At 66.0% G+C, this 50,041-nt stretch carries 42 protein-coding genes (1 of these 42 only partly in view); 20 read left to right on the forward strand and 22 right to left on the reverse strand.

What is annotated here, in order from left to right; all coding sequences use genetic code 11:
* The 4 genes in view from mmsB to AC1DK4_RS20310 are tightly spaced (at most 38 nt apart) and all read left to right on the forward strand, a layout consistent with a single transcriptional unit that may run on beyond the window.
* A protein-coding gene (gene mmsB, locus AC1DK4_RS20295; RefSeq protein ID WP_441615662.1) for a 3-hydroxyisobutyrate dehydrogenase crosses the window boundary here: on the forward strand, window positions 1-152 show its 3' end. It extends 724 nt beyond the left edge of the window; 152 of the gene's 876 nt are visible here — the last part of the coding sequence; the start codon falls outside the window, past its left edge; its stop codon occupies window positions 150-152.
* Window positions 153-190: 38 nt separating this feature from the next.
* A complete protein-coding gene (locus AC1DK4_RS20300) occupies window positions 191-1,162 on the forward strand; it encodes a Bug family tripartite tricarboxylate transporter substrate binding protein (protein ID WP_477131733.1) in 972 nt (323 codons plus the stop codon).
* 4 nt (window positions 1,163-1,166) lie between these two features.
* Window positions 1,167-1,910, forward strand: a complete 744-nt coding sequence (locus tag AC1DK4_RS20305; RefSeq protein ID WP_441615666.1) for a hypothetical protein — start codon at window positions 1,167-1,169, stop codon at window positions 1,908-1,910.
* 31 nt (window positions 1,911-1,941) lie between these two features.
* Window positions 1,942-2,628, forward strand: coding sequence for a GntR family transcriptional regulator (locus tag AC1DK4_RS20310; RefSeq protein WP_441615668.1), 687 nt, complete (start codon window positions 1,942-1,944; stop codon window positions 2,626-2,628).
* Between the two features lie 69 nt (window positions 2,629-2,697).
* On the opposite strand, the gene AC1DK4_RS20315 is transcribed toward AC1DK4_RS20310, so the two are convergent.
* The 3 genes from AC1DK4_RS20315 to AC1DK4_RS20325 form a co-directional block, all read right to left on the reverse strand.
* Window positions 2,698-3,495 (reverse strand): class II aldolase/adducin family protein, encoded by a 798-nt coding sequence (locus tag AC1DK4_RS20315; RefSeq protein ID WP_441615669.1) that lies wholly within the window; start codon window positions 3,493-3,495, stop codon window positions 2,698-2,700.
* A 65-nt stretch (window positions 3,496-3,560) separates the two neighbouring features.
* Complete coding sequence (locus tag AC1DK4_RS20320; RefSeq protein WP_441615670.1) at window positions 3,561-4,562, reverse strand: tripartite tricarboxylate transporter substrate-binding protein; 1,002 nt, start codon at window positions 4,560-4,562, stop codon at window positions 3,561-3,563.
* A complete protein-coding gene (locus AC1DK4_RS20325; RefSeq protein WP_477131734.1) occupies window positions 4,559-5,992 on the reverse strand; it encodes an amidase in 1,434 nt (477 codons plus the stop codon). Before AC1DK4_RS20325 ends, AC1DK4_RS20320 begins: the two co-directional genes overlap by 4 nt.
* Window positions 5,993-6,109: 117 nt before the next feature.
* On the opposite strand from AC1DK4_RS20325, the gene AC1DK4_RS20330 reads away from it, so the two are divergent.
* Entirely contained in the window at window positions 6,110-6,991 is an 882-nt protein-coding gene (locus AC1DK4_RS20330; RefSeq protein WP_441615674.1) for a LysR family transcriptional regulator, read from the forward strand.
* 209 nt (window positions 6,992-7,200) lie between these two features.
* On the opposite strand, the gene AC1DK4_RS20335 is transcribed toward AC1DK4_RS20330, so the two are convergent.
* Window positions 7,201-7,974 carry an IclR family transcriptional regulator gene (locus AC1DK4_RS20335; RefSeq protein WP_441615676.1) on the reverse strand — a complete coding sequence of 258 codons (774 nt, stop codon included), beginning with the start codon at window positions 7,972-7,974 and terminating at the stop codon, window positions 7,201-7,203.
* Between the two features lie 96 nt (window positions 7,975-8,070).
* Here AC1DK4_RS20335 and AC1DK4_RS20340 point away from each other — a divergent pair, with 96 nt between their 5' ends.
* From AC1DK4_RS20340 to AC1DK4_RS20370, 7 genes are all read left to right on the forward strand, one after another.
* Window positions 8,071-9,087 (forward strand): tripartite tricarboxylate transporter substrate binding protein, encoded by a 1,017-nt coding sequence (locus AC1DK4_RS20340; protein WP_441615678.1) that lies wholly within the window; start codon window positions 8,071-8,073, stop codon window positions 9,085-9,087.
* Between the two features lie 83 nt (window positions 9,088-9,170).
* Window positions 9,171-9,854, forward strand: coding sequence for an RraA family protein (locus AC1DK4_RS20345; protein WP_441615680.1), 684 nt, complete (start codon window positions 9,171-9,173; stop codon window positions 9,852-9,854).
* Complete coding sequence (locus AC1DK4_RS20350) at window positions 9,851-10,798, forward strand: NAD(P)-dependent oxidoreductase (RefSeq protein ID WP_441615681.1); 948 nt, start codon at window positions 9,851-9,853, stop codon at window positions 10,796-10,798. Before AC1DK4_RS20345 ends, AC1DK4_RS20350 begins: the two co-directional genes overlap by 4 nt.
* 97 nt (window positions 10,799-10,895) lie before the next feature.
* Window positions 10,896-11,897: a Bug family tripartite tricarboxylate transporter substrate binding protein gene (locus AC1DK4_RS20355; protein ID WP_441615683.1), complete on the forward strand. Its 1,002-nt coding sequence runs from the start codon at window positions 10,896-10,898 to the stop codon at window positions 11,895-11,897.
* A 91-nt stretch (window positions 11,898-11,988) separates the two neighbouring features.
* Complete coding sequence (locus tag AC1DK4_RS20360) at window positions 11,989-12,921, forward strand: SMP-30/gluconolactonase/LRE family protein (RefSeq protein ID WP_441615685.1); 933 nt, start codon at window positions 11,989-11,991, stop codon at window positions 12,919-12,921.
* Entirely contained in the window at window positions 12,918-13,763 is an 846-nt protein-coding gene (locus tag AC1DK4_RS20365) for an amidohydrolase family protein (RefSeq protein ID WP_441615687.1), read from the forward strand. Before AC1DK4_RS20360 ends, AC1DK4_RS20365 begins: the two co-directional genes overlap by 4 nt.
* 23 nt (window positions 13,764-13,786) lie before the next feature.
* Window positions 13,787-14,764, forward strand: a complete 978-nt coding sequence (locus tag AC1DK4_RS20370) for a Bug family tripartite tricarboxylate transporter substrate binding protein (RefSeq protein ID WP_441615688.1) — start codon at window positions 13,787-13,789, stop codon at window positions 14,762-14,764.
* 57 nt (window positions 14,765-14,821) lie between these two features.
* On the opposite strand, the gene AC1DK4_RS20375 is transcribed toward AC1DK4_RS20370, so the two are convergent.
* The 3 genes from AC1DK4_RS20375 to AC1DK4_RS20385 all read right to left on the reverse strand — a co-directional run bounded on the left by AC1DK4_RS20375 (window position 14,822) and on the right by AC1DK4_RS20385 (window position 18,219).
* A complete protein-coding gene (locus AC1DK4_RS20375) occupies window positions 14,822-15,016 on the reverse strand; it encodes a DUF2783 domain-containing protein (protein WP_441615690.1) in 195 nt (64 codons plus the stop codon).
* A 22-nt stretch (window positions 15,017-15,038) separates the two neighbouring features.
* Window positions 15,039-16,730 (reverse strand): FAD-dependent monooxygenase, encoded by a 1,692-nt coding sequence (locus AC1DK4_RS20380; protein WP_441615691.1) that lies wholly within the window; start codon window positions 16,728-16,730, stop codon window positions 15,039-15,041.
* Between the two features lie 124 nt (window positions 16,731-16,854).
* Window positions 16,855-18,219, reverse strand: coding sequence for an MFS transporter (locus AC1DK4_RS20385; protein WP_441615693.1), 1,365 nt, complete (start codon window positions 18,217-18,219; stop codon window positions 16,855-16,857).
* A 290-nt stretch (window positions 18,220-18,509) separates the two neighbouring features.
* Between AC1DK4_RS20385 and AC1DK4_RS20390 the strand changes: the two genes are divergently transcribed.
* Entirely contained in the window at window positions 18,510-18,956 is a 447-nt protein-coding gene (locus AC1DK4_RS20390) for a MarR family winged helix-turn-helix transcriptional regulator (RefSeq protein WP_441615695.1), read from the forward strand.
* A gap of 60 nt (window positions 18,957-19,016) precedes the next feature.
* Here AC1DK4_RS20390 and pdxR read toward each other — a convergent pair whose 3' ends face one another.
* Window positions 19,017-20,519 carry a MocR-like pyridoxine biosynthesis transcription factor PdxR gene (gene pdxR, locus AC1DK4_RS20395; protein ID WP_441615697.1) on the reverse strand — a complete coding sequence of 501 codons (1,503 nt, stop codon included), beginning with the start codon at window positions 20,517-20,519 and terminating at the stop codon, window positions 19,017-19,019.
* Between the two features lie 254 nt (window positions 20,520-20,773).
* On the opposite strand from pdxR, the gene AC1DK4_RS20400 reads away from it, so the two are divergent.
* The 7 genes from AC1DK4_RS20400 (at window position 20,774) to AC1DK4_RS20430 (ending at window position 30,615) form a co-directional block, all read left to right on the forward strand.
* Window positions 20,774-21,670 (forward strand): carbon-nitrogen hydrolase family protein, encoded by an 897-nt coding sequence (locus AC1DK4_RS20400; protein ID WP_477131735.1) that lies wholly within the window; start codon window positions 20,774-20,776, stop codon window positions 21,668-21,670.
* Between the two features lie 342 nt (window positions 21,671-22,012).
* On the forward strand, window positions 22,013-24,820 hold the full coding sequence (locus tag AC1DK4_RS20405) for an aminotransferase class I/II-fold pyridoxal phosphate-dependent enzyme (RefSeq protein WP_441615701.1): 2,808 nt from the start codon (window positions 22,013-22,015) through the stop codon (window positions 24,818-24,820).
* 47 nt (window positions 24,821-24,867) lie between these two features.
* Entirely contained in the window at window positions 24,868-26,415 is a 1,548-nt protein-coding gene (locus AC1DK4_RS20410; RefSeq protein WP_441615703.1) for a biotin carboxylase, read from the forward strand.
* A gap of 33 nt (window positions 26,416-26,448) precedes the next feature.
* Entirely contained in the window at window positions 26,449-27,513 is a 1,065-nt protein-coding gene (locus AC1DK4_RS20415; protein WP_441615704.1) for a C45 family autoproteolytic acyltransferase/hydolase, read from the forward strand.
* Window positions 27,514-27,898: 385 nt separating this feature from the next.
* On the forward strand, window positions 27,899-29,212 hold the full coding sequence (locus AC1DK4_RS20420) for a dicarboxylate/amino acid:cation symporter (RefSeq protein ID WP_441615706.1): 1,314 nt from the start codon (window positions 27,899-27,901) through the stop codon (window positions 29,210-29,212).
* 87 nt (window positions 29,213-29,299) lie between these two features.
* Window positions 29,300-30,247, forward strand: a complete 948-nt coding sequence (locus tag AC1DK4_RS20425; RefSeq protein WP_441615708.1) for an amino acid ABC transporter substrate-binding protein — start codon at window positions 29,300-29,302, stop codon at window positions 30,245-30,247.
* A gap of 74 nt (window positions 30,248-30,321) precedes the next feature.
* Complete coding sequence (locus tag AC1DK4_RS20430; RefSeq protein ID WP_441615710.1) at window positions 30,322-30,615, forward strand: hypothetical protein; 294 nt, start codon at window positions 30,322-30,324, stop codon at window positions 30,613-30,615.
* Here the strand turns inward: AC1DK4_RS20430 and AC1DK4_RS20435 are convergent.
* The 14 genes from AC1DK4_RS20435 to AC1DK4_RS20500 form a co-directional block, all read right to left on the reverse strand.
* Entirely contained in the window at window positions 30,576-31,817 is a 1,242-nt protein-coding gene (locus AC1DK4_RS20435; protein WP_441615712.1) for a polyhydroxyalkanoate depolymerase, read from the reverse strand. The two genes, AC1DK4_RS20430 and AC1DK4_RS20435, sit on opposite strands and share 40 nt — an antisense overlap.
* A 72-nt stretch (window positions 31,818-31,889) precedes the next feature.
* Window positions 31,890-33,248: a sigma-54-dependent transcriptional regulator gene (locus tag AC1DK4_RS20440; RefSeq protein WP_441615713.1), complete on the reverse strand. Its 1,359-nt coding sequence runs from the start codon at window positions 33,246-33,248 to the stop codon at window positions 31,890-31,892.
* The gene (locus tag AC1DK4_RS20445; RefSeq protein WP_441615715.1) at window positions 33,241-35,016 is read right to left on the reverse strand and encodes a sensor histidine kinase; all 1,776 of its coding nucleotides are present in this window, start codon (window positions 35,014-35,016) and stop codon (window positions 33,241-33,243) included. The genes AC1DK4_RS20440 and AC1DK4_RS20445 overlap by 8 nt, the downstream gene beginning before the upstream one ends.
* A gap of 196 nt (window positions 35,017-35,212) precedes the next feature.
* Window positions 35,213-36,208, reverse strand: a complete 996-nt coding sequence (locus AC1DK4_RS20450) for a cytochrome d ubiquinol oxidase subunit II (RefSeq protein ID WP_441615748.1) — start codon at window positions 36,206-36,208, stop codon at window positions 35,213-35,215.
* Between the two features lie 5 nt (window positions 36,209-36,213).
* On the reverse strand, window positions 36,214-37,617 hold the full coding sequence (locus tag AC1DK4_RS20455; RefSeq protein ID WP_477131736.1) for a cytochrome ubiquinol oxidase subunit I: 1,404 nt from the start codon (window positions 37,615-37,617) through the stop codon (window positions 36,214-36,216).
* Between the two features lie 129 nt (window positions 37,618-37,746).
* Window positions 37,747-38,406 (reverse strand): DUF6781 family protein, encoded by a 660-nt coding sequence (locus tag AC1DK4_RS20460; protein ID WP_441615718.1) that lies wholly within the window; start codon window positions 38,404-38,406, stop codon window positions 37,747-37,749.
* A 98-nt stretch (window positions 38,407-38,504) separates the two neighbouring features.
* The gene (gene phbB, locus AC1DK4_RS20465) at window positions 38,505-39,251 is read right to left on the reverse strand and encodes an acetoacetyl-CoA reductase (protein ID WP_441615720.1); all 747 of its coding nucleotides are present in this window, start codon (window positions 39,249-39,251) and stop codon (window positions 38,505-38,507) included.
* Window positions 39,252-39,280: 29 nt separating this feature from the next.
* Window positions 39,281-40,456, reverse strand: a complete 1,176-nt coding sequence (locus AC1DK4_RS20470) for an acetyl-CoA C-acetyltransferase (protein ID WP_441615722.1) — start codon at window positions 40,454-40,456, stop codon at window positions 39,281-39,283.
* 64 nt (window positions 40,457-40,520) lie between these two features.
* Window positions 40,521-42,212, reverse strand: coding sequence for a class I poly(R)-hydroxyalkanoic acid synthase (phaC, locus tag AC1DK4_RS20475; RefSeq protein ID WP_441615724.1), 1,692 nt, complete (start codon window positions 42,210-42,212; stop codon window positions 40,521-40,523).
* Window positions 42,213-42,289: 77 nt separating this feature from the next.
* Window positions 42,290-43,648: an NAD(P)/FAD-dependent oxidoreductase gene (locus AC1DK4_RS20480; RefSeq protein ID WP_441615725.1), complete on the reverse strand. Its 1,359-nt coding sequence runs from the start codon at window positions 43,646-43,648 to the stop codon at window positions 42,290-42,292.
* A gap of 13 nt (window positions 43,649-43,661) precedes the next feature.
* The gene (locus AC1DK4_RS20485; protein WP_441615727.1) at window positions 43,662-45,014 is read right to left on the reverse strand and encodes a dicarboxylate/amino acid:cation symporter; all 1,353 of its coding nucleotides are present in this window, start codon (window positions 45,012-45,014) and stop codon (window positions 43,662-43,664) included.
* 51 nt (window positions 45,015-45,065) lie between these two features.
* Window positions 45,066-47,360, reverse strand: a complete 2,295-nt coding sequence (locus tag AC1DK4_RS20490; RefSeq protein WP_441615728.1) for an NADP-dependent malic enzyme — start codon at window positions 47,358-47,360, stop codon at window positions 45,066-45,068.
* Between the two features lie 167 nt (window positions 47,361-47,527).
* Entirely contained in the window at window positions 47,528-49,291 is a 1,764-nt protein-coding gene (gene lpdA, locus AC1DK4_RS20495; protein ID WP_441615730.1) for a dihydrolipoyl dehydrogenase, read from the reverse strand.
* Between the two features lie 13 nt (window positions 49,292-49,304).
* A partial coding sequence (locus tag AC1DK4_RS20500; RefSeq protein ID WP_477131737.1) for a 2-oxo acid dehydrogenase subunit E2 occupies window positions 49,305-50,041 on the reverse strand: 737 nt, incomplete at its 5' end.

Raw genomic sequence — 50,041 nt, forward strand, 5'->3', positions numbered from 1 at the left:
TGAAGGACTTGCGGCTGGCGGAGCAGGCTGCGGTTGCCAGCCAGTCGCCGGCATTGCTGGGTGCGGCGGCCGCCTCGGTCTACGCCATGCACTGTGCCGCCGGGCGTGGCCGGCTCGACTTTTCCTCCATCATCAAGATGCTCGGCGCGTAAGCTGCCCGTAGCCAAATCAAGAAGCAAGGAGACCAACCATGGCAATCGTCCGAAGCATCGTCCGGCTGGCTGTCGTTGCCGTTCTGTTCGTCAGCGGCGCAGCCTTCGCGCAGAAGGAAACGGGGAAATTGATTGTGGGCTATCCCTCGGGCCAATCTGTCGACGTGGTCGCCCGGATCCTGGCCAACCGCCTCGGTCCGGCGATCGGGCGATTGCTGATCGTGGAGAATATGCCGGGGCAGTCCGGCAGCCTGGCGCTGGCGGCGGTTGCGCGCATGCCCGCCGACGGCAGCGTGATGACGCTGTCGGCCTCGGCGGCTCTGGCTGGCAATCCTTTCCTGTATCGGAACCTGCGTTACGACACGGCCAGGGATTTCGAGCCGATCGGCCTGGTCTACGATGCGCCGCTCCTGCTGATGGTCAATAGCGCGCTTCCCATCCACTCTGTGAAGGAGCTGGTTGCCTACGCGAAGGCGAACGCGGGAAAGGTCAACTATTCCTCCCCAGGTAACGGTTCGGTGTCCCATCTGGCGATGTCGGAGCTCATGCGGCGAACCGGCATGGAAATGACGCACGTCCCCTATGCCGGTTCTRCCAAGTCGCTGACCGACCTTGCCGCGGGTGAGGTGCAGGTTGCCTTCGATGCCTTTGCGGGCGCGCAGCCCTTCCTCGCCAATGGCAAGGTGCGTGCGATTGCGGTGAGTTCCCGGGAGCGCCTGACCGCACTGCCGTCCGTACCGACAGTCGCCGAGAGCGGCATGGGCATGGAAGACTTCGACGTGGTCCCGTGGGTGGGTCTGCTCGCGCCCGCGGGCACCCCGAAACCTGTCGTGGACAAGGTGAGCGCAGAACTCGCCAGGATTGTCCAGTCTCCCGAACTGTCCCAGCGGATCGCCGCCCTGGGTGGCCGCCCCCGCAGCAGTACCGCGGCGGAATTCAGGACCTTCATGCATGGCGAGATGGGGCGGTGGGCGGCCGTCGTCAAGGCGTCCGGCGCCCGCCTGGAGTGATGCAATGATTGCTATCGGCTCTGCCACGCTCGCTCGTGACACGCGGCACCACCGGGTCTTGGAGAACGGCTTCAGCTTCCATCGCAGTGAGTGGATGCAGGCCGGATCCGACCCGTGCCTGTCTCCCACCATATTCCTGGTGGAGCAGCCTGCGCATTCGGTGCTGCCTGCGCACTTTCATACACAGAATCAATTCCAGGTCTTCCAGCAAGGATCGGGATCCCTGGGGTCTCGTGCGGTCGGGCCCGGCTCCGTCCACTACGCCGGCGCATTCACAGGGTATGGGCCCTTGGTGGCGGGGCCGCAGGGGCTGAGTTACTTCACGATCCGCGCGGCGTTCGAAACCGGCGCGAACTTTCTTCCGCTTGCGCGCGACAAGCTGCGCCGCGGACCGAAGCGGAACGCGCACGGGCCAGTACATGAACCCCGAACGATCGGGCAGCTCCGGGCACTGAAGGCCCCGCTGCGTGCCGAACTGATTGGCGCCGATGGAAGCGAACCCGAGGCCTATGCATTGCAGCTTCCGCCGTTTTCGGAAGTGAGCGTCCCGGCCGCCCGTGGCTCGGGGCAGTTCCAGCTCGTCCTTGCGGGTGAGCTGAGCGCACCGGAAAGCCGGTTGCAGGAGTGGGAGAGCCGGTTCATCTCGGCGGGTGAGCACGGCGGTGCCTGCCGTGCCGGCCCGGACGGCCTTCACCTCCTCATATTGCAGATGCCGGCCATGGCTGCGGAGTACCTGGCTCTGCGTTGAAGCACCTCACAGACTCCTGTATAAAGTCCTCATGAGTGAACCAAAATCAAACGCATTGCGTAAACGCGATCCCCAGCCGCTGTCCGTGGAGCAGGTCTGCGAGCGGATTCGCTCCGGCATCCTGCGCGGAGACCTGCGGCCAGGCGCAAAGCTGACAGAGCAGGATCTTGCCGCGGAATTCGAAGTGAGCCGCACGCCCGTCCGGGAGGCCATCCGCCAACTGGAGACCGAGCGACTCGTCAGCCGGACGCCGTTCGTAGGTGTCACGGTGAGGCAGCTGACTCCGGAAGATGTGCTTGAGTTGCTGGACATCCGCGAGGTGCTCGAGGGTCTGGTGGCACGTCTGGCGACGCGGCATATGGATGCCGCGCACCTGCAGACGCTGAAGAAGTCGCTCCAGCAACTGACTGCCTGCGCGAAGAAGGGAGATGTCGCCGGCTATCTTGACCACGCGCTGGCGTTTCGCCGTGTGCTCGTCGAATGCTGCCGCAGCGACACGCTGGCTGAGTACGTCCTCGCCATCGAGAATCAGTTGCGCCTGATGGGCAATCGAACCGCCGTGCTGCCGGGCCGCATGGAAGCCGCGATCGAGGAACACGAGAAGCTGCTGGATGCCATCAGGCGCGGCGATGGCGCTGCGGCGGAGCAGCTAAACCGGGAGCGCATCCAGCACATCCGCGATGCGGTTGCGAAGTCGATCAGTTTCTCTATCCTCTAGATCCTTAGATCCTTAGATCCGTAGATCCTTAGGATCCAGGCCGCGGCCTGCGGCCGCCAAGGCCGGCTCTCAAGTGCGGTACGAGGTACCTCGCTCCCGTTCGAGCTTGCGCAAGAGGCCAGGCCATTCCACCTTGCCAACCTCCAGGAAGCCGCCGGGACCGAGCATCTTGCGCCCCTGAGCGCGGGTGTGCCGGATGGTGGCCTCGGACAGTTCGTGAAGGGCCACGCCACCGGCCTGGCCATCGATCTGGTACTGGCATGCCGTCTCCAGGCGCAGCATCCAGCAGAACGCCTCTCCCACACTGCGGCCAACCGTGAGCGCACCGTGGTTGCGCAGGATCAGAACGCGACCTTCCGGGCCGAGGTCGCGCACCAGCCGCTGCCGTTCGTCCTCATCCAGCGCTGCGCCCTCGTAGTCGTGGTAGCCGAGCAAGTCCAGCATGACGCAGGCCTTCTGGCTGAGCGGCCGCAGCCCCATGGCCTGCATCGCGACAGCGTTGTTGGCGCGCGTGTGGCTGTGCATGACGCATTGCAGATCAGACTGCGACATGTGAATGGCGCTGTGGATGATGAAGCCGGCGGGATTGAGCAATGACGGATCGCCCTTCACGACGCGGCCGGCCAGGTCCACCTTGAGCAGGGCCGAAGCCGTCATCTCGTCGAACAGCGTGCCCAGCGGGTTGACCAGGAAATGGTGTTCGGGCCCGGGCAGCATGACCGAGATGTGCGTCGACGCGAGGTCAGACATTCCGTACAGGTCGGTGAGCTGATAGCACGCGGCGAGGTCGCAGCGCAGCTGCCACTCGGCCGGATCCATGCCGTCGGGCATTGCCGGGGAAGAAAGCTGCTCGGTATCGCTTCTCATGTCTTTGTCTCCTTGCTATTGCTGTTGCTGTTGCTGTTGCTATTGGTGGTCTGCGCGCCGCCAGCTCAGTCCTCGTTGCGAAATCCCGATGCCTGGACGAGCGGGCGCCAGAACTCGCGCTCGGCGTGCAGCGTGCGGGTCACGGCCGCGCCAGGCAGGCCAGTCGCTTCCAGACCGACACGCGGCAACAGGGCTTTCATCTCCGGTTTCTGCATGGCGGCAACGAATGCCTGCTCCAACCGTTGCACCACCTCCGGGGGCGTCCCCGCAGGCACAAAGGCGCTGTACGACGCATTCGCGTGATCGAATGCGTCGATGCCATCTTCACGCACGGTTGGCACATCGGGGAGGGCCGCGTTTCGATGGGTGCCGGACACGGCCAGAATGCGAATCTTGCCAGCGCGATAAAGCTCCAGCTGGCTGGCCAGGGCGTCGGTGGCTAACGGAACGTGCCCGCCCACGAGGTCCGTCACAAGCGGCGCGCCTCCCTTGTAGGCCACCGGCCTGAGCGGTACGCCTACGGTTCGGCCCATGCCGAGGATGGCGAAATGCAGTGTCCCGCCCAGCGAGGTGAGGCCGACGCTGCCCTGTGATGGGTTCGCACGGACCCAGCTCACGTATTCCCGCAGCGTCTTGTAGGGGCGATCCGCGCCCGCCGATATCACCGTAGGGACTTCCGCAAGCTGCGCCACAGCAATGAAATCGCGATCGACGTCATAGTCAAGCCGCCGGTAGGTCATCGGGAAGATGACCATCGGCGCATTCGATGAAAGCAGCACAGTCCTGCCGTTCGGCTGTGATCGCTTCACGTAGTCGATGGAGATGCGCGTCGACGCGCCCGGCCTGTTTTCCACGATCACCGGGCCCATGCCGGCCAACCGCAGTTGCTCGGCCAGCGAGCGCCCGAGGATGTCCAGCGCGCCCCCGGGCGGGAAGCCGACAACAAGCCGCAAGGGAGTTGTGCTTCCCGTCGCTGCAGGAGGCTGCGCGCCGGCTGGATTCGCTTGCACGGCGGCCAGCCCGGCCACCGAGGCAGCCGCAAGCAAACGGCGTATCGATTTCTTCATGGCACCTCCACGTCTGGCCAGCGGGACAAGAGATTCTGAGAGGCCTCGAACAGCGCAGCCGCGCCGAGCAGGTCGGACTCCCCGCGCAGACGCCCCACCAACTGCAAGCCGACGGGCAGTCCGTCACGGCCAAAACCGCAGGGCAGGGTGATGGCGGGGTGGCCGGTCAGGTTGAACGGCATGGTCCAGGGGAACCAGTTGGATCGCACCTCGTCGTACAGCCGGCCGTCGATCTCTATCTGCCCGAACAGATCCTGGTCAATCGGCAGGGCGGTGCGCGCGATGGTGGGAACGGCGATGAAGTCGTGGTCACGAAGCAGCGCCTGCACGTGCCGGAACAAGCGGGTGCGTTCGAAGTTGGCCCTCTGGTAGTCGACCGCGCTGAATTCATTGGCAAGGGCCAGCTGTTGCAACAGCGAAGGGCTGAGCCGGTCAGGCTGCTGCAGGGCCATCTGACCGAAGCGCGCTCGCCATACCGTGTGGTTGATGGTTCGCCAGAGCGGCTCGATGTCGAAGGCCGAGCCAGGCATCTCTGCGAGATCCGCGCCCAGGTCCTGCAACCGGTCCAGGGCAGACGCGAAGCACGCGGCCACATCTGCGGCGACCGGTCGCCCGGGTGGCGAGATCGCGAACAGGATGCGCCTGCCCCGCAGGTCGGTGGCAGTGCGCGTCGCATCTACATAGTCGGCCGCGCGCGCGCCAGCGGACCAAGGGTCTGAAGCGTCTTCACCGGCCATCGCCTGGAGCATCAATGCAGTATCGGCCACCGTGCGTGAGATAGGCGTGACATAGGTGAGGTTGCCAAAGGCATCCTCCACCTGAGAGTGCGGTACCAAGCCGATGCTTTGTTTCAGGCCGACGGCACCATTGCAGGCCGCCGGAATCCGGGTGGAACCGCCGCCGTCCGTGGCAATGCCGATCGGGGCGAGCCCGGCCGCTACTGCCACCGCCGCGCCACCGCTGGAACCACCGCTGGTGTGGCCGGGATGCCAGGCATTGCGGGTACGACCGAACAGAGGCGCATCGGTGAGGCACTTCGCTCCGAACTCCGATGTGGTCGTCTTCCCGATAAGGATGGCTCCTTGTCGGCGTAGTCGGGCAACGGCTACCGCGTCCTCGGTCGGGACGTTGTCCGCGAACAGCAGGGAGCCGAATGTCGTACGCACCCCGCGGGTGTTAACCAGGTCCTTGCAGGAATAAGGAATCCCGTGCAGCAATCCTGTGGGTTCCCCGCGCATGATCGATTGCTCCGCGGCCTGTGCCTCCTGCATGGCCTCGTCGGGGCAAAGCGTTATGAAACAGTTGAGTTCCGACTGGAGCCTGRCCGCACGATCCAGCACGGCACGCGTTACCTCGACCGGGGAAACCTCGCGGGCAGCTATCGCTTCGCGAAGCCGCACGGCAGGCAAGAAGCAAAGTTCCTCATTCATCCAAGACATCCTGGGAGAGCCCGGCTCAAGTGACCGGCAACGAATCAAAGTTGACATACACCCCCCGCCCGGTCCAATACTCGTTCACAATCAAGGCATATCGGAATCGTATGACCCATGGACCTCAAGAGCCTGCGTTATTTCGTTGCTGTAGCGGAGGCCCGCAGCGTGGGCAAGGCCGCCGAGCGTCTTCACATGGCGCAACCGCCGCTGTCCGTCCAGATTCGCAACCTCGAGGCACAACTCGGTACGGCGCTCTTTGTGCGCGAATCCACCGGCATGCGACTGACAGACGCGGGTAGCGCGCTCTTCGCGCGCGCGCGCGAAGCCCTGGCGCTGGCACACGAGGGGTTCGAGGCCGCACGCGCCGTAGCGTCCGGGCGGCGCGGGCGGCTGTCTGTCGGCTACATGTTTTCGCTTGGCTACGCCGTACTGCCGAAGCTCGTGCCGCAGTTGCACCGCGTACTCCCGGATGTCGAACTGCAGTTCGTCGAGATGAGCACCTCGACATATGAAGCGCAGATCATCGACCACAAGGTGACAGTTGGTTTGTGCATGCCACCGCTTCAGCGGCCTGACCTGTCCACGACGATCGTCGGCATGCAACCGCTACGGCTGGCCTTGCCGGCACGTGCACCGCTCGCGCGGCTTTCGTCGGTGCCGGTGGCACGGCTGCACGGGCAGAGATTGATTGCGCTGCCCACACTGACAGGGGGCGGGGACACTTCGATGGTTGCCGCTCTGCTGCGGCGCCACCAGGTAACCATGCAGATAGTCGAGCGGGTGGAGACGGTTCATGCGGCACTGGCTCTGGTGCTCGCAGGCGAGGGGGTTGCGATCGTGCCGGCGTGCGCGGCAATCGGCAGGCCTCCGGGTGTCGCGTTCCGAAAGCTTAAGGAAGTCACGGAGGGGTTCGAGGTGGCCGTCTGCCGGCGCCGCGATCTGGATAGCCCCTTCATCGAGCCGTTCATCACGGCGGCGCGGCACGCGCTCCGATGACGGCGCAATACCACGCGCATGGCGCTGCTGGCCGCCGGCCTGACGGCCGGCAGCGAGGAAGCCGGCGAGATCCGCTGCGTGCCCGCGGAAGGCGTCGACCTCTGCACGGTGGGCGGCCAGGACCGGCTCGGCGCCCGCCTAACCGGAAACGCCGCCAGCCGGACTGAGCCGGGGCCCGCCCGACCCTGCTGCGCAAGATCCCCTGCGGCTCAAGGGTGCCAGGTCGACGGCCGTTCGATCTGCATCGCCGGCCGCTGGCTGCCCGCCATGGCGTAGGACAGCCTGTTGGCGGCATCCATCACCGTCTGCGCCAGCTCCAGCAGCCGCGCCTCGCCCAGGCGCGATGTCGGTCCCGAGATGCACATGGACCCGAGCAGCCGCCAGTGCAGCCCGAAGACGGGGGCCGACACGCTCGACACCTCCGGCTCGCGCTCGCCGAGTGACAGGTGGAATCCGCGGCGGCGGATCAGTTCATGGAGCTCGCCGGGCTCGCCGGAGAAGGCCAGGATGACCCGGCCGGGCGAGCCGCTGTCCAGCGGCAGGCCCGCGCCGATCCGCACGTGGTGCCGGATCGCCTGGGGTCCTTCCACCCGCACCAGGCACGTGCGCTGCTGCCCCTCGCGCACGTAGAACGATGCGCTTTCGCCGGTCTTGATGGTCAGCTCCCGCAAGACCGGTTCCACCACCTCCTGCACGTTGAAGGTCGCCTGGTAGCACGCGCCCAGCCAGCCGGCCGCGCGGCCCAGGCGCCAGCTGCCGTCCTCCTTCTGCACCAGGTAGTTGTCGGCGGCGAGCGTGCGCGCCAGGCGCAGCACCGTCGTCTTGTGGATGCCGGTGCGGCGGCTGAGGTCGGCCAGCGTCAGCTGCGCGTCATTGACGCCGAAGGCTTCCAGGACGCGCAGGGCACGCGTGACGGCGGTGACCCCGCCGCTGGCGCCCTCTTCCAGGCCAGGGGTGGTCGAGGCATCTCTTTTTCGGTTCATATGACGGTACGCGTTGCACGGTACGAAACGGTATTGTATGCCGTGAAACGCTAGACAACAATCCAGCTCACAACATAACGAGATCTGGAGACAGTCATGAACGCAGTCCTGAGCGTTGTCCTCGGCGCGGTTCGCCGCTGCACGTTCGCCGTCACGGCCGGCGCCGGCGCGGTAGCCGTTGCCGCGGCTTCGGCCACCGCCATCGCCGCGGTGCCTTATCCCGCCAAGCCCATTCGCGTCATCGTGCCGTTCCCGGCCGGCGGCGGCACCGACATCATCGCCAGGGAGGTGACCAACAAGGTGGCGCTTGCCACCGGCTGGATCTTTGTCGTGGACAACAAGCCGGGCTCGGGCGGCAACCTCGGCGTCGATGCCGCCGCCAAGGCACCGGCCGACGGCTACACCATCGTGCTGGGCCAGACCAGCAACCTTGCCATCAATCCCACGCTGTACAGCCGCCTGCCGTACGACCCCGTGAAGGACCTGGCCCCGATCAGCCTGGTGGCCAGCGCGCCGCTGGTGCTGGTCACGCCCGTCAATTCGCCCTACAAGACGCTGGCGGACGTGATCAAGGCCGGCAAGGCCAGGCCGGGCGCCATCAACTTCGCGTCGCCCGGCAACGGCACGGTCGCGCATCTGTCCGGCGAACTGCTCCAGAAGACCGCGGGCCTCAAGCTCACCCATATCCCGTACAAGGGCGCCGCCCAGGCCGTCAACGACCTGATCGGCGGCCAGGTCGACCTGTACATGGCTTCCGTGCCGTCGCTGCTCGGCCATATCCGCAACGGCAAGCTGCGTGCGCTGGCGGTGACCTCGCTCAAGCGCGTTGCCGACCTGCCGCAGATCCCGACCGTCGCCGAGTCCGGCTATCCGGCCTTCGAAGCTGCCACGTGGTTCGGCTTCGCAGCCCCCGGCGCGACACCGCCAGCCGTGGTCGCCCGCCTGAACGCCGAGTTCAACAAGGCGCTGCAGGCGCCGGAGCTCGCGAGGAAGCTCAACGAGCAGGGCGCGACGGTGCTCGGCGGCACGCCCGACCAGTTCGGCGCGCTGGTCAAGCGGGACATTTCCCGCTGGTCGGCGGTCGTCAAGGCATCCGGCACCACGCTGGACTGAGCGCTGCCGTCCTGCCTCGTTTGCGCGTTCCCCATTCCACGTCCCACTTCACGTCCCACTTCACGTCCTTCCGGAGCCAAGCCATGAGCCTGCCCAACATCATCAAGTCGTTCGATCGCGTGTCCGCCGCCGTTGTGGCGAAGGCCGCCAAGTTCCAGCCGGCCATCCTCGCCGACGTCGCCGGGCGCCGCGGCGCGCTTCACGGACGCATCCGGGCATTGCGCCCGAGCATGAAGGTGGCCGGCCCGGCCTTCACCGTCGAGGTGCGCCCCGGCGACAACCTGATGATCCACGCGGCGCTGGCGCTGGCGCAGCCCGGCGACGTGCTGGTCATCGATGGCAAGGGCGACCAGACCTCCGCGCTGATGGGCACGATCATGATGCACGCGGCACGCCAGCGCGGCCTCGCCGGCGTGGTGATCGACGGCGCGGTGCGCGACAGCCTCGACCTCGAGGAGATGCAGTTCCCGGTCTTCTCCGTGGGCACCAACCCGAACGGGCCGACCAAGGAAGTCGCCGGGCGCATCGGCCATCCGGTGTCGGTGGGCGGGGTGACCGTGAACCCGGGCGATTTCATCAGCGGCGATGCCGACGGGCTGGTGGTGGTGGAGCGCGAGAAGATCGAAGCGCTGCTCGAGGTCGCGGCCAGGAAGGAAGAGGCGGAAGCCAGGCGGATCGCGCAGATCAAGGAAGGCAATACCAATGCGCCGTGGCTGCTGGCCTCGCTGGTGACCGCCGGCGTGCTCAAGCAGGGAGAAGCGCTGTGACGACGCGTCCCGCCATTCTCGTGACCGCGGCGGATCTCGCGCCGCAGGCCCTCGCGCTGCTGGACGGCTATGACATCGTATTCGCCGGCAAGACCCCGCAGCACGACGATCTCCTCGCGTTGGCCCGCCGGCACAACCCGGTCGGCATCATCGTGCGCTATGGCGCGGTGACCGCCGCGATCATGGACGCCGCGCCCGCATTGCGCGTGATCTCCAAGCACGGCAGCGGCACCGACACCATCGACAAGGCCGCCGCCGCCGCGCGTGGCGTGGCGGTGACGGCCGCGGCCGGGGCCAATGCCGCCGCCGTGGCGGAGCACGCGCTGGCGCTGATGCTGGCATGCGCGAAGTCCGTGGTGGCGCTCGACAAGCGCATGCATGCCGGGCAGTGGGACAAGGCCACGCACAAGAGCGTGGAACTCGACGGCCGCACGGTCGGCCTCGTCGGCCTGGGCGCCATCGGCCTGCGCTTCGCCAGGATGTGCGATGCCATCGGCATGCGCGTGATCGGGTTCGACCCGTTCGCGACGAACCTGCCGGCCTACGTGCAGCCGGCCGCGCTCGATGCCATCTGGCAGGAGTCGGACGTCATCTCGCTGCATTGCCCGCTCACGGCGGACAACCGGCAGATGGTCAACGCGCAGACGCTGGCGCGCTGCAAGCCCGGCGTGCTGGTCGTCAATACCGCGCGCGGCGGGCTGATCGACGAGCCCGCGCTGCTGTCGGCGGTGCGCTCCGGGCAGGTGGCCGCGGCCGGGCTGGACAGCTTCGCCGCCGAGCCGATGACCGTGCCGCATGTCTTCCATGGCGAGCCGGGCTTTATCCTGAGCCCGCATATCGGGGGCGTGACGAGCGCGGCCTACGTGAACATGGGGATGGCCGCCGCCAGGAACACGCTCGCGGCGCTGGCCGCGGCGAGCGAGCCGGCGCTCGCCCGCGCATAGGCGGCACGCAGGACGGACAGGCGAGGCCACGAGGCGCGGCTCCCACGAGAGGAGTGCGCAGGGCCTCGCAGCAAATGGTGGTGCAAGGAGACAGAACATGAAAGCGATTCAACGCGGCGCGGCAGCGCCGTGGCGGCTGGCCCTGGGCCTGCTTGCCATCCTGCCGGCGATGATGCAGGCGCAGGCACAAACGCCCGCGCAAGCCTGGCCGGCCAAGCCGGTCAAGATCGTCGTGCCTTACCCGCCGGGCGGCGCGGTCGACGCGGTCACGCGCAAGATGGCCCAGCGCCTGACCGCGCAGACCGGGCAGAGCTTCTATGTGGAGAACAAGGCCGGCGCCACCGGAACGATCGGTGCGCTGCAGGTCGTGCACGCGGCGCCCGACGGCTACACGCTGCTGGCCAACGACACTACGTATTCGCTGCTGCCGCATATCTTCAAGAAGCTACCGTTCGACTACGCCGAAGACCTGCAGCCGGTCTCCGCGTATGTGTTCGCGCCGATGGGCGTGGTCGTCAAGGCCGACGGCAAGTACAAGACACTGTCCAGCCTGGTGGCCGCCGCCAAGGCGGAAGACAACAAGGTGTCGTACGGTTCGGGCGGCGCGGGATCGACGCCGCACTTCGCCAGCGAGGCGCTCGGCGTGGCGGCGGGCGCGCATTTCCTGCATGTGCCGTTCAAGGGCGCCGGCGAGGCTACCGTGGCGCTGCTCGGCGGCACCGTCGATTTCCAGATCGCCTCCATCCCCGGCGTGATCGGGCAGGTTGCCGGCGGCAAGCTCAGCGTGCTGGCGGTCAGCGGGGACAAGCGCCTGCCGGCATTGCCGAACGTGCCGACGTTCGCCGAAGCCGGGCTGCGCGGGTACGGCGTCACCAATTTCACCGGCCTGTGGGCACCCAAGGGCACGCCCCGGGAGGTGCTGAACCGCATCCAGAAGGAAGTCGCCATCGCGATGGCCACGCCGGACATGCGCACGTACGCGCAAAGCATCGGTGCGGACGCAGGCTACTGGGACACCCGGACGTTCTCGAAGGAGATGGTCGAGCGCACGGCATTCTGGGGCAAGGTGGCCAGTGGCACGGGCTTCCAGAAGCAGTAGCCAGGGCCGGCCGCATCGATTCCAATAGAGATAAGCTGGCAGGGATCGCGCGGCCAATCCTCCTGCGCAGGCTAAACCACAAGGCATCATCATGTTCCTCATGCATCCTCCGGCCGTCCGCGAGGCTCAGACGTTCGCGCGGCTGCCGGCGCGCTACCGGCAGCGCCGCCATACCGCGTGGTCCGCCGCCAACCAGGGCGGCCGGGAGATCGATTCGTTCCTCGAAGGCCCGGTCACCGACGACAGCGGCAATCTCTATGTCACGGACATCCCGAACGGCCGCATCCTGCGCGTCGACGCAGAAGGCGAGTGGGAGCTGATCGCGGAGTGGGACGGCGAGCCGAACGGCATGAAGCGCATCGGCGCGCACGAACTGCTGGTCACCGACTACCGCAACGGCCTCATGGCCGTCGACCTGCGCACGGGCAACGTCCGGCCGTTCCTGTCACGCCGCCATACCGAGAGCTTCAAGGGCGTGAACGACCTGACGCTCGACGCGCACGGCAACCTCTACTTCACCGACCAGGGCCAGACCGGCCTGCACGACCCGACCGGGCGCGTCTACCGGCTGACGCGGGAAGGGCGCCTGGAACTGCTGCTGGCCAACGTGCCCAGCCCGAACGGCATCGTGCTGTCGCCGGACGAGCGCTTCCTGTTTGTCGCGGTCACGCGCGGCAACTGCGTATGGCGCATGCCGTTGCAGGCGGACGGCAGCGTGTCGAAGACGGGGCAGTTCTTCACCTCGTACGGGCCCAGCGGGCCGGACGGGCTGGCCATGGACGAGGCAGGCCGCCTGCTGGTGGCCAACCCGGGTCTGGCGTATGTCTGGGTACTCAGCCAGCGCGCCGAGCCGGTGGTGGTGATACGCGGCACGCCCGGCCATTCGCTGACCAACATGGCGTTCGGCGGGGCGGACCGCAAGCGGCTGTTCATCACCGACTCCACCGCCGGCGAGATCCTGTCCATCGACATGGATGTGCCCGGCATGCCATTACACGACAACCTGGAGGCGCAACGCGGATGACGAACGCCCTGCTGCAGGATGCGTGCGATTGCCACGTGCACTTCTATGACGGGCGCTTTCCGTGCGCGCCGGGCGCCACGCTGCGCCCGGCGGACGCGCGCGTCGCCGACTACCGCGCGGCGCAACGGGACATGGGCACCACGCGGGCCGTGGTGGTGACGCCGTCGACGTATGGCACCGACAACCGTGCCACGCTCGCCGCGCTGGCGGAGCTTGGCGCCGACGCGCGCGGCGTGGCGGTGGTCGACACCTCCGTCACGGACGCAGACCTGGAGCACCTGCACGCGCGGGGCATGCGCGGCATCCGCTTCAACCTCACCATGCCCGGACCGGTGGATGCGGGCATGCTGCCTGCGCTTGCGTCGCGGATCGCGCCCCTGGGCTGGCACGTGCAGCTCAATGCGCCCGCGGCGTGGTTGCCGGAGATGGAATCCATGCTCGCGGCGTGCCCGGTGCCCGTGGTCTTCGACCACTACGGCCACCTGCCGTTCGGCGACGCGGCGTTCGAGCCGGCGTTCGCCGTGATCGCGCGGCTGCTGGCCGAGGGCAAGGGCTGGGTCAAGCTCTCCGGCCCCTACATCGAATCGCGCGAAGGCGCGCCCCGCTACGGCGACGTGGCAGCCCTGGCGCGCCGCTACCTGGCGCTGGCGCCCGGGCAGATGCTGTGGGCATCCGACTGGCCGCATCCCACGCTGCGCGCGCAGGACAAGACGCGCTGCGACGATGGCGCCCTGCACGCGCTGTTTCGCCAGTGGTGCGGCGACGATGCCCTGGTGCGGGCCGTCCTCGTCGACAACCCCCAACGACTATATGGCTTCGCCGCGAGGGCCGAAGCCGCATGACAACAAGACCGGAGACCCCTCTCATGACACTCGGGAAGATCGTCGCAACGCTGTGCCTGTCGACGCTGGCTTGCATCGCGGGCCACGCCCACGCCCAGGCGGACTGGCCGAAAAAGGTCATCACCTACGTGGTGCCTTACCCCGCGGGCGGCACCACCGACATCCTCGCCCGGCTGATCGCGCAGAAGCTCGGCCAGGCCCTGCAGACCACGGTAGTCGTCGAGAACAAGCCAGGCGCCACGGGCGCGATCGGCTCCGCCTTCGTGGCGCGGGCCCCGGCGGACGGCTACACACTGCTTGGCGCATCGACCGCGTCCCACGCCATCAACCCCGTGCTGAACCCGAAACTGCCGTACGACGCCGTCAAGTCGTTCGCGCCCGTCGTGCTGATCGGCACCATTCCGAGCGTGCTCGTGGTCGGCGCGGACAGCCCCTACCACGATGTGCAGGGCCTGCTTGCCGCGGCCAGGAAGAAGCCAGGGTCCGTGAGCTTCGCCTCGGGCGGCAATGGCACCATCCTCCAGATGTCCGGGGAACTGCTCAAGGCGCAGGCTCATGTCAAGCTGACGCACGTGCCCTACAAGGGCGACGTGCCCGCCATCCAGGATGTGATGGCCGGCCACGTCGACTTCATGTTCGCGCCGACCGCGCCGATCCTGCCGCATGTGCAAGGCGGCAAGCTGCGCGCGCTCGGGGTGGCCACGAAGGCCCGCGTGGCGAGCCTGCCGGCCGTGCCGACGATGGGCGAGGCCGGCGTCCCCAGCTTCGAGGCGGAACAGTGGCAAGCGATATTCGCGCCCGCGGGCACGCCACCGCAGATCGTGCAGCGGCTGAACACCGAGATCAACCGCATCCTGAAGGACCGCGACGTGATCGCGCATCTGGATGAACTGGGCGTCAGGATCGTCGGCGGCACGCCCCAGCAACTGGCCGACTTCCAGAAGGCGGACATCGCCAAGTGGGCCAAGGTGGCAAAGGCGGCCGGGGTAACGCTGGATTAAGCTGCACTGTGGTGGTCACGCCTTCGATTCGCCCAGACAGCGACAGGCCTGGACGCATTACAGGTTCTTGAGCGCAGCCTGCACGTGCTGCTGGAATTGCCCGGGCTCGCCCAGCGCATTGGCGTTGAGCAGCGCCAGCTTGACCAGGAACAGTTGGGCCTTGTCCACGCCGGCCTCATCGATGGCGGTGGCCAGGGCGTCATAGACGGCTTCCAGGCCGGGGATGCTCAGGGTCTTGTGAGGGGTAGTCATGGGACTCTCTCCTAATGGATCTTCACTGGGGCAGGGCGGTGTTCAGGGCGGCTTGCAGACGCGTCGCGTCCAGCGTGAGCCAGCGCGCGCACACGTGCTGGTCGGGGCGCAGCAGGTAAGCCGCGCCGCTGGCCTGCACTCCATAGCGACGGCGGAAGTGGCCATCGGCGTCGGCGAACGTCAGGTCGGCGCCCGCCACCGGGCTGGCGGCCCCGACGGCGATGACGCGCAGCGGCACGCCGCGCTCCCGGGTGGCAGCCACTACCCTCTGCAGGGCGCCGGGTACGGCGTCGGCCTCGGTGAAGTACAACAGGTCGAACCCTGCGCCCAGATGGTCGAGCAAGTAGTCGTTGGCCGCCAGTCGGATGTTTTGCGGCGGGGCGCCGTGGGCCGGGCCGTGCACGAACAGCGCGTTGTCGTCACCGGGGCAGTTGAGCACCGAAGCGGTGTACTCGTGCGGGCGCGAAGTGCGCCAGTGGTAGAGCGGACGCACGAACTTCTCGGTCAGCGAGAGCGATAGCACGGCATCCCGCAGCAGGCGGAAGCCCTCGCTTGGCGGCGTCATGAAGCGCGTGCTCTTGCCCGCTTCCTCGATAATTTCGCGTGCCGCGCCGACCCGCTCGGCGCTGTGGTTGGCCAGCAGCTTCCGCCCGGCCAGTCCCTTGAGCACGAAGGCGAGGTGCCAGGCCAGGGACTGCGCGTCCTGAAAGGCGGTGTTGGCGCCGCGCACGCCAAAGATCGGCAGCAGGTGGGCGGCATCGCCGGTAAAGATCACGCGGCCGTGCACGTACTCGGGCAACGTCAGCGTGCGGGCGGAGTACACGGAGCACCAGTCCATTTCCCAGGGGGTGCCGGCATGGCCGATCATGGCCAGCTGGGCATCGATGCGCGCCTTGAGCGACTCGGGCTTGAGCGCGTCCTCGGGCGTTTCGCCGGCCGGCAACTGGTAGTCGACGCGCCAGATGCCATGTGGCTCGCGGTGCATCAGGATGGTGTTGCCCGGGTTCCAGTCCGGGTCGAAGTAGGCCAGGCGCTCGGTCGGCAGCGGCAGGTCGATCTTGATGTCGGCGATGACGAAGAAGCCCTCGTAGGAGGCGCCTTCCATCTGCAGGTCCATCGCGGTACGGATGCCGGAGCGTCCGCCGTCGGCCGCGACCAGCCACTCAGTCTCCAGCCAATATGGGCCTTCCGGCGTGTCCACCTCGACGCGCGCGAAATCGGTTTCCTGATCGACCTTGGCCACCTTGTTGCCCCACCGGAAATCGATCAGGGGATTGGCGGCGCAGGCATCGAGCAGATACTCCTCCATATACTGTTGCTGGATGTTCAGCATCGGGAAGAAGCGGTCGTCGCCGTCGTGCGGGGCTTCCATGCGAAACACGCGCTCGCCGCGGTAGTACGAATTGCCGTAACGCCAGGGCAGCCCGCTCTCGGTCATACGGTCGGCCACGCCGACCTGCTGCAGGATTTCCATCGAGCGACGCGTGAAGACGATGGCGCGGCTGCCCTGGGACACCTGCAACTCAGAGGTGACGACGACGCTGGGTACGCCATGGCGGGCCAGTTCCAGGGCGGCGACCAGGCCCGCCGGGCCGGAACCCGCAATGACGACCTTCTTGCGGTCCTGCTTTGCGTGGGCGGAAGCCAGCCACGGCTTGAACACCTGATAGTCGTAGTAGATCGAAGGACGGGCTTCGGCGGTGGGCAAATGCATGGACGTGACTCCGACTTAAATAGAATGGGTCCGGCGTAGCGCGCAGCGGCTACGTCGCTTCAAGGTGAGCTAATGGGTAACCGTGCAGCAGGTCATCGAAAAAGCGGGGAATGCGAGCTCGTTCTCAAGTCGTTTGCTTGAGCGTGCGCGGGATCGGCAAGACCAGGAAAATCACACAGCCCGCGACCAGCAGGGCCGCCGCGTAGAGCAGGCCTGTGTTGAAGCTGTGGGTGACGTCCTTGAGCCAGCCCACGACCAGCGGATTGAGGGCCGAGCCGAGGTTGCCGGTCGCGTTGATCACCGCGATGCCCAAGGCCCGCGCGGCGAAGCTCAACGCATGGTCCGGCGTGGTCCAGAAGATCGACATGGCGGTATAGGCGCCGGTGGAAGCCAGGCACACGCCCAGCAGTTGCACCGCAGGATGCGACGAATATGCCGTCAGCAGCCAGCCCGCCGCCGCGAACAGCATCGGCAGGACGGTGTGCCAGCGGCGCTCTTGCGCGCGGTCCGAGCGCCGGCCCCACCAGATCATGCCGATGATCGTGCATACCTGGGGAATCGCCGCCAGCAGCCCGATTGTTGTGTTGGTGGCGCCGCCGGAAAAGCTCTTGACGATCAGCGGCGTCCACACGGCCACCATGGCGAGGCTGTTTACCAGGCAGAAATAGGCCAGCGAGAACTTCAGCACGGTGGGTGAGGTCAATTCGGACCACAGGCTGCGCGACGCCTCGCCACGCTGTTGTGCCACGGGGTCGGCCCGATGCTCCCGAGCCAGCATCTGCGCGAGCGTTTGCTTCTCGCCCGGCGAGAGCCAGCGCGCACGCTCCGGCGTGTCGGTGAGATAGAAGTACACGACCACGCCCAGTACCGAGGCCGGCAACCCTTCGAGCAGGAACAGCCACTGCCAACCCTTGAGCCCGTGCAGCCCATCCATGCCGAGGATCACCCCAGAGATGGCTGAACCGAAAGCAGCCGTGACCGGCATGGCGATCATGAACAGCGCATTGGCGCGTGCCCGGTAAGCCGCCGGGAACCAGAAAGTCAGGTACAGCAGCATCCCCGGCAAGAAGCCCGCTTCCGTGATGCCCACCAGCACGCGGAGCCAGTACAGCGTATGCGCATCGGTAGCGAAGAGCGTGGCCGTGGACGCTAATCCCCAGGCGACCATGATCGTCGCGATCCAGCGTCGCGCACCAACGCGTGCCAGGATGGCATTGCTCGGCACGCCGCAGGCAATGTAGGCCAGGTAGAACAGGGTGGTGGCCAGGCCGAACTGGGTGCTGGTCAGCCCCAGGTCCTTCATCATCGTCAAGGCGGCGAAGCCGATGTTGATGCGGTCCAGGAAGGAAACCACGAACAAGAGAAACACGAACCACAGCAGATGGCGCGATACCTTGGCGATAACGCTGTTCGCTTCGGCCGTGAACTGATTTTCGGTCAACGCTGCGGTGGCGTTCCCGGGCGGGGGGGCTGCAATGGGGGATCTCACGCGACTTGTCTCCTACGGCTGCGCCGTCGGCTGGATAACGAGAATGCGTCGTCGCCACAACAATCGGGGCTGGAACGACGTGACAGGCGTCTGGCGCAGCGATTGGCAGACACGGCTTTTGATTTAGTTGTGCGCGCAACTAGTATGTGTCAGCGGCAGGCGGACCGTCACTGGGGTTTGCACTAGTTGTGCGCGCAACTATGTGACGGAACTATAATTCGCACCTTCATCGCGTCAGCAACCGGTCAGCTGTGCAGCCGTTTGCCTCACTTTTTCAAAGGTCTCTGCCGGTGACTTCCCGATATATCCCGATTGCCCTTGACCGCACCCTGACACACCGCCTGCACGAATTGAACAAGCTTACGGACCGTGTCACGCAGCTAGCCTACGAGTCAGAAGTCGGCATTCCGATGCATGAAGGCCGCTGCCTGGCCGCGATCGGCTCATTTAGCCCGTTATCGGTCAACGATCTGGCGCGTCGCGCGAACCTGGACAAAGGGCAGGCAAGCCGGGCGGCGCAATCGCTGGTCGACAAGGGGCTCGTGCGCAAGACGGCAAGTGCGACGGACGGCCGCGGCGTCGTCCTGACGGTGACGACCCAGGGGGAGCGTATCTGGCTTCGGACCATGGCCCTGATCGAGCGCCGCAATGCCGAAATCATGTCCTGTCTCGACGAAGACGAGCGCAAGCAATTCGATGACTTGCTAGAGCGCTTGGTAGTGAAGGCCCGGGAGTGACCCGGCTTCACTAAGGCACCTTTCACCAAGGCACCCAGGTGCCCGCCATGGTGATCCGCATCAGGCGCGGTTCACCAGATCGATCGCCAGGGCCAGTTTCCGGACCGCCGGTTCGATATCCTCGTCGCTCACCCCGCCGTAGCCCAGGACCAGGCCGTTCTGGGAGTGCAGTTGGGAGGCAAAGTAGGACGACAGGGGCCGAGCCACGATGCCGTGGGCAAGCGCCGCACGGGATACCAGGTGATCGTTGGCGTGCCGGAGCTTCACCGTCAGGTGAAGCCCGGTATCCGTGCCGACGATATCGACCTGATCGCCAAGCTGGAGTTGCAGCTCCCGCGTCAGCAAGGCCTGACGCTCGCCATAGATCTTGCGCATGCGCCGTACGTGCGCTGCGTAGTGGCCGTCGGAGATAAACTCCGCCAGCGCGGCCTGCGCCGACAATTGCCCACCGCGATGCAGCTCGGATTGCGCTACCGAGAACGCATCGACAAGTTCCGGCGGCACGATCAGGAACGCCAGCCGCAGGCCGGGATAGAGCACCTTGGAAAAACTGCCGACATAAATCGTATTGCGATGCGGGTCCAGGCCCTGTAGCGACGGCAGCGGCGCGCCGTGATAGCGGAATTCGCTGTCGTAGTCGTCTTCGATGATCCACGCATTGTGGCGATGCGCCAGCTCGGTCAGGAGGCGGCGCCGGGCAAGGCTCATCACGACGCCGCTTGGGTACTGGTGAGACGGCGTGACGAAGATCAGCCTTGGCGCGGTCTCTGGCGCAAGCGGCGGCTGGATTCCGTGCTCGTCCACCGGCACGCCCTCCATTCGCATGCCGGCCGAGCGAAAGACACTGCGTGCGCCCCAATAGCACGGATCCTCGACCCATACGAGGTCTCCCGGATCGGCGAGCAGGCGGGCACACAGATCGATGGCCTGGTGGCTGCCCTGGGTCACGATGATCTGCTCCGGGGTGCAATCGACACCGCGGGCGAGCGTCAGATACTCGGTCAACGCGCGCTTGAGCGGGGGGCAGCCATGCCGGCTGCCATATCCCAGTTGCTCCTGGCTGGCGGTCTTCCACACCTTGGTGATCAAGCGTTGCCAGACGCCGCGCGGGAACTGGCTCACATCCGGAATGCCGGGGACGAACGCGCCGACCTGCAAGTCCGACGCGCCGACGCTGGCGAGCAGCTCGTGCGCGCGCAGGGACAGGCGCGAAGCAACGCTTGGGAGTACCGGATCGGCAGTCGGGCTCGTGTCGAGGATGCGGGCGAGCAAGGCGGGATCGGGAGCGGTATCGCCGACGTAGGTGCCGCTGCCGCCATGCGTATGGGTGTAGCCTTCATCGGTGAGCCGTTCATAGGCATACAGAACGGTGTTGCGGGCAATGCTCAGTTCCCGGGCCAGTTCGCGCGTGGGTGGCAACCGTGTGCCCGGGGACAGCTGGCCGGCGAGGATTGCCTCGCGGATGTCGTCAAACAACTGCCTGTTCAGCGGAGCACCGGATCGTTCGGGGTGGCTCCAATGACTGCGCGCGAGAAGCCAATCGGTCAACGGCGTCTCTTTCAATTCTTGGCTCCATCTGAAAATTTGTACCGGCACTATACAGTGGAGCCACCGCGCTTGTAGAGTAGATCCCATCGTGTCGTGGCATTACCACATAACTATTTAATTTAAGTAACAGAGCACCGCCATAACCCCCATCAAGCGTGAAAAGTCCCGCAATTTAGCGGGCACTTAATTGATTGGAAAAGGGGGATGGCGATTCTCCCCATATCGGTGTGTAGATATTCACCGGCATGGTGCGTTTCCCGAGGCATTAAATGAAGCGTTTTGCAGTAGCAGGTATCCAGATGCCGGTKTCGGCATTCGAAGAGAACATCACACAGATGAATCGTTACCTGGCGCATGTCAGGCACCGCTTTCCGTGGGTCGACATGGTGATGTTCTCCGAGCTGGCGGCGTTTGGCCCGAGCCCGGCCAAGGCCGAGGAAATGYCGGGCGCGGCCGAGGCCCGCCTGTGCGAGATGGCCGCCAAGTACGGCTTGTGGCTGATCCCCGGATCCTTGTTCGAGCGTCGTGACGGTGCCATCTACAACACCTCGCCGGTGATCGACCCCGCAGGGAACGTGGTTGCCCGTTTCCGCAAGCTGTTTCCCTTCAGGCCCTATGAGCAAGGCATCGCCGCGGGCAGCGAGTTCGTGGTGTTCGACGTGCCGGACGCGGGGCGCTTCGGCATCTCGATCTGCTATGACATGTGGTTCCCGGAAACCACCCGGACGCTGGTTGCGATGGGCGCCGAAGTCATCCTGCACCCGACCATGACGGACACCATCGACCGCGACATCGAATTGGCGATCGTGCGGGCGTCGGCGGCAACCAACCAGGTCTATTTCTTCGATATCAACGGAGTCGGGGACGGTGGCGTGGGCCGCTCCATCGTGGTGGATCCCGCTGGCTATGTGCTGCATGAAGCCGGCCCGGGCACCGCGGAGATCATCCCCGTGGAGATCGATTTCGAAAAGGTCCGGCGCGAGCGCGAGCGCGGCTTGCGCGGGCTTGGCCAGCCGCTGAAGAGCTTCCGCGACCGGGTGGTGGAGTTCCCGGTCTACCAGCGCGACAGCGGCGCGGATGCCTATCTCCACACGCTTGGCAAGCTGGTGAAGCCGGGTGTCCTGGAAGACGCGCAGCCGGAAGTGACCGGGCCGGCTGGCGAGTAGCCGCCGGGGGCAAGGCCCCGGCAGGCCGTCACGTTATTCCCGCATGGCGGGAAAAAACAGAATTGGAATTTCCGAGGGAAAGCGTGATTGCTGGCCCAATGGATGGCGCTTGCCTTTCGGGTTGTTATTGACCCGCTTGATAAACAGGAATGGGTGAATATCAGGCCTGGAATAAAACGGTCGTTCGATTAAACGGATTTGCAGTTGCGGATCCGCGCATTGAGATTATCTAGTTAGCAGAGGAATAACATGGCACGCARCACGGCACGAAAAGCAAAGACCGGGCAACACATTTCCCTAAACCGTTACCGTAGCGTTTGGGAAATGCGCGCGGATGGCTGGATGAATCTGACTGATGACCTGGGCCGCCTGGTCAATCTCGCGCGGGAGTGCAAGGAATTCATCGAGCGCCACGCCCGGGTAAAAGAGACGCTGGCCATGCTCGAGCCGATCGAGCGGTTCTGGGCATTCCCGGGGCACCGATTGTTCGAGGAGCTGAACGCGTGGTTCGAGGCTGGCGATCTGGGCCGGCTGAACATCGCCGTGCACCGTATCAACCGCATGCTGGCCAGCGATACCTACCGTCACAAGAAGCTGTCGCTGGATGCGGAGTCGGAGGAGCCGTCCGAGATCGAGACGGAAGAGGAGATGCAGGCGCAAATAGCACGGCCGTACTTTGAGGTCCTGATCGTCGACGACATGACGCGCGAGGATGAAGAGGCCCTGCGCCGGCGCGTTCAGCGCAAGCAGCGCGTGGATGATCCCTTCGTGTGGGACGTGGTGGTGGTGCCAAGCTTCGAGGATGCGCTAATAGCAACGCTCTTCAACTTCAACCTGCAGGCTTGCGTGATCCGGCATGGATTTCCGTTCAAGTCCGAGTATGAGCTGGACCTGCTGCGCAAGTTCCTGGAAGGGCTGGACGAGGGCATCGAGGAGCAGCCGGAGTCCGAGCGCGGCCCCTTGCTGGGCCAGAAGATTGCCGAGCTGCGGCCGGAACTGGACTTGTACCTGGTCACGGACGTGAAGGCCGAGGAGATCGCGTCGCGGCTGGGCGAGGTCTTCAACCGGATCTTTTTCCGGGAAGAGGACCACACCGAGCTGTACATGTCGATCATGAAAGGGGTGTCGGAGCGTTACAAGACGCCGTTTTTCACGGCGTTGAAGGAGTATTCGAAGCAGCCGACCGGGGTGTTCCACGCCTTGCCGCTGGCACGCGGAAAGTCGATCATGAACTCCCACTGGATTCAGGACATGGCGCAGTTCTATGGCCTGAATCTGTTCATGGCGGAGACCTCGGCTACGTCCGGCGGGCTCGACTCGCTGCTGGACCCGATCGGCCCCATCAAGGTCGCGCAGGAATATGCGGCGCGCGCATTCGGTGCGCGCCGCACCTTCTTCGCGACCAATGGCACTTCGACGGCCAACAAGATCGTGGTGCAGGCGCTGGTCAAGCCGGGCGATATCGTGATGGTGGACCGCAACTGCCACAAGTCCCACCACTATGGCATGGTGCTGGCGGGCGCCAAGGTGGCGTACCTCGACTCCTATCCGCTCAATGACTTCTCGATGTACGGCGCGGTCCCCATCGCCCAGATGAAGCGCACGCTGCTGCGGTTCAGGCAGGCGGGGACGCTGCACAAGGTCAAGATGGTGCTGCTGACCAACTGCACCTTCGATGGCGTGGTCTATGACGTGAAGCGCGTCATGGAGGAGTGCCTGGCCATCAAGCCGGACCTGATTTTCCTGTGGGACGAGGCCTGGTTTGCCTTCGCCCGCTTTCATCCCACCTACCGCCAGCGCACCGGCATGGATTCGGCGTCGCGCCTGCGCCGCGAGCTGGATAGCGAAGACTATCGCCGGCGCTACGATGCATTCACCGAATCGTTCGGCGGGGCGGACTGGGATGATGAGGAGAAGGTCGTCGCCACCCGCCTGATGCCGGATCCGGACCGCGCGCGGGTGCGGGTCTACGCGACCCAGTCCACCCACAAGACCCTGACCTCGCTGCGCCAGGGCTCCATGATTCATGTGTGGGATCAGGACTTCAAGGACAAGGCGGAAGAGGCGTTCCACGAGGCGTACATGACGCACACCTCGACCTCGCCGAACTACCAGATCCTGGCCTCGCTCGACGTCGGCCGCCGCCAGGTGGAGCTGGAAGGCTACGAGCTGGTGCAGCGCCAGATGGAACTGGCCATGACGCTGCGCGAGTGGATCCACACCCACCCCTTGCTCAAGAAGTACTTCCAGTTCCTCAACGTCTCCCGCGTGGTGCCGACCGCGTACCGGCCGTCCGGCATCGAGGCGTACTACAGCCCGGAATCCGGCTGGGCCAATATGGAAGCCGCGTGGCGCGTCGATGAATTCGCGCTGGATCCTACCCGGCTGACCCTGTCGATCGGCACCTCCGGCATCGACGGCGATACGTTCAAGAACAAGTACCTGATGGACAAGTACGGCATCCAGATCAACAAGACGTCGCGCAATACCGTCTTGTTCATGACCAACATCGGTACCACGCGTTCGTCGGTGGCCTACCTGATCGAGGTGCTGATCAAGATCGCCAGGGAACTGGAGGAGCGCACGGCGGACATGAGCGTGATCGAGCGCCGCCTGCACGAGCGGCGCGTGTCGTCGCTGACCAAGGAACTGCCGCCGCTGCCGGACTTCTCGCACTTCCACTTTGCATTCCGCAGCGTGTGCAACAGCGGGCAGATCGAGACGCCGGACGGCGATATCCGCAAGGCCTTCTTCATGTCCTATGACGAGGAGAACTGCGAGTACCTGAACATGGCCGAGGTGGCCAGGGCCATCTCCAAGGGCCGTGAGGTGGTATCGGCCTTGTTCGTGATTCCCTATCCCCCGGGCTTCCCCATCCTGGTGCCGGGGCAGGTGATCAGCTCCGAGATCCTCGAGTTCATGCAGGCGCTGGATGTGCGCGAGATCCACGGTTACCGCCCGGAGCTGGGATTCCGCGTGTTCAGCGACGGGGCGCTCCAGCAACTGGCCCTCCAGGCAGCCGGCGAGGCCGCGGCGGCGGTGGCGGCCGCGGCAAAGGCGTCGGTCTCGACCGTTGTGGAAGTCTCGACGGCAACGGTCGATGAAGTGGCGGCGGTGGCCATGGCGGAACGCCCGGCGGCAAAAAAGTAGCGAGGCGGGAGGCCGGGATTGGCGCCCGGCTTCTCGCAACAGAGCCCATGTCGACAAAGAAAAAATGCCGGTCCTGGCTGTCCAGGAGCCGCGGGAAACCCGCGTCCAGCCGGCCCCGAGTTCATCAGGAGAAAGCCACGATGCAAAAAGTCCGTAATGTCTCAGATCTGCGCGTGATGTTCCACAGGAACGAGAAGCCCATCTACTTCATCAGCGCCACCAACTTCAATCTCCTGGGCATCGATCAGTGGGTCAACCGATTCAAGTACATCAACTATATCGATTGCTTCGACGGCCGCCATCCCAATGTCTTCGTGCCGCAAGAACTGCCGCACGAGGAGTTCACCTCGATCGAAGACATCAATAACTACCTGCTGCAGCACAAGGATGTGGTCGAGCTGATCGAGCAGCGGGGGGGAAGGGCGGCGGCGACCTTCCTGATGTTCGACGAGAAGACCGAAGAGCTCGCCGACGAACTCGGGCTGGACGTGTGGTTCCCTCCGGCTGCGCTGCGCAGCCGCTGCGACAACAAGATGGAGACCGTGCGCATCGGCAACAAGGCGGGCGTGCACTCGGTGCCCAATGCCCTGGAGAAGGTGGACAGCTATGAGCACCTGATGCAGATCGCGGAACACTACGGTCTCGGCAGGGACCTGGTGGTGCAGAGCGCGTTCGGCGACTCCGGCCACACCACCTTCTTTATTTCCGGCGAGGACGATTTCAACAAGCACAAGGACGAGATCGTCAACGACCCCGAAGTGAAGATCATGAAGCGCATCAACTGCCGCGGCGCGACCCTGGAGGCATGCGCCACGCAGTCCGGCACGCTGGTCGGGCCGCTGCTGACCGAGGTGGTGGGCGCGCGCCAGCTGACCCCCTACAAGGGCGGCTGGTGCGGCAACGAGATCTTCCCTGGGGCGTTCTCCGAAGAAGTCAGGATGAAGGCACGCGACATGGCCTTCCGCTTTGGCAACCAGTTGCTGGAGGAGGGCTATCGCGGCTACTTCGACCTGGACTTCCTGATCGACGTCGATAGTGGCGAGGTGTATCTCGGCGAGCTGAATCCCCGCATCTGCGGCGCCAGCCCGATGACCAATCACGCGGCCTTCGCCTATGCGGACGCGCCGTTGTTCCTGTTCCACCTGCTGGAATTCTCTGGTGTGCCGTTCGACCTCAATGTGCGCGAACTCAATGAGCGCTGGGCCGAGAAGTCGTTCATCGACGGCTGGTCCCAGCTGGTCATCAAGTACACCGAGGACAACGTGGACATCGTGACCCATGCACCGCCCTCGGGCATCTATCGCATGGCGTCCGACGGCTCCGTGTCCTACCACCGCTTCGACTCCAACCGGCGCGAGATCGAAAGCGAGCAGGAAGCCTTCTTCCTGCGCATCACCGGGCCGGGCGATTATCGCTACGAAGGCGCCGATCTTGGCATCCTGATCACGCGGGGCCGTTCGATGAACGACGAGTTCAAGCTCAACGAGCGCGCGCACCAATGGATCCGAGGCATCAAGCAGTACTACGTGGCCAAGCCCCTGGTTCCCGCGCTGGCGGAGATGGCGCCGCAGCCGGGCGCATTCAAGATCCTGTAGGCCGAAGGTCCAACCACGAGAGGGCAAGAATTCATGCGTTGTACATTCGAAGCGATCAGCGAGGACTTGCCCGGCCACCGATGGCAGAACATCTTCCGGCAATTCTGGCCTGGATACCGGCAATGGTATCTGCGCGACGGCGATCGCGCGCGGCCCGGCTTCCTGATGTGCCGCAAGGCCTTGCGCCACCATATGCCGGAGCTGGTCCCGACCTGGGAGCGGCTGGTCGAGCTGGCCGGGGGTGGCGACCTGGAAGCGCGCTTCCTGTCGATGTGGGGGCCGCCGCCCTACATTGCCGGTTGTTCCCAGGCGGTGTGGCTGCCGGTGGACGGGCAGCAGGCTGCCGGCGCCACGCCTGCGCTGTTGCGCAATTACGATTTCGCCCCGGCTTTGCTCGAGGGCGTGTGGCTGGCTTCCAGGTGGCATGGCCAGCGGGTGGTGGCGGTCAACGACTGCCTGTGGGGCGCGCTTGACGGCATCAACGAGAGCGGCCTGGCCGCGTCGCTGTCGTTCGGGGGCCGCAAGGCGGTAGGCAATGGATTCGGCATTCCACTGGTCCTGCGCTACGTGCTGGAGTTCGCGGAGAACGTCGACCAGGCGGTGGAAATGCTCGCGCGCATCCCGGTGCATATGAGCTACACGGTGAGCCTGCTTGACCGCCGCGCACAGTGGGCAACGGTGTTTGTCACGCCGGACCGGCCGCTGGAGGTGGTGCGCAAGCAGGCGGTGAGCAACCTGCAGCATGGCGTCGAGTGGCCGGCGCACGCCAATGCGACCCTGGCCGAAGCCAGGGAGCAGACGCTGGCGGTTGCCGTGCGGCAGGCCGAGGATGCCAAGGCTGTCCTGCGCGCGCTGCTACGCCCGCCACTGTTTCAGACTTCCTACGGGCGTGGCCACGGCACGTTGTACAGCGCTGTCTATCACCCCTATGACGGCTCCGTCGAGATGGTCTGGCCAGATGCCGTCTGGCGGCAGTCCTGCAGCCATTTCCTGCCTGGCGCCCGAATGATCGAGTTCGACGTGGAGAGCACGGCGCTGCCGCACGCGGTGGCGCCGGCGCGCCGGTGGATGCTCGACGATGTGGGTAGTTTTCAGTGAGTTTCCCAGTCTCATCGGTCATCGGGGAAGGCATGCATATAGATACCAGATACCGCGCGGCCATTGGCCGAACGCTAACCATCTGATCCGCTGGAATACAAAGAGGACGCGGTCCGTTCCGGTCCGCGGCGACCCAATTCGCCTGAACATATCAGGGGTTGGCGGCTTCGGAAAACGTGGTGCTTTGGACTTTAGTGTGGGCACTGCATGCGGGTGCGAGTTGCCGGAAGCATAACGCTGCTGGTTTGCTCCCGCTCCCTCTCCCGCTCCCGCCATGCGGGAGAGGGAAGCTACGGCAGCGCCGGAATTTGCCCGGCGATGCATCGACCCACATGAAAGTCTGACGCACCGGAAAAGCAGGCTCGCAAGAATCCAAGGAGCAGTCATGAAAAAAAAGCGCCCGATTACCACCTACATCGTCATCGCGATGATCCTCGGCATCATCGTCGGCTATAGCTGTAACAAGGCCTTCCCGGATCCCGGTACGGCCAAGGAGATCGCCGGCTATATATCGATCTTCACCGACGTCTTCCTGCGGCTGATCAAGATGATCATCGCACCGCTCGTGTTCTCCACGCTGGTGGTTGGCATCGCGCACATGGGCGATGCGAGTACCGTTGGCCGCGTCGGCGTGAAGGCGCTCGGCTGGTTTATCGTGGCTTCGTTCATCTCGCTGTCGCTTGGCCTCGTTCTGGCCACCTTCCTGCAGCCTGGCCATAACATCGGCCTGCCATTGCCGGATGTGGGCGCGGCCACCAATCTGAAGACCAATGCCTTTACGCTCAAGGACTTCATCACGCACCTGGTGCCGAAGTCCGTGGCCGAGGCCATGGCCACCAATGAGATCCTGCAGATCGTGGTGTTCTCGATCTTCTTCGGTACCGCGCTGTCCACGCTGGGGGAGACCGGCAAGCGGCTGGCAGGCGTCATCGATGATCTCGCGCAGACGATGCTCAAGATCACCGGCGCCGTCATGTGGATGGCGCCCGTGGCGGTGTTTGCGGCCATTGCCTCCACCGTGACCACGCAGGGGCTGGGCATCCTCGTCACCTTCGCCAAGTTCATGGGTAGCTTCTATCTTGGCCTGGCGGTGCTGTGGGGCCTGCTGGTCCTGGCCGGCTTCTTCTTCCTCGGCAAGCGGGTATTCACGCTGATCCGGCTGATTCGCGAACCCTTCCTTCTCTCGTTCTCCACCGCCAGCTCGGAGGCCGCCTATCCGAAGATGCTTACCGCGCTGGACCGGTTCGGCGTCAGCCGCAGGATCTCCAGCTTTGTGCTGCCGATGGGGTACTCCTTCAACCTCGACGGCACCATGATGTACTGCACGTTCGCCGTGCTGTTCATCGCCCAGGCCTACGATATCCATCTGCCGATCGGGACCCAGATCACCATGTTGCTGCTGCTCATGCTGACCTCCAAGGGGATGGCCGGGGTGCCGCGCGCATCGCTGGTGGTGATTGCCGCCACGCTGAACCAGTTCGGCATTCCGGAAGCCGGTTTGCTGCTGATCATGGGGGTCGACCAGTTCCTGGACATGGGCCGTTCGGCGACCAATGCGGTAGGCAACTCGATTGCCGCCGCGGTGGTGGCGAAATGGGAGGGCCAGCTGGCGAGCGAGTCGGATCTGGACGGTGAGGGCGACAGCGCGGCATCCGACGCGCGCGCCCCGCTCGGCAAGCCGGGCGTGGTCCAGGCCTGACCAGCCTGCGCGGGGGCGCCTCGCAGGCGGCCTTGCGCGTGGTGTGCCGGGCATTGTGCGAACGATCACTGCAGGAGTGCAAATCAAATGCTTTCAAATGGAACACGGGTGGGCGGCGGGCGCGGCAGCCGCAGGTGCCGGCGAATCGCGACGTGGGCGGCGGTTGCGCTGTGCGCGGCACTGGCTGCCGGCGCGGCGTCGGCGCAACCGGCGGGGGAACTGGCCGGCACGCTGAAGAAGGCGAAGGAAAGCGGCACCCTGACCATCGGCTATCGCGAGTCGTCCTTGCCATTCTCGTACCTGGACAGGCTTGGCAAGCCGGTCGGCTATTCCATCGATATCTGCCGCGCGATCGTGGACGCGGCGGCGGTGGAGGTGGGCCGCGAGGTCAGCATTCAATGGGCGCCGGTCACCTCGGACAACCGCTTCGATGCGGTCACGTCCGGCAAGGTCGACCTGGAATGCGGCTCGACCACCAGGAACGTCGAGCGCCTGAAGCGCGTGTCGTTCTCACCGGTGATCTTCGTGGCCGGGACCAAGCTGATGGTGCCGAAGGGATCGCCGGTCAAGTCGTTCAGGGACCTGAAGGGGAAGACCGTAGTCGCGACCGGCGGCACCACGAATGTGGAGGCGCTCGAGCGGCTCTCGGCTCGCTTCGGCCTGCAGCTGAACGTCATCAAGGCGCGGGACCATGCCGATGCGTTCCAGGTTTTGCAGCACGGTGGCGCGGACGCCTATGCGGGCGACGATGTGCTGCTGTACGGTTTTCTGCGTAGCGGCGGCGCTGGCGGCAAGTTCCAGATTGTCGGCGATTTCCTCTCCTACGATCCCTACGGGATCTTGTTCCGCAAGGGTGATCCGCAGTTTGCCGCCATGGTGGACAAGGCCGTGCGCGAGATGGCCGTGTCCGGGGAACTGGACCGCACGTACAAGCAATGGTTCATGAACAAGCTGCCCACCGGCGAGCGGCTCGGCTTGCCCATGAGCGCGCAGCTCGATGAGCTGATACGGGCCATTCCGGACCAGTCGGAATAAGGGACCAGTCAGACCAAGGGACTAGCGGTCGGGTCGGCGTGGCTGCGCGCTTTGGCGCAGCCGGAAGGCGAATCATGAAACAGATCGAGCTGCTATGCCGGATGGCCGCGGGAGCGCGCCTGCGCGTCGCGTGCAATCCCTGGGGCGAGCCGCTCCAGGGCGCGTTTCTGGAGGCGCCGGAAATGCCTGCCGGCGCGCTGTATGTCCATCAGTGGCAGATCGGCCGGCTGCTTCGGTCAGGCTTGCTCTGCCGCCGCCGCGATTCGGCGGCGGCGTCTGCGGAATTCATCCTCAGCGCCTCCGGCCTGGCCGCGGGCGCCCGCAACGCTCAGCGATGGCTGGCGATGAACGCGCGCAGTTGCGGATAGATTTCCTCGCGCCAGCGTCGGCCGGAGAAAATGCCGTAGTGCCCGCAGCCCTGCGCTGTCACATGCTGCTTGCGCGCGCGGGGAATGCCCGAGCAAAGATCGTGCGCCGCCGCGGTCTGGCCCGCTCCCGTGATGTCGTCCAGTTCGCCCTCGATGGTCAGCAGCGCCGCGCCCGTGATGTCCTGCGGCCGTACCGGCTTGCCGCCGATCTCCCAGGTGCCGCTGGCCAGCCGGAATTCCTGGAACACATCGCGGATCGTATCCAGGTAATACTCGGCGGCCATGTCGAGCACGGCGTTGTACTCGTCGTAGAAGCGCACATGGGCCTCGGCGTCGTCCAGGTCGCCATCGACCAGGTTCTGGTAGTAGTCGTAGTGCGATGAGAGGTGGCGATCCGGGTTGGTCGCCACAAAGCCGGCGTGCTGCAGGAAGCCCGGGTAGACTTTGCGGCCGTGGCCCGGGTAGTTGGCCGGCACGGCATGGATCACGTTGTTCTCGAACCACTCGAAGGACTTGTCGGTGGCCAGCGCGTTCACGGCAGTGGGGCTGCGGCGCGCATCGATCGGGCCGCCCATCATGGTCATGGTCCGCGGCGTGGCCTCGCCGGCGGAAGCCAGCAGGGAGATGGCGGCAAGCACAGGCACGGCCGGCTGGCACACGGAGATGACATGCAGGTTTTCCGCGCCGATCTGGCGGATGAAGTCCTGGATGTAGTGTACGTAGTCGGTCAGGTGGAACGGGCCGTCCTCCGCGGGCACCATGCGGGCATCGATCCAGTCGGTCACGTAGACCTTGTGGTGCTGCAGCAGCGTTCGCACCGTATCGCGCAGCAGGGTTGCGTGGTGGCCGGACAGCGGGGCGCACACCAGCACCACCGGCTCGTCCTTCAGCAACTGGATGACCTGCGGATCGTCGGCATAGCGCTTGAAGCGCAGCAGCTTGCAGAAGGGCTTCTCCACAATGGTCTGTTCCACGATGGGAATGTCCCGGCCGTGGCACCGCACCGACTTGATGTCGAAGGGCGGCTTCTTGTAGTCCTTGCCCAGGCGGTAGAGCAGTTCGTAGCCGGCGGCCATCCGGTTGGCGCCCGGCATCATGGACAACGGGCTGAGCGGATTGGTGAAAGTGCGCGACGTTGCCTGCGCCAGCGCGGTGAGCGGCAACAGCATGGCGCTCTTGAGTTCGTGGAATTGGTAAAGCATGGGGAATGCCTGTAAGTCTGGAAAATGGGGGCGTCCCCCGCGCTACCGGGGGGATTGAGGTTCAAGCGTGGATCACTCCTCGGCCTGCACCTTGTCATAGGCGATCTGCAGGCGGCGCAGCTTGGAGTACAGCGTTTGCTTGGGGATGGAGAGCGCCCTAGCGGTAGCCGCCACATCGCAGTTGTTGCGCTTGAGCTCCTCCATCACAACGACCCGTTCAAACTGCTCAAGCTGTTCGGGCAGGCTGTTGCCGTGGCCGGCGTGGCTGCGGTGCAGCTCGAAATCATCGGACAGCAGCCCGAGCACGAAACGGTCGGCCACATTGCGCAGTTCCCGCACATTGCCCGGCCAGGAATGGGACAGCAGCAGCTCGAACTGCGCGTTCCCGAGCAGCGGCGCCGGCCGGTTGAAGCGGGTGGCGGCCTGCAGGATGAGATGCTCGAACAGCAGCGGGATATCTTCGCGGCGCTCGCGCAGTGGCGGCAGGTCGATAAAGGCCACGCCAATGCGGTAGTACAGGTCGGCACGGAACTTCCTTTGCTCGCTGAGCAGTTTCAGGTCTTCCTTGCTGGCGGCAATGACCCGGCAATCCACCGCGATGGATTCGTTCGATCCCACCCGTTCGATGGAGCGCTCCTGCAGCGCGCGCAGGAACTTGACTTGCACCGACATCGGCATGCTCTCGATTTCGTCGAGGAACAGGGTGCCGCCCTGCGCATGCTCGAACTTGCCGCAGCGCCGCCGCGTGGCGCCGGTGAAAGAGCCCACCTCATGCCCGAACAGCTCGCTCTCGGCCAGGGCTTCGGGCAGGCCGCCGCAGTTCAGCGGCACAAAGTTGCCGCTGCGGCGCGCGCTGTGGTCGTGCAGGCAGCGCGCCACCAGGTCCTTGCCCGTGCCCGTCTCGCCATAGATCACCACGTCCGCCGGCGCATCGGCCAGCGCGCGCACGGCGCGGCGCACCCGTTCCATCTGCGCGGAGCGGCCGATCAGGCAGGCCTGGATCCCGTGCCAGCTTTCCAGTTGCTCGCGCAGGCCCAGCACTTCCAGGCTGAGCTTGCGCCGGTCGGCGGCACGCCTGACCACGGAGACCAGCCGCTCGGAGGAACACGGCTTTTCGATGAAGTCGTACGCGCCCTCGCGCATGGCCTGCACCGCCATGGTGATGTCGCCGTGGCCGGTCATCAGGATCACGGGCAGGTCGGGGTCGATGTGCCGGATCTCGTTGAGCCAGGCCACGCCGTTCATGCCCGGCAGCTTGACATCGCAGACCACCACCACCGGCTCGCCGATACCGATGCTGCTGCGCGCCTGCTCCACCGAGGCAAAGCCGTCCACGGCGAAGCCCGCCAGTTCGAGGGCCTGCGAGCTGCCCACCAGCACATCCTCCTCGTCCTCGACAAAAACCACGCGGATGGGATGGGTGTCAGTCATTGGATTCTCTCTCATGCGACGGCGCCAGCGGCAGCTCGACCACGAACTCGGCACCGGCGGGCGCCAGGTTGCGGGCGTACAGGCGGCCGCCGAACTCGCGCACGATATGCGCCGAGATCATCAGGCCAAGGCCCAGGCCCTTGCCCGCCGGCTTGGTTGTAATGAATGGGTCGAACAGGCGGGGCAGCACGTCGGGATGGATGCCGGGGCCTGTGTCGCGGATGGTGACGATGCAGAGGTGCTCTTGCCGGGCCGCGTGGATCTCCAGCTCCCGCACCGGCGCGCCCGACAAGGCATCGGCGGCATTGCCCAGCAGGTTGACCATCACCTGCTCGATGCGGATCTCGTCGGCCAGGACGCTGATGTCGGCGGGGTCGATCGCCACGCTGACCGTGATATCGCGCTCGCGCATCCGGGTGCTGACGAGCAGCAGTGCGTCCTGCACCGCCTGGCGTACCAGCACCGGCTGCACCGCGTCCTGGGACTTGAAGGCAAAGACCTTGAGCTGCTGCGTCAGGCGGCCAAGGCGGTCGATCAGCTTGGCGATGCGCTGGAGATTGCCCGCCACATCCTTGAGCCGGCCCTTTTCCAGCAGCACCTCGGCGTTGTCCGACAGCGTGCGCATGGCCGCCAGCGGCTGGTTGAGCTCGTGCACCACGCCGGCGGACATCTGCCCGAGCGCGGCCAGCTTGCCGGCATGGACCAGGTCGTTCTGCAGCGCGCGCAGCTCGGCCGTGCGCTCCAGCACCTTGGCCTCCAGGCCATCGTGCGCGGCGCGCAGCGCGCGTTGCGCCGCGGCTTGTTGTTGCCCGGCGCGCAGGCGCAGTGCAATCACCAGCGCCAGCAGCAGTATCACCATGCAGGCCAGCAGGGCGCCGATGGCGGCGTTGCGGGCCAGGTTGCGCGCCGGCAGTTCGTCATCGAGCAGCATGATGCGCCAGAGGCCGTGGTTGACCGTGCGCTCCGAGGCCAGGTAATCCATGCCATCGAGGCGCACGCGCGTGGTGTGGGCGTCCAGCCTGGCGCGTACCTGCCAGTCCAGCGGCATCAGGTCGGACTTGCCGTAGGTGCGCGCCAGGCCGGCCTCGGCCAGCATCGCTTGCGTCAGCGGCGCCAGCGGGCGCAGCCGCCACGGCGCGAGCGACGCCAGGATGACCACATCGCGGGCGTCGACCACCAGCACCTTGCCCGGGATCTGGACCCAGTTGCGTTCCACCGCGTCGAGGTTGACCTTGACGGTAGCCACGCCGCGCTGCGCGCCGCCTTGCTGTAGCGCGTAGGCGAGGTAATAGCCGGGCCGCCCGGAGGTAAACCCTACGCCGTAGAAGCGGCCCCGGCCGTGCTCGAGCGCATCGCGCATATACGGCCGGAACGAGAGATCGGCGCCCACCGGGGTGCCCGGCTGGTCCCAGTCGGCCGCTGCCAGGGTCAGGCCGGAGCGCTGGGTGACGTACAGGTTGTCGGCGCCGGCGGTTGCGGTGATGCCGTGCAGGTAACGGCTGACCTGCTGCTTGAGCGCCACGTCATCGGGCCGGCTGAGCAACGCGAAGACATCCGTGGTGGATTCGAGCAACGATGGCAGGTAGTCGAACCGGGACAACTCGCCGTCAAGCCGCGCGGACACGACATCGAGGCGATGCTGGGCGGCAACCCGCAGCTGATCGAGCCCGGCGCGCAACGCCATGGCATAGGCCAGCCACGTGGCCAGCGCGATCGCTACCAATGCCATACCGCACCAGATTCCCATGCGCATACGGCCGAGATTCATGTCGCGAGCCCTTTCTCCGCGGTCCTCGGCGAGGCAGGACTTGTCGTGCGGATACCAGTGATGGAAGCGAGACCTGTGCTCGTCCAGGCACAGGTCGAGTGAATGCAGTGTACTCCCGGAGCACGGCTGCGCGAAACCCGCGCAGCCGTCGGCGGGGATGTGCGTCGTGTCGCGCCGCAGCATGTTCCGGGGCCAGCTAGGCATAGCGGAGCTCGCCGGTCTTGCCACGGAATACCCGGTACGAGAACACCGTATAGCCGGCGATGGCCGGCACCGAGATGCACACGCCCACCAGGATCACCTTCAAGGCCTCCGGGCTGCTGGCGGCCTGCCAGATGGTCAGGCGGTGGATCACGACAAACGGAAAGATGCTGTAGGCCAGCCCGAGGAAGCTGAGCACAAAGACTCCGATCAGCAGCACGAAGGGCAGCCAGCTCACCGGCCCGCGCACCACGCGGGTGTTCAGCAGCATGCGCAGGGCCACGAGCGCGAGGCCGGTCACCAGCGGGATGGAGGCGAGGGCGACGATCTGCGGCAGCACGAACCAGCGCTCGCGCACCACCGGGCTGATCCAGGGCGTGGCAATCGAGATCAATGCCAGCCCGCATACCATCGGTGCCCACGCGATCCTGGCCCAGTGCACCGCGCGCTGCTGGAGTTCGCCCTCGGTCTTCATGATGAGCCAGCACGCGCCGAGCAGCACATAAGCCATTGGCAACGCCACGGCGATGGCCGCAGCGAACAGGGGATAGTTCCAACCGGTACCGAAGCCACTGATGTAACGTCCCAGCATCCAACCTTGCGAGACCGACGCGATCGTCGAGCCGGCGAAGAAGAGGCGATCCCATATCGGCTTGTGCGCGCTCTTCACCTTCACCCGGAAGTCGAACGCCACGCCGCGCAGGATCAGTCCCACCAGCATCAGCGTGACAGGCAGGTAGAGCTCGGTCAATATCAATCCGTGCGCCCTAGGGAAAGCCACGAGGAGGATGCCGATGCCGAGCACCAGCCAGGTTTCGTTGGCATCCCAGAACGGGCCGATCGATGCCACCATGACGTCTTTCTCGGCCGGGGTGGCCCGGTGCATCAGCATGCCGACGCCCAGGTCATAGCCGTCGCTGATCACGTAGACCAGCATGGCCACGCCCATCAGCGCCATGAAGATCACGGGCAGGGCATCGTCAAAACGCATCCAGGTCATGGCTGGCTCCCGATTGGCAAGGCGTGCGTGGCGACGGCGCCGGGCGCAGTGGTGATTTGTCCGGCGGGCTCGTCCCCGGGCGGCGCCTCCGGCTTCTCCGCCAGGTACTTCAACACGCTGACATAGGCGACGATCAGCGCGAGGTACACCGTGACGAACAGCGCCAGCGTGAGCGCGATATGGGGCGCCGGCACGCTGGAGGCCACATCGGCGGTGCGCAGCAGGCCGTAGACGATAAAGGGCTGGCGCCCGATCTCGGTGACGTACCAGCCGGCCACCGTGGCGATCCAGCCGGAGAAGGTCATGCCCGCGAGTCCCCACAGGAGCGCGCGCGGCAGCCGCTGCGGCTGCCAGCCGGCGCGGCGGTACCACCACCAGCCCAGCCAGSTGGCCGCCAGCATCAGCACGCCCATGCCCACCATCACGCGAAAGGCGAAAAACAGCGGCAGGACCGGCGGATGCGCATCGCCGAACGTGTTCAGCCCGCGGATCTCGCCATCGGAGCGGTGGGTCAGGATCAGGCTGGCGAGATGGGGGATGCCGATGGCCGCGCGATTGGTGCGAGCGCCTGCGTCGGGAATGGCGAAGAGCAGCAAGGGCGCGCCGCGCTCCGTCTCCCATACGCCCTCCATGGCGGCAATCTTCTGCGGCTGGTGCTCGAGCGTGTTCAGGCCGTGCATGTCGCCGACCACGATCTGCAGCGGGATCGCGGCCGCGGCAAGGGTCAGCCCGACCCGCAGCACCTTGGGCGCGGACAGCTGCGCCGTGCCTTTGAGCAGCTGCCACGCGCTCAGCCCGGCGAGCAGGAAGGCGCAGGTCAGCGCCGAGGCCAGCAGCATATGGCAGAAGCGGTAGGGGAAGGAGGGGTTGAAGACCACGGCCACCCAGCTCTGCACGTGGAACTCACCATTGATGATCTCGTAGCCCTGTGGCGTCTGCATCCAGGAGTTCAGCGCCAGGATCCAGAAGGCGCTGAGCGTGGTGCCGAAGGCGACGAAGAAGGTCGACATCAGGTGCACCCGTTCGCTTACCTTGCCGTGGCCGAACAGCATCACGCCGAGAAAGCCGGCTTCGAGAAAGAATGCGGTCAGGACCTCATAGGCGAGCAGGGGCCCGGCAATATTGCCGACCGTTTCCATGAAGCCCGGCCAGTTGGTGCCGAACTGGAAGCTCATGGTGATGCCGCTGACCACGCCAAGCGCGAACGTCAGCGCGAACACCTTGGTCCAGAACCGGTAGGCATTCAGCCATGCATGGCGGACCTGTGGCGAGTCGGCCGCCAGGTAGCGCCAGCGAAAGAACAGCAGCAACCATCCCAGGCCGATGCTGATGGTCGGGAACAGGATATGGAAAGTGATGTTGGCAGCGAACTGCATGCGCGCCAGCAGGATGGGATCCATCTATCCGGGCCTCCGCCGTGGGTTATGGATGGGCGCCGCGGGGGCGGCTGGTATGCGCCCCTCTCCCGCTTGCGGGAGAGGGGCGTGCGGCAACGCAGATTGCCGGGCCGCGGTGTGGCTTGAACGAGATCAGCGCTTGCCTTCGCCGCTCAAGCCATTCGACATGCCGATCAGCACGCCGCTGACCAGCGTGGCGTAGTGCTCGAGCCAGGCCTCGGTGCTGTTTTGCGCAAAGGCCCGTCCCTCGCGCGTGAACTCGCGCGCCTGGGTGGCCAGCTGCTCGACCACCGCCGTCGCGCTGGCCCCGGTGGCCGTGCCCTTGAGCTTCATGCCGTCCAGCACCGTCGACCACGGCCCCTGCACGGCCTGCGGCAACTCGCCGATGGATTTGGCCACCGTACTGAACAGCGCGTCCTCCATCTTCTCGATGTCGGCCACGGCCTTCTTGAGGTGCGTTTCACGCAATTGCGCGCCCTGGTCGACGATCTGCTGCAACGCCCGGCGATTTGCCTCCACCGCCTGCACCAGCGCGGCGTCCATGCCCTGCGCCACCTGCGACAGCATCGGCTCGAGCCCTGCTCCCGCGAGCCCGCTGCTGGCCGCCCCGGAGGAGGCCGCCTGGGTGACCATCTTCAGCGTGTCCTTGATGCTCTTGAGCGTCAGTTCCCGGCTTTGCAATGCCTTGAGCGTCGCTTGCTGGACCGCTTGCTGCAGGGATTCGCCTTGCTTCTCCGACGCTTGCGTGAACTGCTGAATCAGCGCGTCGCGATCGATGCCCATGGATTTCATGTGGTCTCCGGTTGCTGCCTTGCGTAGTTGTTCTGTTGCCATGCGGTGGCCATGCGGTGGCCATGCGGCGGCCGTGCGCCGGCCGCCACTGCCAGACGTCACTGCATATGCTGGCCGCCGTTGATGGCGATGTTGGCGCCGGTCACGAAGGCGGCTTCCTCGGAGGCCAGGTAGATGATCAGGCCCGCCACTTCTTCCGGCTTGCCCAGCCGGCCTACCGGGATCTGCGGCAGAATCTTGGTGTTCAGGATCTCCTCGGGAATGGCGGTGACCATCTTGGTGCCGATGTAGCCGGGCGAGATGGTGTTTACCGTGACGCCTTTCCTGGCGACTTCCAGCGCCAGCGCCTTGGTGAAGCCGTGCACGCCAGCCTTGGCTGCCGAGTAGTTGGTCTGGCCGAACGCGCCCTTCGAGCCGTTGACCGACGAGACATTGACGATGCGGCCCCAGCCGCGCTCCACCATGCCGTCGGCGACCTGCTTGGTCATGTTGAACAGGCTGTCCAGGTTGGTGCGCAGCACCGTGTCCCAGTTCACCTTGTCCATCTTCTTGAAGGTCATGTCGCGCGTGATGCCGGCGTTGTTGACCAGCACGTCGACCGGGCCGGCGACTTCCATCACGGCCGCCACCGCCTTCGCGCACGAATCGAGGTCCGCCACGTCGCAGGGCACGGCGAGGATGTCGTAGCCGCGCGCCTTCATCTGCTGGACCCATTCGCCATGGGTGGTGTTGCCCGGCGAATAGGTGACCGCCACCCGGTAGCCGGCATCGGCCATCTTGGTGGAAATGGTTTCACCCAGGCCGCCCATGCCGCCCGTGACCAGTACTACGCGTTGCTTGCTCATCGTTTTCTCCTTGTGTAATGAATGCTGTCTTAGCGCTCGACAGCCAGCGCCACGCCCATGCCGCCGCCGATGCATAGCGACGCCAGGCCGCGCCGGGCGTCGCGCCGGGCCATCTCGTGCAGCAGGGTGACCAGGATGCGGCAGCCCGATGCCCCGATGGGATGCCCGATGGCGATGGCGCCGCCATTGACGTTGATCTTGCTGGCGTCCCAGTCCATCTCCTGGTTGACCGCGCACGCCTGGGCGGCGAAGGCCTCGTTGATCTCCATCAGGTCCAGGTCGTTGATGCTCCAGCCGGCCTTTTGCAGGCAACGCTGCGAGGCCGGGACCGGGCCCATGCCCATGATGGTCGGGTCGAGCCCGGCCGAGGCATAGGAGGCGATGCGGGCCAGGGGCTTGAGTCCCAGTTCGCGCGCCTTGCTGGCCGACATCATCAGGACCGCCGCGGCGCCGTCGTTCAGGCCGGAGGCATTGCCGGCGGTGACGGAGCCGGCTTTGTCGAAGGCCGGCCGCAGGCCCGCCAGGGCATCGGCGGTGGTGCCGTGCTTGATGAACTCGTCGGTATCGAAGATCACGGTGCCTTTCTTCGAGACGATCGAGACCGGCACGATCTCGTCCTTGAAGCGGCCGGTCTTCTGCGCCTGTTCGGCCTTCTGCTGCGACGCGGCCGCGAACGCGTCCTGCTGCTCGCGCGAGATGTTGTACGCCTTGGCGACGTTCTCGGCGGTGGTGCCCATGTGGTACTGGTTGAAGGCGTCCCACAGGCCGTCGACGATCATCGTGTCGGTGAGCTTCCAGTCGCCCATGCGCTGGCCGTCGCGCGATCCCGCCAGCACGTGCGGCGATGCGCTCATGTTCTCCTGGCCGCCGGCGATGACGATATCCGAATCGCCGCACTTGATGGCCTGGGCCGCCAGGTGCACGGCCTTCAGGCCGGAGCCGCAGACCTTGCCGATGGTCATGGCGGGCACGGTGTTCGGCAGGCCCGCCTTGAGGGCGGCCTGGCGCGCGGGGTTCTGCCCGCTGCCCGCGGTCAGCACCTGGCCCAGCAGCACCTCGTCGACCATTTCCGGCTTCAGGCCGCTGCGCTCGAGCAAGGCCTTGATGACCGTGGCGCCGAGTTCGGGGGCCGGCACCTTGGCCAGCGAGCCGCCGAACTTGCCGACGGCGGTTCTGGCTGCGGCGACGATAACAACATCTTCCATGTGACTCTCCTGGGTGAATCGGGGGTAGGGTGGATAGGGGATTGGCAGGCCAGACTGCGGATAGCTAGCCGGCCTTCGCCTTGACGTAGCGCCCGGGTGCGGGCTCGATCACGGGGTAGGCGGCGTTGCCGAGCGACCGGCGCGTAGCGGTGCGCGCGCCGGCGTGTTGCGCCAGCCAGCGGGTCCAGGCCGGCCACCAGCTGCCTTCGGCGCGCTCGGCGCCGTCAAGCCAGCGTTGCGGATCGCCCTGGAGCGGGCCGGTCCAGTGGTGGCGCTTGCCTTTGGCCGGCGGGTTGATCACGCCGGCGATGTGGCCGCTGGCGCCCAGCACGAAGGTCGTCGGGCCGCCCAACAGGCGCGTGGTGGCATAGGCGCTGCCCCACGGCACGATGTGGTCGTCCTGCGAGGCATAGAGGAAAGCGGGCACCCGGACCCGGGCAAAGTCCACCGGCTCCCCGCATTGCACGGTGCCGCCCGGCACGCGCAGGCGGTTCTCCAGGTAAGCGTTGCGCAGGTACCAGCAGTACATCGGCCCCGGCAGGTTGGTGTCGTCGCAGTTCCAGGACAGCAGGTCGAACGCCGGCGGCGCGCTGCCCTTCAGGTAGCTGTTGACCGCATAGGGCCAGATCAGGTCGTTGGCGCGCAGCGCGGCGAACACATGGGCCAGCTCGCGGCCGCGCAGCAGCCCGCCGCGGCCGATCGTGGCCTCCCGCATCGCGACCATGGCTTCGTTGACCAGCAGGCCGATCTCGCCGGTATCAACGAAGTCCAGCATCGTGGTGAGCAGCGTGACGCTGGCAACCTTGTCCTGGCCGCGCGCGGCGGCCACGGCCAGCGCGCAGGCCAGCAGCGTGCCGCCGACGCAGAAGCCCAGGGTGTTGACGCGGTCGGCGCCGCTGATCTCCTGCGCCACATCGATGGGGCGCAGCACGCCTTGTTCAAGGTAGTCGTCCCAGGTCAGGTGTCCCTGCGCTTGCTCCACGTTGCGCCAGGACACCAGGAAGACCGTATGCCCTTGCGCCACCGCATGGGCGACGAATGAGTTCTCGGGCTGCAGGTCGAGGATGTAGAACTTGTTGATGCAGGGCGGCACGATCAGCAACGGGCGCTGATGGACCTTGCCCGCGCCCGGCGCGTACTGGATGAGCTGCATCAGCTCGTTCTCATACACCACCGCGCCCGGCGTGGTGGCCACGTTGCGCCCGACCTCGAAGCTCTGCTCATCGGTCATCGAGACGCGTCCCTTGGCCAGGTCCTGCAGGAACAGGCGCATGCCTTCCACCAAGCTGGCGCCGCCGGAGTCCACCGCCAGCTGCAGCGCCTCGGGGTTGGTGGCCAGGCAATTGGCCGGGCTGAGCGCATCCAGCACCTGGCGCAGCGCAAATTGCCACTGGCCTTTGGTCTGCGCATCGGCCGGCGCTTGCTCGATCGCGCCTTGCAGCAGCGTGGCGTAGCTCTGGTAATGGCGCACCGCCAGCGCAAAGCGCGGGTCGTCGCGCCAGGCTTGTGCGGCAAAGCGGCGGTCCGGGCTGCCGGCGGGCTCGCCCGCCGGCCAGAGCGCGCTCATTTGCCTGAGGGCCTGTTCCGGCCAGGCGGCGAGCGCGCGCGCCGCCGCCAGCATGGAGACCGGCGCGGGCGTGGCGTCGGCGTCTTGCGGCGCCTCTCCGGGTGCGGCGCCGAACGCGCGCAGCATGGTCTGTTGCGCGCTGAAGAGCTCGGCAATCCAGCGGGAGGGATCGGAGGTGGGATTGGTCATGGGGTCCGGAAGAGTGCGGTTGCTTGTGCGTGTGCTTGTGCTTGTGCGTGTGCGTGTGCGGGACGGCGGCACGGGGCTCAGTGCAGCTTCACATGCGGCTCGGTGCGCCTGACGATGGAGCGCGCCAGCGTGTCGAGGGCGACCTTGGCAAAGCCGTGCAATGCCAGTTCATGCATCTTGTAGAGCGACAGGTACATCATCCGGGCGAACAATCCCTCCACCATCAGGCTCCCGCCGATCAGGCCGCCCATCATGTTGCCCACGGTGCTGAACTCGCCCAGCGATACCAGCGAGCCGAAATCGCGGTAGCGATAGTTGGCCAGCGCCTTGCCCGCCATGCGGGCGCGGACCTGCCTGGCCATGTGCGAAGCCTGCTGGTGCGCGGCCTGGGCGCGCGGCGGCACGAAGCCGCCCTTGCCCTGGTTGGCCTCGGGCCATGCGCACGCCGCGCAGTCGCCAATCGCGAAGATGTTCTCGTCGCGGCTGGTCTGCAGCGTGGGGTGCACCACCAGCTGGTTGATCCGGTTGGTTTCAAGGCCGGCAAGATCCTTGAGGAAGTCGGGCGCCTTCACGCCCGCCGCCCATACCACCAGCTCCGCCGGCAGCAGCCGGCCATCGCCCAGCTGCACGCCACCGGGCAGCACCTCGGCCACCTTGGCGTCGGTGAGCACTTCCACGCCGAGCTTGCGCAGCAGGCCCTCCGTGGCGCTGGACAAGCGCGGCGGCAGCGCCGGCAGCACGCGCGGCGCGGCTTCGATCAGCGTGACCCGGATGTCCTTGTCGGCGTCGACACGGTCCAGGCCGAAGGCCACCACCTCGCGGGTGGTGCGGTGCAGCTCGGCCGCCAGTTCCACGCCCGTGGCGCCGGCGCCGATGATGGCTACGTGCAGCTGCTGGGCCAGCAGGGGCGCGGTCTGCGCATGGGCGCGGATGCAGGCGTTGACCATGCGCGAGTGAAAGCGCAGCGCGTCCGCGGCGGACTCCAGGCGCATGGCGTGCTCGTAGACGCCCGGCGTGCCGAAGTCATTGCTCTGGCTGCCCACCGCGATGACCAGGGTGTCGTAGCCAAAGGTGCGCAGCGGCGTGATCTGCGCGCCTTCGTCGTCTACATAAGGCGCCACCAGCACCTCCCGGCGCTCCCGGTCCAGGCCTACCATTTCGCCGACGCGGTAGCGGAAGTGGTGCCAGTGCGATTGCGCGAGATAGCCCACCTCGTGGGCGCTCATGTCCATGCTGCCGGCGGCGATCTCGTGCAGCTTGGGCTTCCACACGTGGGTGCGGGTCTTCTCGATGAGCGTGACTTCGGCTTGCCCGCGCCGGCCGAGGGTGTCGCCCAGCCGGGTGGCGAGTTCAAGCCCGCCCGCGCCGCCGCCGACGATGACGATGCGATGCGGTGCCTTCAGGGAAGCACCGGGACGATAGGTGGAGGGTTTCATCGTGGCCTGCCGTTCACCGGGTCAGGGTGGTGCCGGGGGCCGGCATGCGGGCAACCAGCGGATCCAGCACCGCTTCCGGCTCGTCGGCCTCGGCATCCGATTCGTTGTCCAGCCGGCGGTGCATACGCGCAACATCCAGGTCGCCGGTCCATTTGGCGACCACCACCGTGGCCACGCCGTTGCCGATGAGGTTGGTCAGGGCGCGCGCCTCCGACATGAAGCGGTCGATGCCCAGGATCAGGGCCAGGCCAGCCACCGGCACATGCCCCACCGCCGACAGCGTGGCCGCCAGCACGATGAAGCCGCTGCCGGTGACGCCGGCGGCGCCCTTGGAGGTGAGGAGCAGCACGGCCAGCAGCGTGAGTTGCTGCGTCAGGCTCATGTCGGTGTTGGTCGCCTGGGCGATGAACACGGCCGCCATGGTCAGGTAGATGGACGTGCCATCCAGGTTGAACGAGTAGCCGGTAGGGATCACCAGCCCCACGACGGACTTGCGCGCGCCCAGGTTCTCCAGCTTGGCCATCATCCGCGGCAGCACCGACTCGGACGACGACGTGCCCAGCACGATCAGCAGTTCCTCCTTGATGTACTTGATGAAYTTCCAGATCGAGAACCCATGCGCGCGCGCGATGCCGCCAAGCACGACAAAGATGAAGAACAGGCAGGTCGCGTAGAACGTCGCCATCAGCTGGCCAAGCTGCAGCAGCGAGCCCACGCCGTATTTCCCGATGGTGAACGCCATCGCCCCGAATGCGCCGATGGGGGCCACCTTCATGATGTAGCCGACGATGGTGAACAGCACATGCGAGAACTTCTCGATGAAATCGAACACCAGCGTGCCGCGCCCGCCAAACTTATGCAGGGCGAAACCAAACATCACGGCGAACAGCAGCACCTGCAGGATCTCGCCCTTGGCAAAGGCGTCCACCACGGTATTGGGGATCACATGCAGCAGGAAATCCACCGTGCCCTGCATCTTGCCCGGCTCGGTGTAGGCGGCAATGCTCTTGGTATCGAGCGTGCTCACGTCGACATTCATGCCCGCCCCGGGCCTGACGATATTGATGATCACCAGGCCGACGACCAGCGCAATGCCGCTCACCACCTCGAAGTACAGCAGCGCCAGCCCGCCGGTCTTGCCGACCTTCTTCATGTCCTCCATGCCGGCGATGCCTACCACCACGGTGCAGAAGATGATCGGCGCGATGATCATCTTGATCAGCTTGATGAAGCCGTCTCCCAACGGTTTCATCGCCGCGCCGGCCTGCGGATAGAAGTGCCCCAGGATCACGCCGATAACGATCGCGGTGATGACCTGGAAGTACAGGGATCGGTAAAACGGCTTGGGGTGACTCTGATTGTCCATGGGTGTCTCCTTTGTGGTTTTACTTGTCGCCGGCGCCGGGGGGAGGGCCGCTCAATCGAGCGCCCAGGCCGTTGCGCGCTGCGCGTTGGCGTCGACCGTTGCCACGGCGCTCATGTTGACGATGCGGCGGACCGTGGACGAGGACGTCAGGATGTGCACCGGGCGCGCGGCGCCGAGCAGGATGCCTCCCACCGTGATGCCGCCGCCCGCGGCGATGCGCATCAGGTTGTACGAGATGTTGGCGGCATCCACGTTTGGCATCACCAGCACGTTGGCTTCCGTGGGCAGGCAGGATTCGGGGAACTCGTGCTCCAGGATCTGCCTGGACAACGCCGCATCGCCGCGCATCTCGCCTTCCACGGCCAGCGAGGGTTCGCGCGCCTTGACCAGTGCCAGCGCTTCGCGCATCTTCACCGCCGCCGGCGCGGTGGAGCCGCCGAAGTTGGAGTGGGAAAGCAGGGCCACGCTGGGCGTGATGCCGAAGCGCCGGACCGCTTCGGCCGCCAGCAGGGTGATGTCGGCGATCTGCTGGGCCGTCGGGTCGAGGTTGACGTGGGTGTCGCAGATAAACAGCTGCCGACCGGGCAGCATCAGCATCTGCATGGCCGCGAGTGTCTCGCTGCCGGACTTGAGGCCGATGGTGTCCCGCACGTAGGCGAGATGGTCCTGGAAGCGGCCAACGGTGCCGCACAGCATGGCGTCGGCCCGGCCCTGGCGCACCAGCATGGCGCCCAGCAGCGTGCCGCGGCTGCGCACCTCCGTCTGTGCCAGCGCGCGCGAGACGCCGTCGCGGGAGCTCAGCTGGTAGTACGCCTCGGCGGCGTCGCGGTAGACGGCGGGGTCCAGCGGATCCACGCACTCGCAATCCACGCCGGGCCGCAGGCGCAGGCCGAATTGGGAAATGCGCTCGACGATCGCATCGGGGCGGCCTACCAGCAACGGGCGCGCGATGCCCTCGTCGATCACCACCTGGGCGGCGCGCAGCACGCGCTCGTCCTCGCCTTCGGCGTAGATCACCCGCTTGGGCGCGCGCTTGGCGGCGGCAAACACCGGCCCCATGGCGCTGCGCGACTGGTAGACGAACTGGCCAAGGCGCTGGCGATACGCCTCCATGTCGGCGATCGGGCGCGTTGCCACGCCGCTGTCCATCGCGGCACGGGCCACGGCGGGCGCCACCGCTTCGATCAGGCGCGGGTCGAACGGCTTGGGGATCAGGTATTCGGCGCCGAAGCGCAGGCCCACCGCGCCGTATGCCTGGGCGACCACTTCAGGGATCTCCGCGTGGGCGAGTTCGGCGATGGCCCGCACGGCGGCCAGTTTCATTTCCTCGTTGATGGTGGTGGCGCCCACGTCCAGCGCGCCGCGGAAGATAAACGGGAAGCACAGGACGTTGTTGACCTGGTTCGGGTAATCCGAGCGCCCGGTGCCCAGGATGGCATCGGGGCGCACCGCCAGCGCATCCTCCGGCGCGATCTCCGGCGTGGGGTTGGCCATGGCCAGGATGATCGGGTCGCGTGCCATCACCTTGACCATTTCGGGCTTGAGCACGCCGCCAGCCGACAGGCCCAGGAAGATATCCGCGCCGCCGATGATGTCGGCCAGCGTGCGCGCGGAGGTGTCCTGCGCGTAGCGTGCCTTGTTCGGGTCCATCTGCTCCTTGCGGCCAAGATAGACCACGCCGTTGCTGTCGGAGACGAACACATTGCCGATCGGCAGGCCCAGGCTGACGATCAGATCCAGGCAGGCCAGCGCCGCCGCGCCCGCGCCGGAAGCCACCAGCTTGACCTCGGAGATATCCTTGCCGACGTGCTTGAGCGCATTGAGGATGGCCGCGGCAGCCACGATGGCGGTGCCGTGCTGGTCGTCATGGAAGACCGGGATCTTCATGCGCTCGCGCAGCTTCTTCTCGATGTAGAAGCACTCGGGCGCCTTGATGTCTTCCAGGTTGATGCCGCCAAAGGTCGGCTCCATGCGGGCGATGGTATCGATCAGCGCATCCGGGTCGTCCTCCGCCAGTTCGATGTCGAATACATCGATGCCGGCGAACTTCTTGAACAGGCAGCCCTTGCCCTCCATCACCGGCTTGCCCGCCAGCGGCCCGATATTGCCCAGGCCCAGCACCGCGGTGCCGTTGGTAATCACGGCGACCAGGTTGGCGCGCGACGTGAGGTTCATCGCCTCGGCCGGATCGCGCACGATCTCCATGCAGGCGTCGGCGACGCCCGGCGAGTAGGCGAGGGCGAGGTCGCGCTGCGTGGCCATGGCCTTGGTCGGCGTCACGGAAATCTTGCCGGGGGTCGGGTAGCGGTGGTAATCGAGTGCGGCTTCGCGCAGGTTGTCGGTCATATTGTCTCCATGGCGCCGCCGGGGCGTCGGATCAGGTGTGCTTGGTGCGGGATGCAAGGCCGGTGTGGCGGCCTTGCCAGATCTGTCTGGTGGGTCGGACTTCCAGGTGGGCGCATAAACACTGCTGCCGTGGTGCGGCATCGCGCTCACTCGGACGCCCGACAAGCCTATTTCTTCTTCACCGGCGGCAAGTCGGTGCAATGACCCTCGAATACCTCGGCGGCCATGCCGATGGATTCGCCCAGCGTCGGGTGCGGGTGGATCGTCTTGCCGATGTCGGCGGGCTCGCAGCCCATCTCGATGGCCAGGCACACCTCGCTGATGAGGTCGCCGGCGTGCGTGCCGACGATGCCGCCGCCGATCACGCGATGCGTGGCTTCGTCGAACAGCAGCTTGGTGAAGCCCTCGTCGCGCCCGTTGGCGATGGCGCGACCGGACGCGGCCCACGGGAACACTGCCTTGCCGATCTTGATGCCTTCGGCCTTGCACTGCTCCTCGGTCTTGCCGGCCCACGCCACTTCCGGATCGGTGTACGCGACCGACGGAATCTGGCGTGCGTCGAAGAATGCCGCTTCACCGTGCGCGGCCTCGGCCGCCACGTGCGCTTCATGCACGGCCTTGTGCGCCAGCATCGGCTGGCCGACGATGTCGCCGATGGCGTGGATGTGCGCAACGTTGGTGCGCATCTGCCGGTCGACGTCGATATAGCCGCGCTCGGTGACGGCCACGCCGGCCTTTTCCGCGCCGATGGCACGGCCATTCGGGCTGCGGCCCACCGCCACCAGCACCAGGTCATAGACCTGCGGGGCCGGCGCCTTCTCGCCCTCGAAGCTGACTTCGATGCCGGCGGGCGTCGCCTTGGCGCCCACCGTCTTGGTCTTGAGCATGACGTGGTCGAAGCGGTGGGTGTTCTTCTTCTCCCACACCTTGACCAGGTCGCGGTCCGCGCCCTGCATCAGGCCATCGAGCATCTCCACCACGTCGATGCGCGTGCCCAGCGTGGAGTAGACCGTGGCCATCTCCAGCCCGATGATGCCGCCGCCCACCACCAGCATGCGCTTGGGGATCGACTTGAGCAGCAGCGCGCCGGTGGAGTCGACCACGCGCTCGTCGTCGGGCATGAACGGCAGCTTCACCGCCTGGCTGCCCGCCGCGATGATGGCCTTGGCGAACCTGATCACGCGCTTGCCGCCATCGGCCGCCACCACCTCCAGGTGATACGGGTCGAGGAAGCTGCCGACGCCGGTCACCACCTCGACCTTGCGCGCCTTGGCCATGCCGGCCAGGCCGCCGGTCAGCTTCTTGATGACGCTGTCCTTGAAGCCACGCAGCTTGTCCAGGTCGATCTCGGGCGCGCCGTAGCGGATGCCGTGGTCGGGCAGGGTCGCCACTTCATCCATGACCGATGCGGTGTGCAGCAACGCCTTGGAGGGGATGCAGCCCACGTTGAGGCAGACCCCGCCAAGCGTGTCGTAGCGCTCCACCAGGACGGTCTTCATGCCCAGGTCGGCGCTGCGGAACGCGGCGGAATAGCCACCGGGGCCGGCGCCCAGCACCAGCATTTCGCATTCCAGGTCCGCCTTGCCGGTGTAGCTGGCGGCGTTGGGCGCGGGCGCGGCGGCTGGCGCTGGCTTGGGCGGCGCCGATGGGGCCGCGGGCACGGCGGGTGCCGCAGCGGTTGCAGCGGCCTCGGCAGCCTCCACCACCAGGATCACCGATCCCTCGCTCACCTTGTCGTTGACCTTGACGGTGATCTCCTTGACCACGCCGGCGTGGGTGGATGGGATCTCCATCGAGGCCTTGTCGGACTCGACCGCGATCAGGCTGGTATCCACGGCGATGGTCTCGCCGGGCTTGACCATGACCTCGATCACCGTGACATCCTTGAAATCACCGATATCCGGCACTTTGACTTCGACACGTTGGGTCATTGCAGCGCGCCCCTCAGAACAGCACACGCCGCAGATCGGCGAGCAGGTTGGCAAAATAGACGTTGAAGCGGGCCGCCGCGGCGCCGTCGATGACACGGTGGTCCCATGACAACGACAGCGGCAGCGTCAGGCGCGAAGCCCAGTTCTTGCCATCGCTGGAGTGCTGCTTCCAGAAGCTCTTGCACACGCCCATGATCGCGACCTCGGGCGCGTTGATGATGGGGGTGAAGTTGATGCCGCCAATGCCGCCGAGCGAGCTGATGGTGAAGGTGCCGCCCGACATCTGGTCGGGCTTGAGCTTGCCCTCGCGCGCCAGCTTGGCCAGTTCGCCCATCTCCCGCGCGATGTCGGGGATGCTCTTCTTGTCGACGTCGCGGATCACCGGCACCATCAGGCCGTTGGGCGTGTCGGCCGCGAAGCCGATGTGGTAGTACTGCTTGAGCACCAGGGTGTCGCCGTCCAGGCTGGCGTTGAACTCGGGGAATTTCTTGAGCGTGGCCACGGCTGCCTTCATCATGAAGGGCAGCATGCTGATCTTGACGCCGCTCTTCTCCAGTTCCTTGTTCATCTGCACGCGGAACTGCTCCAGGTCGGTGATATCGGCTTCGTCGTGCGTGGTGACGTGCGGGATCACCACCCAGTTGCGGTGCAGGTTGGCGCCCGAGATCTTCTTGATGCGGCTCAGTTCCTTGCGCTCGACCGGGCCGAACTTGGCGAAGTCGACCTTGGGCCAAGGCAGCAGGTCCAGGC

The organism is Cupriavidus sp. 05N38 (genome assembly GCF_056397345.1).

Coding starts and splice junctions, on each gene's coding strand:
- AC1DK4_RS20305 (WP_441615666.1), top strand. CDS start 1,167: ATGATTGCTATCGGCTCTGCCACGCTCGCTCGTGACACGCGGCACCAC.
- AC1DK4_RS20310 (WP_441615668.1), top strand. CDS start 1,942: ATGAGTGAACCAAAATCAAACGCATTGCGTAAACGCGATCCCCAGCCG.
- AC1DK4_RS20315 (WP_441615669.1), bottom strand. CDS start 3,495: ATGAGAAGCGATACCGAGCAGCTTTCTTCCCCGGCAATGCCCGACGGC.
- AC1DK4_RS20320 (WP_441615670.1), bottom strand. CDS start 4,562: ATGAAGAAATCGATACGCCGTTTGCTTGCGGCTGCCTCGGTGGCCGGG.
- AC1DK4_RS20330 (WP_441615674.1), top strand. CDS start 6,110: ATGGACCTCAAGAGCCTGCGTTATTTCGTTGCTGTAGCGGAGGCCCGC.
- AC1DK4_RS20335 (WP_441615676.1), bottom strand. CDS start 7,974: ATGAACCGAAAAAGAGATGCCTCGACCACCCCTGGCCTGGAAGAGGGC.
- AC1DK4_RS20340 (WP_441615678.1), top strand. CDS start 8,071: ATGAACGCAGTCCTGAGCGTTGTCCTCGGCGCGGTTCGCCGCTGCACG.
- AC1DK4_RS20345 (WP_441615680.1), top strand. CDS start 9,171: ATGAGCCTGCCCAACATCATCAAGTCGTTCGATCGCGTGTCCGCCGCC.
- AC1DK4_RS20355 (WP_441615683.1), top strand. CDS start 10,896: ATGAAAGCGATTCAACGCGGCGCGGCAGCGCCGTGGCGGCTGGCCCTG.
- AC1DK4_RS20360 (WP_441615685.1), top strand. CDS start 11,989: ATGTTCCTCATGCATCCTCCGGCCGTCCGCGAGGCTCAGACGTTCGCG.
- AC1DK4_RS20365 (WP_441615687.1), top strand. CDS start 12,918: ATGACGAACGCCCTGCTGCAGGATGCGTGCGATTGCCACGTGCACTTC.
- AC1DK4_RS20370 (WP_441615688.1), top strand. CDS start 13,787: ATGACACTCGGGAAGATCGTCGCAACGCTGTGCCTGTCGACGCTGGCT.
- AC1DK4_RS20375 (WP_441615690.1), bottom strand. CDS start 15,016: ATGACTACCCCTCACAAGACCCTGAGCATCCCCGGCCTGGAAGCCGTC.
- AC1DK4_RS20380 (WP_441615691.1), bottom strand. CDS start 16,730: ATGCATTTGCCCACCGCCGAAGCCCGTCCTTCGATCTACTACGACTAT.
- AC1DK4_RS20405 (WP_441615701.1), top strand. CDS start 22,013: ATGAATCTGACTGATGACCTGGGCCGCCTGGTCAATCTCGCGCGGGAG.
- AC1DK4_RS20410 (WP_441615703.1), top strand. CDS start 24,868: ATGTCGACAAAGAAAAAATGCCGGTCCTGGCTGTCCAGGAGCCGCGGG.
- AC1DK4_RS20415 (WP_441615704.1), top strand. CDS start 26,449: ATGCGTTGTACATTCGAAGCGATCAGCGAGGACTTGCCCGGCCACCGA.
- AC1DK4_RS20420 (WP_441615706.1), top strand. CDS start 27,899: ATGAAAAAAAAGCGCCCGATTACCACCTACATCGTCATCGCGATGATC.
- AC1DK4_RS20425 (WP_441615708.1), top strand. CDS start 29,300: ATGCTTTCAAATGGAACACGGGTGGGCGGCGGGCGCGGCAGCCGCAGG.
- AC1DK4_RS20430 (WP_441615710.1), top strand. CDS start 30,322: ATGAAACAGATCGAGCTGCTATGCCGGATGGCCGCGGGAGCGCGCCTG.
- AC1DK4_RS20435 (WP_441615712.1), bottom strand. CDS start 31,817: ATGCTTTACCAATTCCACGAACTCAAGAGCGCCATGCTGTTGCCGCTC.
- AC1DK4_RS20440 (WP_441615713.1), bottom strand. CDS start 33,248: ATGACTGACACCCATCCCATCCGCGTGGTTTTTGTCGAGGACGAGGAG.
- AC1DK4_RS20445 (WP_441615715.1), bottom strand. CDS start 35,016: ATGAATCTCGGCCGTATGCGCATGGGAATCTGGTGCGGTATGGCATTG.
- AC1DK4_RS20450 (WP_441615748.1), bottom strand. CDS start 36,208: ATGCGTTTTGACGATGCCCTGCCCGTGATCTTCATGGCGCTGATGGGC.
- AC1DK4_RS20460 (WP_441615718.1), bottom strand. CDS start 38,406: ATGAAATCCATGGGCATCGATCGCGACGCGCTGATTCAGCAGTTCACG.
- phbB (WP_441615720.1), bottom strand. CDS start 39,251: ATGAGCAAGCAACGCGTAGTACTGGTCACGGGCGGCATGGGCGGCCTG.
- AC1DK4_RS20470 (WP_441615722.1), bottom strand. CDS start 40,456: ATGGAAGATGTTGTTATCGTCGCCGCAGCCAGAACCGCCGTCGGCAAG.
- phaC (WP_441615724.1), bottom strand. CDS start 42,212: ATGACCAATCCCACCTCCGATCCCTCCCGCTGGATTGCCGAGCTCTTC.
- AC1DK4_RS20480 (WP_441615725.1), bottom strand. CDS start 43,648: ATGAAACCCTCCACCTATCGTCCCGGTGCTTCCCTGAAGGCACCGCAT.
- AC1DK4_RS20490 (WP_441615728.1), bottom strand. CDS start 47,360: ATGACCGACAACCTGCGCGAAGCCGCACTCGATTACCACCGCTACCCG.
- lpdA (WP_441615730.1), bottom strand. CDS start 49,291: ATGACCCAACGTGTCGAAGTCAAAGTGCCGGATATCGGTGATTTCAAG.